This window comes from Nostoc sp. PA-18-2419 (genome assembly GCF_005869855.1).
Taxonomy (GTDB): Bacteria; Cyanobacteriota; Cyanobacteriia; order Cyanobacteriales; family Nostocaceae; genus Nostoc.
The window spans coordinates 346028-403454 of record NZ_SZNH01000001.1 but is presented as its reverse complement, the minus strand read 5'-3'; the positions used below and the strand labels follow the sequence as shown (position 1 = coordinate 403454).

General features: G+C 39.5%; 61 protein-coding genes, 1 tRNA gene and 1 pseudogene (2 of these 63 cut by a window edge). 39 read left to right on the top strand and 24 right to left on the bottom strand.

Annotated features, from left to right (window positions below; genetic code table 11):
• A protein-coding gene (locus FCR06_RS34155; RefSeq protein WP_262984639.1) for a hypothetical protein crosses the window boundary here: on the top strand, nt 1-109 show its 3' portion. The gene continues 14 nt to the left of window position 1, outside the view; the window shows 109 of its 123 coding nt (coding positions 15-123); its start codon lies off the left edge, out of view; its stop codon occupies nt 107-109.
• Nucleotides 110-852: 743 nt separating this feature from the next.
• Here the strand turns inward: FCR06_RS34155 and FCR06_RS01860 are convergent.
• A complete protein-coding gene (locus FCR06_RS01860; protein WP_138497144.1) occupies nt 853-1773 on the bottom strand; it encodes a ferritin-like domain-containing protein in 921 nt (306 codons plus the stop codon).
• Between the two features lie 363 nt (nt 1774-2136).
• Here FCR06_RS01860 and FCR06_RS01855 point away from each other — a divergent pair, with 363 nt between their 5' ends.
• The gene (locus tag FCR06_RS01855) at nt 2137-2337 is read left to right on the top strand and encodes a hypothetical protein (RefSeq protein ID WP_073638537.1); all 201 of its coding nucleotides are present in this window, start codon (nt 2137-2139) and stop codon (nt 2335-2337) included.
• 114 nt (nt 2338-2451) lie between these two features.
• On the opposite strand, the gene glnA is transcribed toward FCR06_RS01855, so the two are convergent.
• Nucleotides 2452-3867 carry a type I glutamate--ammonia ligase gene (gene glnA / locus FCR06_RS01850; RefSeq protein ID WP_138497143.1) on the bottom strand — a complete coding sequence of 472 codons (1416 nt, stop codon included), beginning with the start codon at nt 3865-3867 and terminating at the stop codon, nt 2452-2454.
• Nucleotides 3868-4224: 357 nt separating this feature from the next.
• Between glnA and apcB the strand changes: the two genes are divergently transcribed.
• Nucleotides 4225-4734 carry an allophycocyanin subunit beta gene (apcB, locus tag FCR06_RS01845; RefSeq protein ID WP_138497142.1) on the top strand — a complete coding sequence of 170 codons (510 nt, stop codon included), beginning with the start codon at nt 4225-4227 and terminating at the stop codon, nt 4732-4734.
• Here apcB and FCR06_RS01840 read toward each other — a convergent pair.
• Together FCR06_RS01840 and FCR06_RS01835 are read right to left on the bottom strand one after the other, a co-directional pair.
• On the bottom strand, nt 4731-5090 hold the full coding sequence (locus FCR06_RS01840; RefSeq protein ID WP_138497141.1) for a hypothetical protein: 360 nt from the start codon (nt 5088-5090) through the stop codon (nt 4731-4733). The genes apcB and FCR06_RS01840 overlap by 4 nt on opposite strands.
• A 73-nt stretch (nt 5091-5163) precedes the next feature.
• Nucleotides 5164-5397, bottom strand: a complete 234-nt coding sequence (locus FCR06_RS01835) for a Nif11-like leader peptide family natural product precursor (RefSeq protein ID WP_138497140.1) — start codon at nt 5395-5397, stop codon at nt 5164-5166.
• A 312-nt stretch (nt 5398-5709) separates the two neighbouring features.
• Here FCR06_RS01835 and FCR06_RS01830 point away from each other — a divergent pair, with 312 nt between their 5' ends.
• Together FCR06_RS01830 and FCR06_RS01825 are read left to right on the top strand one after the other, a co-directional pair.
• Nucleotides 5710-6144, top strand: a complete 435-nt coding sequence (locus FCR06_RS01830; RefSeq protein WP_138497176.1) for a DUF29 family protein — start codon at nt 5710-5712, stop codon at nt 6142-6144.
• The gene (locus FCR06_RS01825) at nt 6145-6963 is read left to right on the top strand and encodes a TlyA family RNA methyltransferase (RefSeq protein WP_138497139.1); all 819 of its coding nucleotides are present in this window, start codon (nt 6145-6147) and stop codon (nt 6961-6963) included.
• 264 nt (nt 6964-7227) lie between these two features.
• Here FCR06_RS01825 and FCR06_RS01820 read toward each other — a convergent pair whose 3' ends face one another.
• The 3 genes from FCR06_RS01820 to FCR06_RS32345 all read right to left on the bottom strand — a co-directional run bounded on the left by FCR06_RS01820 (nt 7228) and on the right by FCR06_RS32345 (nt 9441).
• The gene (locus FCR06_RS01820) at nt 7228-7485 is read right to left on the bottom strand and encodes a Calvin cycle protein CP12 (RefSeq protein WP_138497138.1); all 258 of its coding nucleotides are present in this window, start codon (nt 7483-7485) and stop codon (nt 7228-7230) included.
• A gap of 332 nt (nt 7486-7817) precedes the next feature.
• Nucleotides 7818-9164 (bottom strand): GTP-binding protein, encoded by a 1347-nt coding sequence (locus FCR06_RS01815; protein ID WP_138497137.1) that lies wholly within the window; start codon nt 9162-9164, stop codon nt 7818-7820.
• Between the two features lie 64 nt (nt 9165-9228).
• A complete protein-coding gene (locus FCR06_RS32345; protein WP_189523295.1) occupies nt 9229-9441 on the bottom strand; it encodes a hypothetical protein in 213 nt (70 codons plus the stop codon).
• A 405-nt stretch (nt 9442-9846) separates the two neighbouring features.
• Here FCR06_RS32345 and FCR06_RS33305 point away from each other — a divergent pair, with 405 nt between their 5' ends.
• Together FCR06_RS33305 and FCR06_RS01810 are read left to right on the top strand one after the other, a co-directional pair.
• Complete coding sequence (locus FCR06_RS33305; RefSeq protein WP_223280007.1) at nt 9847-9984, top strand: hypothetical protein; 138 nt, start codon at nt 9847-9849, stop codon at nt 9982-9984.
• Nucleotides 9985-9986: 2 nt separating this feature from the next.
• Nucleotides 9987-10199, top strand: a complete 213-nt coding sequence (locus FCR06_RS01810) for a DUF1016 N-terminal domain-containing protein (protein ID WP_262984638.1) — start codon at nt 9987-9989, stop codon at nt 10197-10199.
• 35 nt (nt 10200-10234) lie between these two features.
• On the opposite strand, the gene FCR06_RS01805 is transcribed toward FCR06_RS01810, so the two are convergent.
• From FCR06_RS01805 to FCR06_RS01790, 4 genes are all read right to left on the bottom strand, one after another.
• On the bottom strand, nt 10235-10870 hold the full coding sequence (locus FCR06_RS01805; RefSeq protein WP_138497136.1) for a prolyl oligopeptidase family serine peptidase: 636 nt from the start codon (nt 10868-10870) through the stop codon (nt 10235-10237).
• Between the two features lie 22 nt (nt 10871-10892).
• Nucleotides 10893-11630, bottom strand: a complete 738-nt coding sequence (locus FCR06_RS01800) for a hypothetical protein (RefSeq protein WP_138497135.1) — start codon at nt 11628-11630, stop codon at nt 10893-10895.
• A 153-nt stretch (nt 11631-11783) separates the two neighbouring features.
• Nucleotides 11784-12119, bottom strand: a complete 336-nt coding sequence (locus FCR06_RS01795; RefSeq protein WP_138497134.1) for a hypothetical protein — start codon at nt 12117-12119, stop codon at nt 11784-11786.
• Between the two features lie 664 nt (nt 12120-12783).
• The gene (locus FCR06_RS01790; RefSeq protein ID WP_138497133.1) at nt 12784-13308 is read right to left on the bottom strand and encodes a hypothetical protein; all 525 of its coding nucleotides are present in this window, start codon (nt 13306-13308) and stop codon (nt 12784-12786) included.
• A 38-nt stretch (nt 13309-13346) separates the two neighbouring features.
• Here FCR06_RS01790 and FCR06_RS34150 point away from each other — a divergent pair, with 38 nt between their 5' ends.
• From FCR06_RS34150 to FCR06_RS01780, 3 genes are all read left to right on the top strand, one after another.
• Nucleotides 13347-13472, top strand: coding sequence for a hypothetical protein (locus FCR06_RS34150; RefSeq protein ID WP_262984637.1), 126 nt, complete (start codon nt 13347-13349; stop codon nt 13470-13472).
• 138 nt (nt 13473-13610) lie between these two features.
• Nucleotides 13611-14393 carry an HAD family hydrolase gene (locus tag FCR06_RS01785; protein WP_138497132.1) on the top strand — a complete coding sequence of 261 codons (783 nt, stop codon included), beginning with the start codon at nt 13611-13613 and terminating at the stop codon, nt 14391-14393.
• Nucleotides 14394-14696: 303 nt separating this feature from the next.
• Nucleotides 14697-15872 (top strand): DNA double-strand break repair nuclease NurA, encoded by a 1176-nt coding sequence (locus tag FCR06_RS01780; RefSeq protein ID WP_138497131.1) that lies wholly within the window; start codon nt 14697-14699, stop codon nt 15870-15872.
• A gap of 74 nt (nt 15873-15946) precedes the next feature.
• Here the strand turns inward: FCR06_RS01780 and FCR06_RS01775 are convergent, their stop codons facing one another.
• Nucleotides 15947-16678 (bottom strand): NlpC/P60 family protein, encoded by a 732-nt coding sequence (locus tag FCR06_RS01775; protein WP_138497130.1) that lies wholly within the window; start codon nt 16676-16678, stop codon nt 15947-15949.
• Between the two features lie 521 nt (nt 16679-17199).
• Here FCR06_RS01775 and FCR06_RS01770 point away from each other — a divergent pair.
• Together FCR06_RS01770 and FCR06_RS01765 are read left to right on the top strand one after the other, a co-directional pair.
• Nucleotides 17200-19911: a PAS domain S-box protein gene (locus tag FCR06_RS01770; RefSeq protein WP_138497129.1), complete on the top strand. Its 2712-nt coding sequence runs from the start codon at nt 17200-17202 to the stop codon at nt 19909-19911.
• 66 nt (nt 19912-19977) lie between these two features.
• Nucleotides 19978-20706: a hypothetical protein gene (locus FCR06_RS01765; protein ID WP_138497128.1), complete on the top strand. Its 729-nt coding sequence runs from the start codon at nt 19978-19980 to the stop codon at nt 20704-20706.
• A 375-nt stretch (nt 20707-21081) separates the two neighbouring features.
• On the opposite strand, the gene FCR06_RS01760 is transcribed toward FCR06_RS01765, so the two are convergent.
• Nucleotides 21082-22353, bottom strand: coding sequence for a HEAT repeat domain-containing protein (locus FCR06_RS01760; protein ID WP_138497127.1), 1272 nt, complete (start codon nt 22351-22353; stop codon nt 21082-21084).
• Between the two features lie 50 nt (nt 22354-22403).
• Between FCR06_RS01760 and FCR06_RS01755 the strand changes: the two genes are divergently transcribed.
• Nucleotides 22404-22640 carry a hypothetical protein gene (locus FCR06_RS01755; protein WP_138497126.1) on the top strand — a complete coding sequence of 79 codons (237 nt, stop codon included), beginning with the start codon at nt 22404-22406 and terminating at the stop codon, nt 22638-22640.
• A gap of 179 nt (nt 22641-22819) precedes the next feature.
• On the opposite strand, the gene FCR06_RS01750 is transcribed toward FCR06_RS01755, so the two are convergent.
• Nucleotides 22820-22906, bottom strand: a tRNA-Ser gene (locus tag FCR06_RS01750).
• Nucleotides 22907-23007: 101 nt separating this feature from the next.
• On the opposite strand from FCR06_RS01750, the gene FCR06_RS01745 reads away from it, so the two are divergent.
• The 6 genes from FCR06_RS01745 to FCR06_RS34145 all read left to right on the top strand — a co-directional run bounded on the left by FCR06_RS01745 (nt 23008) and on the right by FCR06_RS34145 (nt 27679).
• Nucleotides 23008-23376 (top strand): 2Fe-2S iron-sulfur cluster-binding protein, encoded by a 369-nt coding sequence (locus FCR06_RS01745; protein ID WP_138497125.1) that lies wholly within the window; start codon nt 23008-23010, stop codon nt 23374-23376.
• A gap of 38 nt (nt 23377-23414) precedes the next feature.
• Nucleotides 23415-23957: a thermonuclease family protein gene (locus FCR06_RS01740; RefSeq protein WP_411267974.1), complete on the top strand. Its 543-nt coding sequence runs from the start codon at nt 23415-23417 to the stop codon at nt 23955-23957.
• A 255-nt stretch (nt 23958-24212) separates the two neighbouring features.
• Nucleotides 24213-25025: an inositol monophosphatase family protein gene (locus FCR06_RS01735; RefSeq protein ID WP_138497124.1), complete on the top strand. Its 813-nt coding sequence runs from the start codon at nt 24213-24215 to the stop codon at nt 25023-25025.
• 166 nt (nt 25026-25191) lie between these two features.
• Nucleotides 25192-26136 (top strand): J domain-containing protein, encoded by a 945-nt coding sequence (locus FCR06_RS01730; protein WP_138497123.1) that lies wholly within the window; start codon nt 25192-25194, stop codon nt 26134-26136.
• Complete coding sequence (locus tag FCR06_RS01725; RefSeq protein WP_138497122.1) at nt 26136-27347, top strand: ATP phosphoribosyltransferase regulatory subunit; 1212 nt, start codon at nt 26136-26138, stop codon at nt 27345-27347. The genes FCR06_RS01730 and FCR06_RS01725 overlap by 1 nt, the downstream gene beginning before the upstream one ends.
• A gap of 203 nt (nt 27348-27550) precedes the next feature.
• The gene (locus FCR06_RS34145) at nt 27551-27679 is read left to right on the top strand and encodes a hypothetical protein (RefSeq protein WP_262984636.1); all 129 of its coding nucleotides are present in this window, start codon (nt 27551-27553) and stop codon (nt 27677-27679) included.
• A 17-nt stretch (nt 27680-27696) separates the two neighbouring features.
• On the opposite strand, the gene FCR06_RS01715 is transcribed toward FCR06_RS34145, so the two are convergent.
• Complete coding sequence (locus FCR06_RS01715) at nt 27697-27933, bottom strand: hypothetical protein (RefSeq protein ID WP_138497121.1); 237 nt, start codon at nt 27931-27933, stop codon at nt 27697-27699.
• A 53-nt stretch (nt 27934-27986) separates the two neighbouring features.
• Here FCR06_RS01715 and FCR06_RS01710 point away from each other — a divergent pair, with 53 nt between their 5' ends.
• Nucleotides 27987-28802: a transposase gene (locus FCR06_RS01710; RefSeq protein ID WP_138497120.1), complete on the top strand. Its 816-nt coding sequence runs from the start codon at nt 27987-27989 to the stop codon at nt 28800-28802.
• A 67-nt stretch (nt 28803-28869) separates the two neighbouring features.
• On the opposite strand, the gene FCR06_RS33300 is transcribed toward FCR06_RS01710, so the two are convergent.
• The gene (locus FCR06_RS33300; protein WP_223280006.1) at nt 28870-30405 is read right to left on the bottom strand and encodes a GUN4 domain-containing protein; all 1536 of its coding nucleotides are present in this window, start codon (nt 30403-30405) and stop codon (nt 28870-28872) included.
• Nucleotides 30406-30668: 263 nt separating this feature from the next.
• Between FCR06_RS33300 and FCR06_RS01700 the strand changes: the two genes are divergently transcribed.
• From FCR06_RS01700 to FCR06_RS33290, 14 genes are all read left to right on the top strand, one after another.
• A complete protein-coding gene (locus FCR06_RS01700; RefSeq protein WP_138497119.1) occupies nt 30669-30896 on the top strand; it encodes an indolepyruvate ferredoxin oxidoreductase subunit alpha in 228 nt (75 codons plus the stop codon).
• Nucleotides 30897-30976: 80 nt separating this feature from the next.
• Nucleotides 30977-31705: an ABC transporter ATP-binding protein gene (locus tag FCR06_RS01695; RefSeq protein WP_138497173.1), complete on the top strand. Its 729-nt coding sequence runs from the start codon at nt 30977-30979 to the stop codon at nt 31703-31705.
• Between the two features lie 191 nt (nt 31706-31896).
• Complete coding sequence (locus tag FCR06_RS01690; RefSeq protein WP_138497118.1) at nt 31897-32400, top strand: putative molybdenum carrier protein; 504 nt, start codon at nt 31897-31899, stop codon at nt 32398-32400.
• 98 nt (nt 32401-32498) lie between these two features.
• Nucleotides 32499-33215 (top strand): carbonic anhydrase, encoded by a 717-nt coding sequence (locus FCR06_RS01685; RefSeq protein ID WP_138497117.1) that lies wholly within the window; start codon nt 32499-32501, stop codon nt 33213-33215.
• A 474-nt stretch (nt 33216-33689) separates the two neighbouring features.
• The gene (locus FCR06_RS01680; protein WP_138497116.1) at nt 33690-35198 is read left to right on the top strand and encodes a UbiD family decarboxylase; all 1509 of its coding nucleotides are present in this window, start codon (nt 33690-33692) and stop codon (nt 35196-35198) included.
• Nucleotides 35199-35489: 291 nt separating this feature from the next.
• Nucleotides 35490-35582, top strand: a complete 93-nt coding sequence (locus FCR06_RS33295) for a DUF4058 family protein (protein WP_223280011.1) — start codon at nt 35490-35492, stop codon at nt 35580-35582.
• Nucleotides 35563-35691, top strand: coding sequence for a DUF4058 family protein (locus FCR06_RS34725; RefSeq protein WP_189523294.1), 129 nt, complete (start codon nt 35563-35565; stop codon nt 35689-35691). Before FCR06_RS33295 ends, FCR06_RS34725 begins: the two co-directional genes overlap by 20 nt.
• Before the next feature lie 177 nt (nt 35692-35868).
• The gene (locus FCR06_RS01670; protein WP_138497114.1) at nt 35869-37506 is read left to right on the top strand and encodes a tetratricopeptide repeat protein; all 1638 of its coding nucleotides are present in this window, start codon (nt 35869-35871) and stop codon (nt 37504-37506) included.
• A 246-nt stretch (nt 37507-37752) separates the two neighbouring features.
• A complete protein-coding gene (locus FCR06_RS01665; RefSeq protein ID WP_138497113.1) occupies nt 37753-39735 on the top strand; it encodes a heavy metal translocating P-type ATPase in 1983 nt (660 codons plus the stop codon).
• A gap of 105 nt (nt 39736-39840) precedes the next feature.
• On the top strand, nt 39841-40521 hold the full coding sequence (locus FCR06_RS01660; protein ID WP_138497112.1) for a hypothetical protein: 681 nt from the start codon (nt 39841-39843) through the stop codon (nt 40519-40521).
• Nucleotides 40522-40747: 226 nt separating this feature from the next.
• Nucleotides 40748-41734, top strand: a complete 987-nt coding sequence (locus FCR06_RS01655) for a hypothetical protein (RefSeq protein WP_138497111.1) — start codon at nt 40748-40750, stop codon at nt 41732-41734.
• The gene (locus FCR06_RS01650; protein WP_138497110.1) at nt 41719-42654 is read left to right on the top strand and encodes an AAA family ATPase; all 936 of its coding nucleotides are present in this window, start codon (nt 41719-41721) and stop codon (nt 42652-42654) included. The genes FCR06_RS01655 and FCR06_RS01650 overlap by 16 nt, the downstream gene beginning before the upstream one ends.
• Nucleotides 42641-44062, top strand: coding sequence for a hypothetical protein (locus FCR06_RS01645; RefSeq protein ID WP_138497109.1), 1422 nt, complete (start codon nt 42641-42643; stop codon nt 44060-44062). Before FCR06_RS01650 ends, FCR06_RS01645 begins: the two co-directional genes overlap by 14 nt.
• Nucleotides 44059-45564, top strand: a complete 1506-nt coding sequence (locus tag FCR06_RS33290) for a glycoside hydrolase family 25 protein (RefSeq protein WP_223280005.1) — start codon at nt 44059-44061, stop codon at nt 45562-45564. Before FCR06_RS01645 ends, FCR06_RS33290 begins: the two co-directional genes overlap by 4 nt.
• A gap of 508 nt (nt 45565-46072) precedes the next feature.
• Here the strand turns inward: FCR06_RS33290 and FCR06_RS01635 are convergent.
• From FCR06_RS01635 to FCR06_RS01620, 4 genes are all read right to left on the bottom strand, one after another.
• Entirely contained in the window at nt 46073-47161 is a 1089-nt protein-coding gene (locus tag FCR06_RS01635; RefSeq protein ID WP_138497108.1) for an aromatic ring-hydroxylating oxygenase subunit alpha, read from the bottom strand.
• A gap of 981 nt (nt 47162-48142) precedes the next feature.
• Nucleotides 48143-48919 carry a PspA/IM30 family protein gene (locus tag FCR06_RS01630; RefSeq protein WP_138497107.1) on the bottom strand — a complete coding sequence of 259 codons (777 nt, stop codon included), beginning with the start codon at nt 48917-48919 and terminating at the stop codon, nt 48143-48145.
• 163 nt (nt 48920-49082) lie between these two features.
• A complete protein-coding gene (locus tag FCR06_RS01625; RefSeq protein WP_138497171.1) occupies nt 49083-49838 on the bottom strand; it encodes a PspA/IM30 family protein in 756 nt (251 codons plus the stop codon).
• A 334-nt stretch (nt 49839-50172) separates the two neighbouring features.
• Nucleotides 50173-51525 (bottom strand): hypothetical protein, encoded by a 1353-nt coding sequence (locus tag FCR06_RS01620; protein ID WP_138497106.1) that lies wholly within the window; start codon nt 51523-51525, stop codon nt 50173-50175.
• Between the two features lie 218 nt (nt 51526-51743).
• On the opposite strand from FCR06_RS01620, the gene FCR06_RS01615 reads away from it, so the two are divergent.
• Both FCR06_RS01615 and FCR06_RS01610 read left to right on the top strand, forming a co-directional pair.
• Nucleotides 51744-52286, top strand: a complete 543-nt coding sequence (locus FCR06_RS01615; RefSeq protein ID WP_138497105.1) for a DUF721 domain-containing protein — start codon at nt 51744-51746, stop codon at nt 52284-52286.
• A 716-nt stretch (nt 52287-53002) separates the two neighbouring features.
• Entirely contained in the window at nt 53003-53287 is a 285-nt protein-coding gene (locus FCR06_RS01610; protein WP_138497104.1) for a hypothetical protein, read from the top strand.
• Nucleotides 53288-53443: 156 nt separating this feature from the next.
• On the opposite strand, the gene menB is transcribed toward FCR06_RS01610, so the two are convergent.
• The gene (gene menB, locus FCR06_RS01605) at nt 53444-54277 is read right to left on the bottom strand and encodes a 1,4-dihydroxy-2-naphthoyl-CoA synthase (protein WP_138497103.1); all 834 of its coding nucleotides are present in this window, start codon (nt 54275-54277) and stop codon (nt 53444-53446) included.
• A 136-nt stretch (nt 54278-54413) separates the two neighbouring features.
• On the opposite strand from menB, the pseudogene FCR06_RS01600 reads away from it, so the two are divergent.
• Nucleotides 54414-54949 (top strand): annotated as a pseudogene (locus FCR06_RS01600) (Rpn family recombination-promoting nuclease/putative transposase); the annotation flags it as partial.
• Between the two features lie 54 nt (nt 54950-55003).
• Nucleotides 55004-55237, top strand: a complete 234-nt coding sequence (locus tag FCR06_RS34720; protein WP_411267975.1) for a DUF4351 domain-containing protein — start codon at nt 55004-55006, stop codon at nt 55235-55237.
• Between the two features lie 269 nt (nt 55238-55506).
• On the opposite strand, the gene FCR06_RS01595 is transcribed toward FCR06_RS34720, so the two are convergent.
• Nucleotides 55507-56646 (bottom strand): PIN domain-containing protein, encoded by a 1140-nt coding sequence (locus FCR06_RS01595; RefSeq protein WP_138497102.1) that lies wholly within the window; start codon nt 56644-56646, stop codon nt 55507-55509.
• Nucleotides 56646-56975 carry a helix-turn-helix transcriptional regulator gene (locus FCR06_RS01590; RefSeq protein WP_223280004.1) on the bottom strand — a complete coding sequence of 110 codons (330 nt, stop codon included), beginning with the start codon at nt 56973-56975 and terminating at the stop codon, nt 56646-56648. The genes FCR06_RS01595 and FCR06_RS01590 overlap by 1 nt, the downstream gene beginning before the upstream one ends.
• A 176-nt stretch (nt 56976-57151) precedes the next feature.
• Between FCR06_RS01590 and FCR06_RS01585 the strand changes: the two genes are divergently transcribed.
• Entirely contained in the window at nt 57152-57427 is a 276-nt protein-coding gene (locus FCR06_RS01585; protein ID WP_138497100.1) for a TRADD-N-associated membrane domain-containing protein, read from the top strand.
• A protein-coding gene (menD, locus tag FCR06_RS01580) for a 2-succinyl-5-enolpyruvyl-6-hydroxy-3-cyclohexene-1-carboxylic-acid synthase (RefSeq protein ID WP_138497099.1) crosses the window boundary here: on the bottom strand, nt 57399-57427 show its final stretch. The gene runs 1765 nt beyond the window's last position; 29 of the gene's 1794 nt are visible here — the last part of the coding sequence; its start codon lies beyond the right edge, outside the window; it ends in the stop codon at nt 57399-57401. The two genes, FCR06_RS01585 and menD, sit on opposite strands and share 29 nt — an antisense overlap.

Genomic DNA, 57427 nt, shown 5'->3' with positions numbered 1-57427 from the left:
AAAACAAATAATTTACCGCAAAATAGAATGTTGTGGTGATATTTTTTTCACAGCTTTTCTGGCCAAGATAAATACAGTTATCACACAAAAATCTTCAGCGATCGCTTAGTATTTCAACTGCAATTTTTGTATATATTGTAGTTAATGTAAATTCTGAGAATTAAAAAGCAAATCAAACCAACTGCTTCGATCAACAGCATCACCAACTCTTCAAAAGCGACACAACTGTTACTCATATTCTTCAAAAGCTCTGCATCTCAATCCTTAATCCAAATGCTTTAGAAACAGATGTTACTTAGATTATTAATTAATTTAAAACACATCTAATTCGGACATTTTGTTAATTGGGGAAACAGCTTTAAAGCAACTTCTCTTTATTCCCAAATAAGTTTTCTTACAGATTGAGTAGCTAGTACAACAAGGCAAAAGTAAAAGTGAGCCAGTGCGGTGAACGGGTTAAGAAACATAAAGCAATGGCCGTAAACGTCGGGGGACGCTGTGAGCGCAGTGGTAGCGACTGTGCGTAGCGTCATTCCCAAGAGTCACTGATTAAAAATAAACAATACTTATACCCCAAGCTTTTTACTGATTCCAAATGATAGGTTTATTTCCGCCATCATGTACTAGTTATCTACATCAACAAATAATTGCTCTTTGCTTCGGCATCTGTTCAGTGTCCTTTAACAAAGTATGAAATTTCCTTCACCTCATCTTGTCTAAGGCATTGGGCAAACACGAAGTGTGGGAGTGGTGGAAAGCTTTTTTATAATCTCCCCACACTCCCCACATTCCCTCATCTATTTGAAGTTCTCAGTGCTAAAAGTCAGCACCGGTGACTTCTTTATTCATCTTCTACTCCCCTACTCCTTCTCTTGAGACAGTGGTTTTCTGGCGATTATCTTCTGTTCGTTGGATGCCGTTGAGAAACATGGGCACAAAATTCTGGAAAAACGCCTGTGGATCGCCCTGCCAAGCTTTTTGTGCAATCTGAATCCTCGTAAATTGCAACTCAGGTGCTAGCAAAGTCTGGGGTAAGCGTTCCATCAGGTATTGAGGACGTTCCCAAACTGGCATGGTATTTGCTACTTCCATCAGGTTGGCAACTCGTCGCAGTTCGGCTCCCAAGGTGATATCCATTCCCGATTCAAAGGCTGCGTGTTCAATTGCAGTATATTTTCGCTTGGCTTGCTCTATTTTTTGCCGATGTTCTGGACTTTTACGCGCGAGTTCTGCTAACCAACGGTTACCCCAGCGCACATGTCCTGCTTCTTCTGGCAAAATTTTTGCAATCGTTTCCCGGATTTTGATGTTTTCTTCTGTTTGCGGCGCTTGCTTGAGGGCGTGAATGTGGGCGGAAAAATACTCACAGGCCCGTTTTTCGGTAATGTTAATTGCTGTCAGGGCAGCAATTATACCATCCTCTAAGTTGCGTTTTGGATCGTAGGCGTCTTTATCGAGTAGGCGATCAAATTCATCAATATAGGAAGTTCCGGGGGGAGTTCCGACATCACTCCCCAAATCGATCAATAGATCAGTTAACCACATGGCATGACGAGCTTCATCACTGATGTGATGAGATAAATCTCGTACGAGTTCCCGTGGCTGTCCATCCAGTTGTTCAATTAAGTCAGTCAAATCTTTACAACTGCGCTGTTCGCTGTAGCGGTAGCGATTGAGAGTAATCAAATGGATCTGGCGATCGCATACCACCCGTTTCAAGATTTCCCTTGCACCTAAAGCATTCTGAAATTTACGTGGGTAGGTAACTGTCATAAAGTTATATAAATTTTTATTAACTTATATTTAATCGTAACTTAATTTTTTGCAACTCCTGTATTCCTTCTGAATTAGTCAAAAAGGATAAAATTTCCCAAATTAATCACTTTATCTCCACTTAAGTCTGATTATGAAAATATAAATTTTTGTAAAATGTGTTATCAATTCTGAATATTACTTTGAGCAGTAAAAAGCTCAAAATCTTTAGTAATCAATGATTTTATTTAAAAAATACTTGCAATCAAAATTAAAAAGCTAAAAAACTCTCTAAAAAAGTAGCGTATGTTACAGATTTTTGTTATATTATTAGATGTAGCCGAAAATTATATATTCACTACAAAAACAGGGAGGACTATGATTATGTCTATTGCAGAAAAATCTCGTGCGTTAATGGTGCGCGAACATCAGCAAGTTAAGAATCGCCAACAATCAATGCTGATGCGTGCTGCACAAGAACTAGGTCTTCCTGAAGAAGCATCTCACTACTGGAACCCGATTCAAGGAAAGATAGATGCGACGACTAGGATGATTTATGGACGCAGCAACGCTACCATGAGCTAAGCATCAAAATTGATATTTTCAGCATCATGTGAGAAAAATAACTCTTTAGCTCAAAAAAAAAGCCACCCCACAGGGTGGCAAAATTTAAACTTTTAGTTTAGATACGATACTTAATTAAGCATCGTAATAGAGGTAAAACTCGTAGGGATGAGGACGTAGCTGCAACTGCTTGACTTCATTCGCTAACTTGTAGTCAATCCAATTTTGGATAAAGTCTTCTGTGAAGACGCCTGATTCTGTCAAGAAGGCGTGATCGTTTTCCAGTGCTTCCAATGCCAATTCTAAAGAACCTGGAGTTGAAGGAACCTTCGCCAGTTCTTCTGGAGAGAGTTCATAGATATTTTTATCTAAAGGGGCACCAGGATCTATTTTGTTTTTGATGCCATCAATACCAGCACAAAGCATCGCAGCAAATGCTAAGTAGGGGTTAGAAGTAGCATCTGGGCAACGGAATTCTAAACGCTTGGCTTTGGGGTTAGTGCCAGACAGAGGAATACGGATAGAAGCAGAACGGTTACCTTGGGAGTAAGCCAAGTTGACTGGTGCTTCATAACCAGGTACTAGGCGCTTGTAAGAGTTGGTACTGGGGTTGGTAATTGCCAACAGCGCTGGTGCGTGCTTGAGAAGACCACCAATGTAATGCAACGCCATCTCACTTAAGCCAGCATACTTATCACCTGCAAACAGAGGTTTGCCATCCTTCCAAATTGATTGGTGAGTGTGCATCCCGGAACCGTTATCGCCAAACAGGGGCTTGGGCATAAAGGTGACAGTTTTGCCGTATTTCTTGGCAACGTTCTTGATGACATATTTATAAATCATCAACCAGTCAGCAGCTTCGATCAACTTACCAAAGCGGAAACCTAGTTCGCACTGACCACCAGTGGCTACTTCGTGGTGATGCTTTTCAATGGGCACACCTAATTTTGCCATTGTTAACAGCATTTCTGTGCGAATATCTTGTAAAGAATCCGTTGGTGAAACTGGGAAGTAACCTTCTTTGAAACGTGGTTTATAAGCCAAATTGGGTTCTTCATCTTTACCAGAATTCCAAGCACCTTCTTTAGAGTCTAAGAAGTAGTAGCCTTCGTTAGCGGTTTGTGCAAAGCGCGCACTCTCAAAAATAAAGAATTCAGCTTCAGGCCCAAAGAAAGCTGTGTCCCCAAGTCCACTAGAAACCAGGTAATCTATTGCTTTTTGGGCAATAACCCGTGGACAACGGTTATACCATTCCCCTGTACGTGGTTCTTTAATACTACAAATTATACTTAGCGTTGGCACTTCCATGAATGGGTCGATCCAAGCAGTATTGGGATCGAGTACCATCGTCATGTCCGATTCGTTGATCGCTTTCCAACCCCGGATGCTGGAACCGTCAAAAGGTACGCCATCAGTGAATGCAGTCTCATCGATTTGGTTCTGGTAGAGTGTGAGGTGCTGCCAAGTCCCTACTGTATCGATGAATTTGAGATCAATCAGCTGAATTTCTTGGTCTTGGATTAATTTCAAGACTTCTTGTGGGGTTGTCATTGTTACTCCTTCTGTACCAATTTCCTAAAGTAAAACCAGAATCTTCCAAAGCATCCTAACCCTGCTGATCTCAATCAAGCCGTGACACACCTGAAATATCTTAAATACTAGATATTAAGGTATTTTGTACTTTATGTTACAGATATCTGGATTACAGGTTATATTAACCTTTCGCCGCTCGTCTGTATAAAACTGGAAAGTTCATCACATAGGGGTCAACTTTGGCATAGAATCCTTATGTAGTGGATAGATTGTTTTTGTGCCGAATCTATTTTTAATAGCACAAAAATTTACTGCTGCATAAGTGCAGCCAAATAAATATCAAACCATAGATAGCAACGATTGGGAGAAAATGGAATGCGCGATGCGGTAACAAATTTAATTAAGAATTATGACGTAGCTGGTCGGTATTTTGACCGGAATGCACTTGATAGTCTCAAGTCTTACTTTGACAGTGGTACAGCACGAGTACAAGCGGCAGCAGCGATAAATTCTAATGCAGCTGCACTTGTCAAACAGGCTGGTTTAAAGTTATATGAAGAACTGCCGGAATTGATTCGTCCTGGTGGAAATTCTTATACAACCCGCCGCTATGCGGCTTGTTTAAGGGATCTAGACTATTACTTGCGCTATGCGACTTATGCACTGGTTGCTGGTAACACAAATGTGTTAGATGAGCGAGTGCTACAAGGGCTGCGAGAAACTTACAATTCTTTAGGAGTTCCGATTGGCCCGACGGTTCGCGGTGTCCAAATACTCAAGGATCTAGCTAAGGAACAAGCAGCCACAGCAGGTGTGGCTAATGCTGCTTTTATAGATGAACCATTCGATCACATCACACGCGAATTGAGCGAGATTGATATTTAGACTTTAATGGTCACCCCACAAGAATTATCAACAGCGATCGCACTTTGATTTGATGGGGCGATCGCTTTTTTCTGAACTCTAGTAGGAGTTGAGAGATAAAATTGCCAACTTTTAACCTGTTGTTTAAAGGGAACTTCAAGAAATAATTTATCCTGTTTGAAGTTGCTGAGTGATGATTGATGACTGTTGACTATAAGCAGTAGGATATTTTTACTTAGAAGTCCCTTAGTTGTATATTCTTGAACAAGAAAAAAGTTAAGACAATGCTGACGGCGGGCTGCCCTACGCAACTCGCAAATCTTCAGGACTCCAAGCAAATAAAAACAATAGCATAGCTGTTGACACTCAACAACCATGCTATAATTTTATATTTAGAAGTACCTTTGGAAATCCAGTTGTTCCTATACTTTAATTTTCATGAAATAGGAATTATCTAGGATTAAGGTGGCGTCTATTTCCCCATCCGGGATTGACAATGGCGGCTAAATCTTCTTCTGATAATTTGTCAATCTCAGTATTTAGTTCTTCAACGGTGAATTCATAACCACGCTCACGAGCAATCTTAATGAAAGCTTCTGGATTAGCTGTTGCTTTGAGCCTTTCTTGTAATGCTTGATCTCGTTTTACGGCTTCAAAAAGTCGGGCAGCATTTTGCTGTGTCATAATCGCCTGTCTCCTGTTTGAAATATCAGGTTTGAGTGCAGTATTTTGACTTCTGCGACTTCACTAAATTTAGTAAAGAATTTTTCAATTGGGCATATGCTTTTATCTTATAAACATAAAGAGAAAATGTGTTGATTTTGACAAAAAAATATAACTATTAAGATAAATTGTTACGTCTTGTTTGGAAAATTCAGTCCGGAGATGGTAGCGATATTTAGCAGAACTTAAGCAAGTGAAACAGCGTCAGAAAAATTTATAGTATGAATGTATTATCAGGCACAATAGAAGTTGCCGATGTTTGAAGCACTAATTATGGAAGAATTATTGAGTTTGAAAGACTTGCTTGTTAAGGGCGATGTTCAAGGAGCATTGCTAATAGTAGAAGAATTAACACAAATGAGCCGAAATGACATAATCAACACGATTCGTAGCTATGCAGTGATTCTATTGTTGCATTTGATTAAACAACAAGCTGAAAATCGCACAACTCGCTCTTGGGAAGTCTCTATTCGGAATTCGGTTCGGGAAATTCAACGAGAAAATAAGCACTGCAAAGCAGGGGGCTATTATCTGACGCTAGAAGAATTGTTAGAAATCTTAGCAGAAGCCTATTTAAATGCCATTGATGAGGCTTCCTTTGAAGTAGAAGAAGGTCGTTATGAAGCCCAAGAATTAGAAAAGCTGGTTAACCGAGAAGAAATTATCAATCGTGCTTTAGGTTTAATCTTCTCAGGAGAGTCTAATTAATTGGCTAAACAACGACTCGATACATTATTAGTAGATTTAAATTTATGTTCTTCTCGCGCCTTAGCACAGAGGTTAATTCAAGCAGGGGAAGTTACTGTTAATCAGCAGGTAGTTGATAAACCTGGTACAGAAGTTGATATTGCAGCTCAAATAAATATTAAAGAGCGATCGCCTTTTGTTTCTAGAGGAGGTGAAAAACTCTCCAAAGCTTTAACAGTGTTTGCCATTCCTGTCGCTGGACGCATTTGTTTAGATGGTGGAATTTCGACAGGTGGCTTTACTGATTGTTTGTTGCAAGCTGGGGCAAAACTAGTTTACGGTATTGATGTTGGTTACGGACAAGTTGACTGGCTCTTAAGAAATGATTCGCGAGTAATTTTGCGCGAACGCACCAATTTAAGACAGCTACGACCAAATGATTTGTACGGTGAAAATGACCCAATTCCCGATTTGGCAGTAGTGGATGTTTCGTTTATTTCCTTAAGCAAAATTCTGCCTGCTTTGTGGGAGCTAACTCAAGCTAGCCGGGAAGCTATATTATTAGTCAAGCCACAGTTTGAAGTTGGCAAATCCCGTGTGGGAAAAAAAGGAGTTGTGCGCGATCCAAACGACCAAGCGGACGCTATTTTCCAGGTGTTGCAAGTGGCTCAAGAATTAGGATGGAAATACAAAGGCTTAACTTGGTCGCCGATTACTGGACCGGCTGGAAATATCGAATATCTTTTATGGTTGGGAATGGAAAGTGAAACATCACCACCTAATTTAGAAGCAGTTAAGCAGACCGCGCAATCAGCAACAGTTGATTTACGGAAAAATTGAACAAGAATGCAGAATTGAGAATTCATAATAAATTGAAAACCACTAAATCTTGATTGCAAAATGGTGTGCAGAAGATTTAGTGGGGATTTAAACCCAATAAACTTGGGTTAAGGTTTATTGACAAAGAAAACTGAATCTTTTAGACGCGATGAATCGCGTCTCTACATGAATATTTTCAGGCTTAACTCAAGGTTATTGGATTTAAACCTACATATTTATCAGGTATTCGTACAGAATTTATACTGAGTCCTGAATTCTATCTTGTTAAAGGTCGTATATCAGACACTCTACGGAATCTGGATGGCGATCGCAATAGTTCTCTAAAGAGGTTTTCTTTTGTTTTGCTCGATGCCGATCAGATTTTTCAGCTTGTAATTCTTCGACGATATCCCAAGCTACGGCACAATTAGCAGAATTACTGCCATTCAACTCACAAGTTGCACGAGCATCACTAATGGCTTCTAAAATCGTTTGCTCAAGAGTTGTAGCCACAGCAGCTTGATTTACGTTTAAGGTTGTCATGTCACTTTCACCTTATATTTTCAGAGATATAAATCAATGGCAGAGATTCTAATGACCTTAGAAAGCTCACATTTACAGTTTAGATATGTTTGTCAAAAAAAGTGGTGTAAATACCGTCATCTTTTTAACAAACTTGGGTGAGGATTTCCCTCTGGCAATCTTTGCTTGAATAAGCTAATGCATTTTCTGTTAATTGCAGCCACGAGCAAAGATGATCATCTTCTCAATCTTGCATTGGAAATCGGCAATTGAGATGGATTGTCAGAAGACTTTGATAGAAGTTGATAAATGCTTATAAAGGGTAACAAATGAGAAACAATTATTAGTTATTCTCAATACTTTATGCCTAGTTCTTGTCGCAAACGATACAGAATTGTGTTTTGGTCAACTTGAGAAAGAATTTCTTGAATGACGCTGCTAGCGCCCAACTGTCCCCAAGTGCAGCCTTTTTCCAGATAGACTTGAGCGGCTTTGCCAACGGAGTATGCGCCATAACCAGCAATCCCAGCTTGGGCGATCGCACTGCCAGCGAAGGCAGTAATATTTGTCGGATTATCGCCAGTGGCGATCGCAGCTGTACTCTTGCCCAAACCCAACACGAAACTACTACCTAATTCTCCCAGCAGTAAGCCACCAGAACTCAATAAAATAGTTTTAAAAATTTTTCCTGCTTCATAACTAGTCATTGGTAAACCATACAAGCGTGCCAAAGCGCGAATCAAAGCCAAATCAGCAATAGCCCCGCCCAGGATATCTAAGAAGGCGATGGGATTTAAAGCTACTGCCAAAGCTTTATATTTAGTAAATTGCCAGATGATGTCTTCGGCTTCTTGTTGGCGTAAGTCGATGGTTTTTTGAGCGATCTTTGCTTCTGCGTCTCGTGCTTGGATGAGTGCATTTAAAGCCAGAAGCGATCGCCCTTCTCGATTGAGAATGTTCAAAATTGTCTGCTTGAGTTCGTCCACTTGTGGTGGTGGTGTCTCCCATTCATAGGTGATGCGACCATCAGGCCATTCAACCCGCACCTCCATTGGTGCTGGTTCCGCCGCCACCATGACAATTTCATCGGGTAGTAAAGGCTTTGCGGGGAAATTTCCTGCACCCAGTTGTTGCAAATTTTCGTAAATCGCGCTTTTGTCTGTATCTGGGTACAAGTCTATCTTGTTAAACACCAAAATCAAAGGTTTTTGTGATCGCCTTAATTCCAGCAATCCTTGATACTCAGTGCGAGTGATATCACCAGATACGACAAACAAAATTAAATCCGCTTGACGCACTACTTCTCGTGCCATGTCTGCCCGTGACTCGCCCTCAATTTCGTCTAATCCTGGTGTATCAATTAACTCTACTAATACCTTGTTTCCTGGCTGCCAGCGTACCGACCGAGGCCATTGGGTAACACCATTGAGGGGGCCAGTTTGCAGAATCTTGTCTCCCAGCAGGGCATTTAAAACTGCTGACTTTCCACGACTCACTAAACCAAAGACGGCAATTCTAATAACGTTAGAATCCAGTTTATTGAGTGTAGAGTTGAGAGTTTCTAATTCTGGTTTTACAAAAGATGCTAATTCGGGGTTAGATGACAACTGTCCTGATTTGCGAAGATATCCATACCAAGACAGCGCTTGTCTAAGACTGGCGCGGGCACGGTTTAAGTGAGACTCTTGCAGATTACGCACAAAGTTAGGTTGATTCAAGGTTGGACAAACAACAGGCTACATATCCATTTTGCTCTAATTCCAATTAGAACATGGGATTATGTTTATTATCCCAACACTTGCGATCGCGCCAATCTCTACCAGTATGCTCGCATTCAGCTGCATCATCTATCCAAGGAATTGATGTAGAGTGATGTGAGATTCCGATGGAAGTAAATAAGTTAGTAGTAAATAATGGCAATAATAAAGATAAAGTTATCAAAGTAAAAATTGGTAAAATGATAAAATATCCAGCCAAGAGTATTATCTTAATTCGAGTTTTGAAAAGCTGATAATTTTTATTTTTTTGAGTAATTTTTAAACTCAATTTTGACTTTGATAATAGCATAATGCAACCCTGTTAAAAGCAGCTTATATAAGATAGATTTGATTTTTTCAAGCCAAGCTGACTCAGAGCTAGCCGAAAGAAATCTTAGCTCTCAGTATACTTAGCTAGATTAAATTCAGATATCTATACAATTACGAATTTGTACGTAATCAGATTATTAAAGCTATACACTTTAATGTCAAATATATAAGTCAGGACTTCTTAGAAATTTTAATTTTTGAGCGCTAAAAAAGATTTTTAATGAAAACCTGTTGAAGTTGTGGTTATTGTACCTACGTAAATACTGATAAATTTAGAGAAATAGTTAATTTTTTTATGCCTAAAGACGATAAATCTGAAGTTTCATGCAGCAGTGCGTCTGAAATTCTTGGTTATGATGATTTTTTATTTGAGCTAAAAACTCAATTTCTAGCGCTCAATTACGAGCGGCAGTTGCAGTCAATAGAGAATTAGTATTGCTCTACTGGCAAATTGGGCGAGATATTCTTAATCACCAACAGCAGCAGGGTTGGGGTGCAAAAGTCATCAATCGTTTGGCAACTGACTTGCGAAAAGCTTTTCCGGAGATGAAGGGGTTTTCACGTACTAATCTTATGTACATGAGAGCATTCGCTGAGGCTTACCCAGACGAGCAAATTGTCCAACAAGTTGTTGAACAAATTCCTTGAGGTCAATGTAGAGAAAATTATCTTTCATCTACAGCCTACTGCCGTCGATGCTGCAAAAACCACTGATAAAGTTCTGGATTATGATATGTTTGCGTCCACGAGTCGTGTTCGGCTTCTGGGTAAACTGTAAATTTCACATTTCCGCCGCAGGCTTGTAATGCAGAAACCATGATTTCGGACTCGCTTAAGGGAACGATATCATCCTTTGCTCCATGAAATACCCACACAGGAAGATTTTTCAAGTTTGGTGCTTGGGTTAGCTTACCACCACCGCAGATAGGTGCGATCGCCGCGAATATTTGGGGTTGTACTGCTGCTAAATGCCATGTTCCGTAACCACCCATGCTTAAGCCAGTCAGGTAAATGCGATCTAAATCCACAGGATAGGATGCGATGACTTCATCCAAAAGAAGGCTCAATCGCTTTACTGACCAATTTTGACCGCGTGGACATTGGGGAGAAATAACAATGAATGGAAAATCAGGCTGTTCCTCTACAATTTTAGCAACGCCGTGGTTTTTCACCTCATCTAGGTTAGAGCCTCGCTCACCCGAACCGTGTAGAAACAAAATCGTTGGCAAAAGCGGTTGTAGTAAGCCGTTGCGATCAGGTAAAAATAAGAGGTAGTTGTAGCTTTGGGTGGAAGTAACTTCTAATTGGGTTGAGGACATAGCATTGAAAAATTTTGTGAGTTCAACTTTTGCGAACAGCAATTGTATAACTTGCTCGCTGTGTAGCTTCCCGTTGACTCTTAATTAAGCGAAAGTCATTGTCTATATATAAATGTTCTAAAAAAGAAGTAGCTAAATAGACTTTCTCAAATTTTTTGACAGTATTTCTGTCCATCTCTTCTAATTGCAGTTCTGGCTGTAAATCTATCTTTGATGATGATTGCTTCAATTTAGATTCGACATTTTTCGTAAACCACTTGTCTGCATCCTCAATCGTTAATGGAATTTCTCTATTTCCCCATGCCTGGAATATACCAACATTTTTTATATTCCACTGCTCATTTTTAATTGAATAGTGTTGCAATAACATTAAGTCATAAGCTGGTAGTTTTGAGGCAAATTTTTGCCAAAAACCAGACTGATGTCCGAGTGCATAACGGGCAACATTTGCATAGTAACCATCATTATGAAAAATTTGATAAGACTGCTCGTGTATCCTACCAGGTAAAATGTCTTGAAAAGGGATAGTAGACCAGATAGGCATCCAACCACCGATCACGATCGCTACTTGATCTGCAACTTGAGGAAAGGGGTTGCGCTGGCTCAATTCTGCAAAATATGGTGCTAATTCGTTTTTATAAAATTCTACTTTGGCTCTTAACGACTCTTGATTGCGGTCTTTAACAAGTTCTGTAATCTGATTTTTAATTTCTACCGGACTCCAAGATGTCAATTCTTCGGAAGTTGTAATATTTTCCATTACCGCTCATCCTTGGAGAGTTTCAAATCTGATAATTCTTTGATTACAAATGTAGCATAAACTCCGAAGATACGGTAACAGGGAAATGGGGAGTGGCAAAAGGTAAGAGAATTAATCACCAATCCCCGATACCCTTGTTTCTTCAATCAGCGACTACCGCCAAATTCGATTTCCATCTTCGTCTACTCGTGCTTGGCGAATTACATCAGAAATCTCTTCAGCATCTTTAACGTGGTGGAGTGCTTTCTTTTCACCATCGGGTTCATCGACAACAAAGTAAGTGGGGACTGTAATTTCGTCACCTGTAATATCTGCTACATGATCGACAGCTACCTGTTTAGCCTTTTCTTCAACAGATTGAGGCTGATCGGCGATTCTATCTCCAGGATTTGCTGTTAATTTTTCTTCATTCACATCTGGCTTCTCACGAGTATCGCGATCTTCGCTCACTGGTTGATTAATTTGATTTTCTTGTTTATTCTCACTCATGGCTTTTTCAGGTACTAACAAATGTTCTACTTAATAAAATTTTAAAAAATCAAACGTATAAAGAATTCTTTCTCTAGAAAGATTTTGATCATATATTCCGAAAAACATATCTGAAGTAAGATATTAATTAAGAGTTTGATAAATAATCTCAGACTCCAGAAATATAACCTGAGTTAAGGCGTTGTTGATTAAGAATATAAATTTGCCTTTAAGCATCTCTATTGGCGTTGGTGATTGCGATCGCCCCATTAGGCAATTATCAGCATGACAAGGGGGTATTTTTAGTGCGTGCCTTCAGATTAGGTTATTTCTGCGGGAGTTGTTATACCGTTTCTTTTTGAAGCTGCGCCAAATTTTAACTTTTTTCAACCCATAAGTGCTTCTCTACGAGACGCTACGCGAACGCCTTCCCGCAGCGTAGGTAGGCGAAGGTTAGCGCAAAGGTGAGGCAGCCCGGTCTTCTCCCAAAGGGAGAGGCTAGCGCCAAGGGGATTTCCCCCATAAGCAACTGCCAACGCAGAGGTTTTCTCAAGATAATTTGCTGTGCCCTAAAATGATTAGGCGCATCTTCATAGAGAATTGGTATAAATTAGTATAAAAAGATAATAAGTTAGTCCAAAACATCAATATTTTGCTACCAACTGTAAATCATAAATAAATTTTTCTATTGATTGTACAGTCCATAAGATGACTTGACTTCCCATTGTTCGTTAGTTCTTTCTAAATATAGCAAACTCCCATACTGGGGTGGCCCTGCTGGACAATGAGCGGTTATCTGAATTAATGCCTGGGAAAAATCCACAGATAATCCTGGTCGAGTCAAAGTATATATAACAGACCACCTATAATCATAGTCATTTATAATTTTCTCAGACTGTTTATTGGATATTAGAGTGATTTGAGGATTTGTAATCAATGGAATTAAAAAGGAAGGTTGATCATTGATTGAAATCCAATTATCGTATGTCTCTTTTTGCAGATTAGGAAAACCTATAATTTTCATTCCATGAATTAACATCTCTGGAATCCGCAGATTTTCCCAGGAGATATTAGGAACCAGAGAAGTGGTAGTTAAAAGATAATTATTAGACATTTCATGCAGAAAGTCTTTTTCCATCTTTGAATGTTTAATTACAGCAGAAAAAACTTGTGATTCGTGTTGCGATCGCATAATCTCCTCTGTTGACATCAAGCTGCATGTACAATTTATAATCTATTGTCCTTGTTATGGATCTCAATTTGACTCTCAAGGTTGAATCGTTCCTCGTCCAGCTTTTACCACCACCAAGTGCTGTAGTAGTCAATCACAAAGTTCGTTTGGTTGCTGAAAAACCTAGTATAGATCCTCGTTAACCTTGCAGTACCAGATCGGAGTGAGCAATGCCACTATATTTTTTCAGCAAGTGATAAATTACAAAAGATTCACAAAAATTACTGCTTAATTTGAATTTGTCAGCTAATCTGACAACAGCACTTTTAATCCTCAAGACAATGATAGCAACTAGTCCCACGATTTTAGCCCTAGATTTTGACGGAGTGATTTGCGACGGACTAATTGAATATTTTGAGGTAGCATGGCGTACCTACTGTCAGATTTGGTCGCCTACTGATGACACACCACCAGATGATTTGGCTTTGAGATTCTACCGCCTACGTCCTGTAATTGAAACGGGTTGGGAAATGCCTGTTTTAATCAAAGCCTTAATGGATGGAATTCCTGATGAAAAAATTCTTCATGAATGGGTAACTATTGCTCCTCAAATATTGTCAGACAATAAAGTACAGGCAAAAGAAATAAGTGCAAAACTAGATAATCTGCGGGATGAATGGATTGCTACAGATTTGGACGGCTGGCTAAGTCTGCATAGATTTTATCCGGGAGTAGTAGAAAAAATTAAAGCAACTATTGCTAATGAAGTTAAATTATACATTATCACAACTAAAGAGGGGCGTTTTGTGCAGCAATTATTGCAACAAGAAGGAGTGAATTTACCACCATCAGCCATATTTGGAAAAGAAGTGAAGCGTGCCAAATACGAAATTCTGCGAGAATTAATTCAAACAGCAGAAAATTCAGTCAGCTTGTGGTTTGTAGAAGACAGACTCAAGACATTGCAGTTAGTCCAACAGCAAACAGATCTAAAGGATGTGAAATTATTTCTTGCGGACTGGGGGTATAATACGCAAGCAGAAAGGAAAGCTATTCAAAACAATGGGCAAATTCAGTTAATATCACTGTCTCAATTTGCTAAAGATTTTTGTGCTTGGTATTAACCCAAGATAATCTCACGCCTAGATGCAGAGTTTATCTTTGTAGATTTGCGTGAGATTGAAACATCAGGTAATATCATGTCCGGTTGAATACTTATGATATCTGTGAGGGTCGGTAATGGAAATGGGTAATGGGTAGTGGGTAATCGTCAGTTATTTATTCCTTTTTTCCCAATTAGCAATTACCAATTAGCAATCACCTATTACCAATTACCAACAACACCAACCATATCGGAAGAAATTAGCCGAACTTGATATAAGATAAACACCCCCAATGGTGTAAAAAACAGTATTACTGAAAAATCTATGCTTGACCTAACAAAACTAGCGCGACAAATGCAGGGCTTAAGTCAGCATCTTTCTTTAGAAGCTGTTGCTAGCCGCCAGCGTTTAGAATTGGCACAACAACATCTAAAAAATGCTTACGAATCTCAACAAGATTTAATTGATCGCCAAGAAAAATGGCGCGATCGCATTCTCTTTGCTAATGCTACCCCAGTTGAGCCGCTAGAAACCTGCATTGATATCCCAGTTCCGCCAAAAATTCATACTGTCATTGCTACCGATGGTTCCCAAATTGCCCCCAACCACCATGAAATTGCTTACTGTTATCTATTAAATATCGGCAGAGTTGTCTTGCATTACGGACAAAACCGCCATCCCCTACTCGATAGTTTGCCAGAGGTATTTTATCACCGAGAAGATTTATACATGTCTCAGCAATGGGGAATTAAAATCGAGGAATGGATGAGTTTTCGCCGTACTGCTTCAGAAACAACGGTTTTAGCCGAATTAGCTTGTGCAGCCAAAGCAGAAGCACCAGCACTGGCAATGGTAGATGGTTCTTTAATTTACTGGTTTTTAGAAAAATTGCCGATGGATGCACGCGATCGCATTTTACCCCCGATCCTAGAAGCTTGGCAGCAAATGCGTGATGCTCAAATTCCTTTGATGGGGTATCTTAGCGCCTCCCGCAGCATCGAAGGTATGAATTTTTTACGTTTGTTGGCTTGTCCCCATTCAGTACCAGACTGTAAAAGTTATTGTCCAAATCAGCTAGAAAAAGTACCTTGTAAAGTTTTTGAACAGCTACGAGATACTTCCCTTTGGACAACCCGACTCAAACCAGGACAACGCAGTACCTTATGGCGCAGTAATAATCCGATTCTTGAACTCTACGGCGACCAAACTATTTACTTTTGTTATGTCCACGTTGGCACCGAAATTGCCCGGATTGAAGTTCCCTCATGGGTAGCCCAAAATACAACTATGTTAGACCAAGCATTGGGATTGATGTTAGCACAAGTACAAAAAGGATACGGATATCCAGTGGCGATCGCTGAAGCCCATAATCAAGCAGTAGTAAAAGGTGGAGATAAAGCGCGTTTCTTTGCCCTCTTGGAACAACAAATGATTAAAGCTGGTTTGAAAAATGTCGGAACTTCCTACAAAGAAGCTAGAAAGCGAGGAAGTATTGCTTAAAAGATGTTTTAAAAGTGCTGGCTAGCTGAGAGGTACCCAAAGTTTTAATGATTAAAACTAAAGTGCAAAATTAACTAATTCAAGCGACCAATCGCAAGATGTCGCTCATCACAAGAGTAGTATTGAGAGTTAGCAAAAGTACTCCAAGTGTATCCGACAATTTCTTGAGCTTGATTAGAGTACAATCTCAGTACTCCTTGTCCTAAACCGCCATGAAACGAACCATCTACTTGACGGCGCGTGTCAGTTTTACCATGTCCTGACCGACTTTGATCGATGACTTTTATTGACCACTGTCTAGTTTTTGGCACAAGGGGCTTTGAAAACAGTTTTTCTGTTACAAGTTCTGCAACTAATAAAACGTGTCCAGTATTGTCTTCACCTTCTGGATACTTAATCGCAATAATATCTCCAGCCTTAATTTGTTCTAACTTAATAATTTGTTGAAAGCGATTTTGATTAATAATACTATTGTAATAGTTTTCGGCTAAAGGACGTTGTGTATTCATCCATTGTTGAAAAAATTCTGGTGTCCAGCCATAACTATGGGACAATAGCTTATTGATAAATCCACTGCAATCTGCTTTCGAGATATAATCTTTAGCTCCTGAAAATCCTTTCCAATTAACGAGTGTAGGTTCGTGTTGATATTTGTTATTTTTCGGATGTAACCCGCTCAATAATATCAATGCATCTTTCAGATGTTGTGGCTGTTTAACAGCTTGTACTTTTTGGCTCAAAGATAAAGTTATTCCAGCTGTGCCACCCAAAATCCAGGCTAAAAAGATTCGTCTTGGTAATAGCATATAGATTGCGCCTTATTTTTAGCATACAGATTTAATTTTATTTGCAACCGTTATCATCGCACAAAACTGATACTTAGTGGTTTTTGCAAATATAAAGTCAGAAAATTCTAGAAAGTATTGAGCTGAAAATCTTACAAAAACTGAAATAGAGGCTCAAAACTCTCAAATACTTTTTCAAGCAACTTAATTTATGCTGAAGTTTTTTGTAAAGTTTTATTAGTTTCGTTTACGTAAAATAATACTTCTTATCTTAAAGATAAAATAACAATGTTTACTTTATCTTTTTTTTAGGGAAATCTATATTTAACAGAGGATTGAGTGAACAGCAAGCTAGTTTACTCATTATAAAAAAGCTATATTTTTACCTCTAATATAAAGTTAATTACGTGTTTATTTACATGTTAAACAGTCCTCATGGGAATAAAAGTTAGATAGCCTCTAACTCGACAATATTCCACGAGGATGGTTATTTGATTTGTGAAAAACGTATTAACTTATTTAACAAATATTAAATAAGCTTTATGCCCGAAAAACTGATGAAATTAGCTCAATCCAAGTTCCAACAATTGGAAGGAAAATATTCTCGATTTTTCTCACTTTCTATAGATTTACTCTGTATTGCTAATTTTGATGGTTATTTTAAGTATTTAAATCCAGTATGGACAAAAATGCTAGGTTGGTCAAATGAGGAATTAGTCGCTAAACCCTTTATCGAATTTGTTCACCCTGAAGACCGTGAATCAACTATTCAAGTAGCTCAAAAAATTACCCAATCTGTAGATTTTATTGCCTTTGAAAACCGTTATCTTTGTCAGGATGGTGGCTATAAATGGCTGTCATGGAATGCAACAGGCTTCATAGAAGAAAAGTTAATTTATGCAGTAGCTCGTGATATTACTCCTAATAAAGAGAATGAAATCGCTCTACAAAGAAGTATCCGAGAATTAGAAGCTTTTAAATTTGCCTTGAATGCTCACTCCCTAGTAGCTATTACTGATAAAACAGGCAGAATCACCTATGCTAATGACCAATTTTGTGAAGTTTCTAAATATTCTAGAGAAGAACTTTTAGGACAAGACCATCGAATTATTAATTCTGGTCATCATACAAAAGAATTTTTTGATAATTTGTGGAAAACTATTAGCAAAGGCAAAATTTGGAAAGGAGAAATCAAAAATAAAGCCAAAGATGAGACTTTTTATTGGGTCGATACTTTAATTACCCCAATGTTAGACTCTGATGGAAAGCCTTATCAGTATGTAGCAATTCGTACTGATATTACACAGCGCAAGCTTTCAGAGTTAGCTTTATTGGAGCGATCGCGCTTATCTCTTTTGAGTGCAGAAGTCAGTTTAGCATTATCTCAAAGTGGGACGCTGGCAGAAATTTTACAAAACTGTACAAATACTATTTCACAATATTTAAAAATCGCTTTTGTTTGTATCTGGACTTTTGAGCGACAAACAAACCAGCTAGAATTACAAGCTGGCGTTCAATGCACAGATGTTACTTGTAGTGCTTTGAGCAATAGCCAAGATTTTCCAAATCACATGGTTTTAGCCAATAATATTGTTGGCTTAATGACTCAAAATCATCAAGCCATTTTCAACCAAGAATTTGCAACTGAACGTTCAGAATTACTACTCAATTCTCCATCTTCTATTTTTCGTTTTTCTGCCTATCCTTTAATAGTAGAGCAGCAATTAATCGGGATAATCGCTTTATTTAGTGAAGAATTATTTAGCGAACCAACTCATAACTTGTTAAATTGGATTGCGAATAATATTGCTGTAGCTATTGACCGGATTTGGGCTAGAGAAGAACTTCTCAGCCGTCGGGAAGCATTATTACTGCGTTTGGCTAGTCAAATCCGTAGTTCTCTTGACTTAGATATCATTCTTGAAACTGCTGTTAATGAAATTCGCAGCTTCTTACAAATTGACCGTTGTTACTTTATTTCTTATTCACCGCACCCATCTGAGCCAAGCCTGAATATCACCTCTGAAGCACGAAACCCCAACTACCCTAACTTACCAACGATGTTAGGTACTATTCCACCGCAAAAAAGTACTTGTTTGACTAAAATACTTCTTTCTCAAGAGCTAATTTGCATCGACGATGTTAATAGTAAATCGCATCTTGATAATGTGCAAGAGCTTTTGAATGATGGTATTACAGCTCAACTAGTGCTACCGGTTAAGAGTAATTCTGGGGAAATTGGAGCAATTGTTTGCAGTCATTATAGTGGCGATCGCTTTTGGAGTAACAGTGAAATTAGCCTGCTACAAGCTGTTTGCGACCAATTAGCAATCGCTATCGATCACGCACAACTTTATACGCAAAGTCGTTCTGCTACTTTAGCCGCCCAAACTCAAGCCGAAAAACTCACCGCAACTTTGTATCAGTTGCAGCAAACTCAATCTCAACTGATCCAACATGAAAAAATGTCTAGTTTGGGACAATTGGTAGCTGGAGTTGCTCATGAAATCAACAATCCAGTGAATTTTATTCATGGTAATTTAGCTTATGCTCATGAATATTTTCAAGAGTTACTAACTCTCTTGCACCTCTATAAACAATACTATCCTCAGCCCAATACAGAAATTCAAGATTTTGCTGAGAAAATAGATTTAGAATTTATTACCAGCGACCTTTCTAAACTTTTGTCTTCCATGAAAATGGGTACTAATCGTATCCGTGAGATAGTTTTGGGGTTACGAAATTTTTCCCGCCATGATGAAGCTGAGAAAAAACAAGTTGATATCCATGAAGGAATTGACAATACTTTATTAATTTTGCATCACCGCTGGAAAAATAATGGAATAGGGCTGGATATATCTATCGTTAAAGAATATGGTAATTTGCCCTTAATCGACTGCTATGTAGGACAGCTTAATCAAGTATTTATGAACATTTTGACTAATGCGATCGATGCATTAGAAGAGTCAAAATCAAATGCAAATACAATAGAAAAACCGCAGATTAGAATTCGCACGGAAATTTTAGACAATAACTTTGTTGTGATTCGGATTATTGATAATGGAGCCGGAATTGCAGAAGAAGTCAGAACGCGGTTATTCGATCCATTTTTCACCACAAAACCTGTTGGTAAAGGAACAGGGCTAGGATTGTCAATTAGTTATCAAATTGTAGTCGAAAAACATGGTGGGATTCTCAAGTGTATATCAGAACCAGGACAAGGTACAGAATTTTGGATTCAAATTCCAATTTAAAACAGACTAGGAAATGCTAAGCGTAATATTTCTATCTGATAAAGCGGTTCTGGAGCTATAAAGAAAATGAGTTTTTTATTAAAAGCTATCCTACTACTAATTAACTTAGGAACAGGATGTTACTTGACTTTAGCTAATCCTTTAAAAGTCTCAGAGCAAACATCAGCTAAATTTAGTTTTGTTATTCGGCCAAAAGTATTTTTAGCTATGGGACTATTGCTTAGTCAATTTTTTGTTCTGTTTCTCTTTGCAAGTATTGTATTTACACCTATTACACAACTTGTTTGTAATTGTTCTTCAAACAATATATCTATTTCAAATATTGATTTAAGTACGGGAGAAAATACTCTAACAGTAATGTGTAAGTTAACAGAAAACTATTGGTTTGGTAACCAAAAAAGTGAAGTGCTAGTTTCTGAGTTACTAGAGGCTAAAGTGGAAACAGAGATGCAAACGGATAGTCAAGTTAAACCTCTATACTCATATAAAATTTTACTACTAACTGATAAAGATAGTTTTTCTTTTTCACGCGGAGGATACCCAAAGTTTAAGCTTGAAGAATTACAATCAATAGTATTAAAAATTAATAAATTTTTAAAAAACCCTACAGAGAACAATTTAGCGGTTATACTTGATGACACTTTTCTGGGTTACATTGCTGTCATAATTACTGTATTCTGTGGAATATTAGCGTTGCTAATAGCGTCACCAGGTTTATTTATCACTTGTAATTTTGATAAAGAAGCAAATATAGTAAAAATTAGTCGTTATAGGTGGTTTGGAACGTTAGGATAAACAGTTTTTCAATATTCTTTGAACGAAATTACTGATGTGAAGCTTGAACGCAATGATACTAGTATAGGCAAATGCTTTTTTAGGGTTATTTTAGTACTAAAATCGGATGAAAATTTACCATTAACGCCTGATTATACTTCAAATTATATCGATGGAGATTTTATAGTTAGACTAACTAAAGATTTTCTGAACTAAAACATTAAGATGAATTTACCTGAATTGACTTTTGCAAGAGGTCTACTCTCTAAATTTCAAAGCTAGGCATAGAGCCTATTATAATTTTGAATTTTGATGCCTTGGCGGAGCTTTTTAAGGCTCCGCTGTTCAATTCACCAATTTCGTTGGATATAGGAATTAAAAACTCCTAACTTCTAATTATTTACTACTCTGTACTTTAGCTCTAATTAACCAGTCAGCGTCCTGAGCGCAAATTTCCTGACCAGAGGAATCTCCTAAGCGGTCTAGTGCCAATAAACAAGTATATTTCAAATCCCAAATTCGCGAATTTAGACAATTTTTGAGTTCGGGAATTGCTTGGGAATTACCCAATTCACCAAGAGCGATCGCACAAGCACCGCGAGATTTCTGAAATTGGGGTTCGCGATTGTGCAAATTTTCTATTAACAAATCATAAGCAGGAGCATATTTTAGCCAGCCCAAAAGTTTCATCACATGATAGTGACCGCCATAATCGTTATATGCTTTATCTGCATAAGTTGCTAAAAGTGCTGCTGGCGCTTCCTGGGGATAAATATCTAGTAAGGTTTTTGTTGCTAAATAGCATCGTCCAAAATCAGTTTGATAGAGTTCCTCAATCACAAAATTCAATACAGGCGTCACATCGTATTCATGTACTAAATCAATGTCATTGGGGCGATCATACAAAACTTGTTCTAAGTGAGGTTGAACTTCTGCAAACGTAATTTCACCAGATGGGACGCCTGCATCTAAAAGCATCCGCAATGCTCGCAATCGGAATACCAAAGATACAGGACAACGGGCGATTTCTGGAATGGCTTTATAATAGCGCGAATCAATTAAATCTTGAATACACCCGCGTCGTGCATTTACATTCGGACTCTGCAACAACGCCATTACCTCAGTTATTTGGGAATAGTCACCCGTAAACCGACAAACTGTAGCGAGGGCTGCACTACGGGTAGGTTCGTCCTCAACTTGCGTGAATTTACGCACACGTTCTAAGGATGGTTGATAATTAGCATGTGCCAACGTATGAATAATTACCCGATAAATTTGACCTGGTTTATCAAGTAATTGTGCCACTTCTTCTAAAATTTTCGGGTCTTTAGTGCCGATTTCACCAATTGCCCAAACAGTATTTTCTACAGTATAAATATCATCATCTTGAAGGCACTGGCGAATTACAGGTAAAGCTGATTCGGCCTGCAATCGTCCGAGACTTTCCACAGCCTTGCGTCGGACAATGCGGTGGTCTAAATCAGCCGGGTTACTGGTTTCAATCGCCCGTACCAAAGCTGCGATCGATTGTTCTGTGGGAAAATTAATTAAATGCGAAACCGCAATGTATTTATCAGAAGCATCTTCGAGTTCTTCTAAAGGTGTATCGATAATGGCGATCGCTTGTTCTTCGGTTAGCCCAAAAATGTTAAAAAACCGTTTATCCATTGATTTATTAATTGCTGAGGAAAATTATCACGTTTACTATCGTAATATGATTGAAACTCAACAAATATGTCGGGTTCTCACACGCTAAGCCCTACCTACAAAAAAATGCCAAAGGTATTACTAGGGATACCACTTTTTTAGAAAATGGTAATTCTATATTTACTCATTCAGAAATCGAAATAAAGATATCTGTTGTCAAAGCGACTAGGGGCTGGGGATTAGGTATTAGGGATTGGGTTAAAAATAGAAAAATATATTGGCTTGGAGCTTTTACCCACCAAATTTAAAAAACTTTTTTCGGTACCCAATCTCAAAGCGACGTTCCTCACTAACGCCGCAGCCAGTTCAAATAATAATTTTATGCTATTGGTTGAAAATAATTTTATAAATTCAGCTAATTCAACCAAAAATTTTAATCATACAATTGCTTAAAAATGGCTAGAATTTTTTTAAAATAAGAATTCAACGGAGAGATAGGGATTTGAACCCTAGAATACGTTTCCGCATTACAGCATTTCCAGTGCTGCGCCTTAAACCACTCGGCCATCTCTCCAGATATCACAATTTACAACTATAGTATAAAGTTCCCAAAAATGCAAAGATAAAAAGATTTGAAGTTAATCTCAAAGTTCAAATCTCACAAACAAAATCCAGATGTCCCGTAGATATACAATTCGAGTTCGCGATCGCGCCACTGGCCAAACATACACCCTACAAGTGCCAGAAGACCGCTACATCCTGCACACTGCCGAAAAACAAGGGGTAGAACTGCCGTTTTCCTGCCGTAATGGGGCTTGTACTACTTGTGCTGTAAGAGTGTTATCGGGAGAAATTTACCAACCAGAGGCGATCGGCTTGTCGCCAGAATTACGTCGCCAAGGTTATGCCTTGTTGTGTGTGAGTTACCCCCGTTCTGACTTGGAGGTAGAAACACAAGACGAAGATGAAGTTTATGAACTCCAATTTGGACGGTACTTTGGTAGGGGTAAAGTTAAAGCAGGTTTACCGTTAGATGAGGAATAAGATTTTGTTCGCCCACAGGTGCAGAGGAGCAAATTAGTGTGTCGATACGTTTTGGTGTTTGGGCAAAAAAAATAGGCATTTTAGTTTGTCTGTTACTGCTGGTGAGTTGTCAAGGTAAAAATCCCCTGCCAAACAATCAGGCGCAGGTGAAGATTGCACGGGTAGTTAGTGGGCAAAGTTTGGAAGTGTTAGGTATGGCGGAACAACCAAATTTGATTTCTCAAGTGCGGTTAGTGGGAATTGATGCACCAGATTTGCGACAGCGACCTTGGGGCGAACAAGCAAAAGAACAGTTAGAGAATTTAATTGATGGTGCAGATTCAGTAACGCTGGAGTTTGATTTAGAAACAACAGACAAAATTGGGCGAACCCTAGCTTACGTATGGAAAAATAAAGTTTTGTTGAATGAAGAATTAGTTAAACAAGGGAATGCATTATTTGTTGAGCGATCGCCGAACCATAAATATGACCAACGTTTAGAACGTGCCCAACAATGGGCTAGACTCATGGGGCTAGGAATTTGGAACCCAGAAAAACCCATGCGTCTCACTCCTGCTGAGTTTCGCCGTCTGAATCTCTAAGAAGATGGGGAGATGGAAAGACAATGACAAATGACTCAATAGCACGCTTGTTAAGCTTCAATGATTGATATTACTGGTTTTGGGGTGTGGGGTGTGGGGTGTAGGGAATTAAGAAGAAGTAACCTCTGTTTGATCTCTAAGAAATGAATGGTGATTAACACTATACCCTACCCCCTACCCTCTGCCCCTACGCCTGGTTTCACATCAGTCTTAGTGCCATTCGACCAATGACCAATGACAAATGACTAATAACTAATGACTAATCTACAAATTTTTCTAGATATTGCTACAGAAGCAGCCTTAGCTGGTGGTGCTATACTGCAAAGCTACTTGGGTAAGTTAGAAGATGCAATTATTGAAAAAGGACGTCCTGGTGATTTAGTTACCGCTGCTGATAAAGCCTCAGAAAAGTTGATTTTAGAAATTTTACGTCGCCATTTTCCCCAGCATTCTATCCTCGCTGAAGAATCAGGAAAATTAGGCGATGGAGAAAATGAATACCTCTGGGCAATAGATCCTTTAGATGGCACAACCAATTACGCCCATCAATACCCATTCTTTGCCGTTTCCATTGGGCTATTAATTAATGGCGTGCCACAAGTTGGTGTTATTTATGACCCCTTTCACAATGAGCTTTTTCGTGCTGCTGTTGGTTTGGGAGCAACACGCAACCGTCAGGCGATCGCAGTTTCCGCAACCTCCCAACTAAATAAGAGCTTACTGGTAAGTGGATTTGCCTACGATCGCCGTGAAACTTCTGATAATAATTATGCTGAATTTTGTCACTTCACGCATTTGACTCAGGGAGTTAGACGTAGCGGTTCCGCATCGCTGGATTTGGCGTATGTTGCCTGTGGACGCGTCGATGGTTACTGGGAACGCGGACTCTCACCTTGGGATATTGTCGCTGGAATAATTTTGGTACAAGAAGCTGGTGGCAAAGTTACCGCCTACGATGGCACTCCCTTAAACATCGAGTCAGGTAGAATTCTCGCCACCAACAGTTATATTCATGACAGCGTAAGTCGTGAACTTCTACAAGTTCCGCCCCTGTCAGCCTGGAAGTGAGGGGGATGAGGGGGCAGGGGGAGCAGGGGAGGCAGGGGGGCAGGGAAGAATAATTAATGACCAATGACCGATGACCAATGACAAATATAATTTGCTACTAACGGATCGCCAAGCGAGGGAAGTAAACTAGAAAAAATCTAATTGCTCCTTTGGTGCAAACTGCTATATGTCTTTCAAAATAGATCGTGGACTATTTAGATATGATTTCATAGATCATCACGCAGTGTTGTGCGTTCCAGTTGATGCGGATGTTAAAGATATTCGCAAACGCTATCTTCAAATTGCCCGCCGTTTACACCCAGATAGTAGTATTACTGAAAATATTGAACAAAAACAGCTAGGTAATGAATTGCTATCAAAGCTGGTTAATCCAGCTTATGAAAAACTTACTAACGAACGCACTCGCACAGAATATATTATAATTTTGTCGCAAATGGGCAAGCGCCTGGTACAAGAGGCTACTTCGGTGACTCTAAATACAGAATTAGGGAGACAGTTAGCTGGTGCTGCCAATATCGATCATTTTTATAAAAGTGCGATCGCTAAACTTGCCCAAACTCAATATGATTCTTTAGAACAAGCCCTGCAAGTTGTTGCCCAAATTAGTGAGTTGAATTTAGTCTACTTGATGCGGAGTGCAGTTAAACCGTCCGCAGCACCACCACCAACTGCTCAACCCAAAGTTAACTCAGCTACACCTAAGCCAGATACCGCAAAACAGACACCACCAGCAAAAGAAGACTTGATTGTAGAGCAGTATGTTCGTCGCGCTCAATCTTTAATGGACAAAAATCAATTTGCTCAAGCCAAAGTAGAGTTGCAGGAAGCCCTGAAGCTAGAACCAAAAAATAGTCACTGCCATAGCTTGATTGGAATGGCCTATTTGAAGCAAAATCAGCTAAAAATGGCAAAAATTCACTTCGATAACGCACTCAAATTAGACCCCAATGACCAAATAGCGTTGCAATGGAAACCTAAAATAGATAAAGCTTTAGGACAACAACCTACCGATCGCAAGGTGACTTCATCTCCTAATAATGGAGATAAGCAACTAGATAAATCTGGTAGTGGTGGTTTGTTCGGTGGTTTGTTTGGTGGGAAGAAAAAATAATGGTGTATCAACCAGCAGCGGGAGCCAGGGATTTATTACCCTTAGATGTGGCAAAAAAACGCTGGATTGAAGATAGGTTACAACAAGTGTTTCACCGTTGGGGATATCACAGGATTATCACCTCAACTTTGGAGCGGATGGATACCTTAATGGCAGGGGAAGCAATCCAGCGCCAGATGGTGATTCAACTCCAAAATAGCGAAGACGATGAATTGGGCTTGCGTCCAGAATTAACAGCATCCATTGCTCGCACCGTAGTTACTCGTATGGCAGGTGTAACTTATCCCCAACGCCTGTACTACAATGCCAACGTCTTTCGCCGCAATTGGGAAACTAGGCATAATCGCCAGCAGGAGTTTTATCAAGCTGGGGTGGAGCTATTAGGTGCTGGTGGATTGCTAGCAAATGCAGAGGTACTGCTGTTGGTAGCAGATTGTCTAGCGGCACTGAGTTTGCCGCAATGGCATTTAATTTTAGGAGAAGCGGGAATTACCCGATCGCTCCTGAGTGCCTTCGATGCTAATCTACAGGATAAAGTTCGCACGGCGATCGCTCATCTTGACCGCATTACTATAGATACCTTACCTCTGAGTGACGAACTACGCGATCGCGCTCGAATCATGATGGATCTGCGTGGGCCTAGTGCTGAAGTCTTACAAAAAGTCAGTAGCTTGGAGCTAGACGAACAACAGCAACAAGCAGTGAATAACCTTAAATCCCTAGTGGAATTACTCGAATCAGAGAAAAAATTCTCCTTAATCCTCGATTTGAGCCTGATCCAAACTATAGATTACTACACTGGCATTGTCTTTGAAGTTGTCAATGATACCGAATCTCAAATCCGAATTTTGGGGCAGGGTGGTCGTTACGACCAGCTTTTGGGGCTATATCATCCCCAAGGAGAAAACATCCCCGGAATTGGTTTTGTACTCAACATTGAAGATTTATACCAAGTTCTATTATCTACACAGCAATTACCGCAAACAACCCCAGCAAGCAACTGGTTGGTAGTACCAGAGACAGCGAGTGCTGATGCTGCTGCCTTTGCTTACGCTCAAAAACTGCGAGATTCCACTGATTTGGTGCGTGTAGAAATGGATTTGCTTAGAAGGGATGCAGACGCGATTCGCGAATATGCACGCGATCGCAGTATAGCCCAAATTGCTTGGATCAAAGCTGATGGTTCGCCAAAAATTGAATCATTGCGTTAAGTGAGTTGAGCATGGGGCATGGGGCATGGGGCATGGGGTGTTCTTCATCTCTCCACTCCCCACTCCCCAGCTACGCGACCCAGATGATACTGTAATTTTAGAAACTGCTATAGCAGCTAATACTGAAGTTATTATAATATCATGTCCGGCAAATTACTTATTATATGTCATTGCGAACGAAGTGAAGCAATCGCAGAGGCCTTATGATTGCTTCACTTCGTCGCAATGACAAGTGTTTAACCGGATATGATATAACTGGCGATTTAGATTTATTGGTGCTAATAGCATTTAACGCAATTCCCATTTTGACACCGCAAGAATTTCTCAATTAGTATTTTCCTGAGATATTCTAAAGTCCTGGTGAAGAATCTCGTACATCTGCAAAAACTTCTGGTTCAATACCTGCGGTTTCTAATTCTTGTTCTTGGCGAAATTTTTCTAGGGATTTCCCGAATTGCGATTCACCACTGACGCTTGTTGTAGAGTCTTCGGATAAAATCTCAATGCCTATTTCTTGTCCATCAGGAATATTTATTTCCTGAAATATTTCTATAGTACTTTTGCGCTTGATACCTTTTATTTTCATAACTTTTAGTCACAAGTAACAATTCAAATTTATTTGATATTAATTGTTTGTTGATGACCCGCAAACCACGAAATCACCAATCCGGTTTTTGCTATCACATTACTATCCGTTGCAATAATCGGGAGTTTCGCCTCACACGCTTAGAGTGTCGAGAAGTGTTTCTCTACACTATCAAAAAAGCTCAAGATAAATATCGATTTAAGCTCTATGCCCTTTGCATTATGAGCAACCACGTCCATTATCTGTTAGAACCTATACAACCAGAAGATTTACCCAAAATTATGCACTGGCTAAACTGGTACACAGCCATGTGCTTTAATCGGATGCTCAACCGTACGGGACACTTTTGGGAGAAGCGCTATCACAGTAGTGGCTTTGCCAACACAGATAGTAAAAGAGCATTAAATACCCTAAGATATATCCACGCTAACCCAAAAGCCGCTGGAATACAGCAAGGCTTTTTCTATGATTTTAGTAATTATGGCATTCACGATAGATTAGGTAATGATGGTATTACTCAATGGCATCCAGCATTTTTGAAGTTGGGTAAAACTCTGGATGAGTGTGCGGCAAAGTATCGAGGATTCTGTAAAAAATACCGCCCTCAACTTAAACCAGAAAAGCGGAACCACTGGGGAAGCAAGTTATTGCTAGGGTTGAAGGCTAAGGTTAAAGCAAAGGTGAAAAAATCATCTCCAGGACAAATGAAACTACCTTGGGATGAATGGGAAGCAGTTAACGAAGAAATAGAAGAAGTAGCGTGTAAGTTTATCTTTGCTAATTGTTATGACAGCCAAAAAGCTTGCATTGTACTACAAGCCCAACAAGAATATGTATTAAATGCCCAGTGCCAGGTAACGAAAACGTAGAAACCGCAATCCTTCGTGCAAAAAGGCTTGTTTGTCAATCTTTACAATTTTCTGTAAGCCTTATATGTTACACTTTACAAGTCTCGACGCGAGAGAAGAGAAACAGCACGACAAACATCACAGACGTCCCCGAAAAGAAAACCCTGGTCGCCCACCGCGCGGAGTAGCTGGTCGGAAGGTGTCCTTCCGGGGCACTTGTGTTGAATAACAAGTCTGAGTAATTTAGCCATTCACTTTGTTTTTCGGTTTGTTGTTTCAATCCAAACCATTTGTCAACTACAACTGTTCTCCACTTCCGCCAGCCGACGCGATCGCCAAACTTTTGATAGTCTTCTCCGACGCTTTCCCAAATGCGCTTTTGCACGCTAAACCCAAAGCGCCCATTACTGTATTTTACCCACAGTTGGTCAATAGTGCGTAAGTCAGTGCAGGGAAAGTTTTCGATGGAATTGATATCTAACCAACCTTCTTCTTCTCTACCAGTGGCTTTGAGCATAACTGCCAGAGTTTCTTGATCGGCTTCTTTCCACTCACTATCTGTGAGTAAATCGCGTAATCGCGTATAGTCTACACCCTTTTCAGAGAGTAGGTCATTACCTGTAGATTGCTGTTCTTGTCGCAGTCTCTCAGCTTCTTCTTGTTCTCTTTGTAGTTTGAGTCTCTGTGCTTGTTGTTGTCGCAGTTTCTCGGCTTCTGCTTGTTCTCTTTGTAGTTTTAGTCTCTGTGCTTCCTGTTGTTGCCGCCTCTCAGCTTCTTCTTGTTGCTGGAGTATTTCTGCTTGTTGCTTTTGTACTTCAGCTTCATTATCTATTGCGGCTACATCCTCGTCTTTAAGCTTTAGGTATTGCTGCAATTTCTTCAAATCCGCTTTAGCTTTTTCCCCTAACGGATATCCTTGTTCATCTACTAACTTCGTAAAAATTTGCTTGTATTTGTCGAGATTTTCCTTGTATTTCCCATAAGGTTCTAATGCTTTGTCTCGAACTGTACGAGCTTCTTCATCAGTTAATCCTAGCTGTTTTTGTAAATCCTTCAATATTTCGGATTCTACAAAAGAAATCTCACCATCAGCCGCAAATTCCTCAACCAATTGGCGATACTCAGCTATAGCAGCTTCTTTTCTTGCCAATGCTAGTTTTTGTTGACGTTCTGCCTTGAGTTGTTGAGCAGCAGCCCTAATTCCCTGAGCTACATTTGTAAATGCCTCGTCTCGATTAGTCCAAGAGGTAACAGGTTGGGCATTATTGGGCAAAAGTTGCAGTTTAGCAAATAGCGTGTCACTCCAATCAGCGCTTCGTAAAATAACTGGGATGACACGAGCCTTTCCTGTATTGTGACGTTCTATTGCTGTGGTGACTTCAACATCCCAGCAATAACTAGAAGCAATAAAGTCTGAACTGACGAGTAAAAGAATGATATCCGCTGTGTTTAAATTATCATTAATCTGGCGATCCCACTCCTCTCCTGGTAGTATCTTGCGATCGTGCCAGCTTGAAATCACACCCTGCCGTGTCAAAGTACTTAGGTGATTAGCTAGTTCATCTCTTAGAGCTTCGTCTTTGTGGGAGTAGGAGAAGAAAAGCTGTAGCGATACCTCTGACATTTTACATTTCAAGAGTAGGAGAAATTACACTTGTAATAAATTATAGTATTTTTGCCTGAATTTCCATAGAACCTGACAGCAATAGCCAAGAAGGCTTACTTACGCTAAAAATCTTGATTTTGAGGGTAAATTTCAAAATTCCACGTTCTGAGCTAGTAATGAATAGAAATTGCAGTCTCATCCAGACTCACCTTGACATCGGTCAATCTCCGCTCCCCTGCTAGTCTAGAAATAGCCGATACAGAAGAGAGGGAATCGAGAACATGCCGCACACAATTGTTACAGATGTCTGTGAAGGCGTTGCTGACTGCGTAGGTGCTTGTCCGGTAGCTTGCATTCATGAAGGCCCAGGCAAAAATGCCAAGGGAACCGATTGGTACTGGATTGACTTTACTACCTGCATCGACTGTGGGATATGTCTGCAAGTTTGCCCAGTTGAAGAAGCGATTCTTCCAGAAGAACGACCGGAGTTGCAAAAAACTCCGGAATAGTTCATAGTCAGTGGTCAGTTGTCAGTTGTTTTTTACCAATGACGACTGACAAATAATAAATGACTAATAACAAATCACACATGACAAATGATTATTTACTAGAAGTTCAAAACGTCCACGCTGGATATATCAAAGACGTAGATATTCTCCAAGGTGTGAATTTTTACGTTGCACCAGGGGAATTAGTAGCAGTAATTGGCCCTAACGGTGCTGGTAAATCTACTTTGGCAAAAACAATTTTTGGGCTTTTACTGCCTCATACCGGCACAATTAATTTCAAAGGTGAAAATATTGTAGGGCTAAAGTCGAATCAAATCGTGCAACAGGGAATGTGCTACGTACCGCAAATAGTTAATGTCTTTTCCTCCCTGAGTGTCGATGAAAACTTAGAAATGGGTGCTTTTGTCCTCAATGTTCCTTTGAAACCACTCAAAGATAAAATATTTACCATGTTTCCCAGGCTGAGCGATCGCCGTAATCAACGCGCTGGTACATTATCTGGAGGAGAACGCCAAATGCTCGCAATGGGCAAAGCTTTGATGTTGTCACCGAGTTTGCTAATTTTGGATGAACCTTCTGCTGCTTTATCTCCCATCTTGGTAACACAAGTATTTGAGCAGATAAAACAAATTAATCACACGGGTACTGCGATCGTCTTAGTAGAACAAAATGCCCGTAAGGCTTTAGAAATGGCTAATCGCGGATATGTACTGGAGTCTGGACGCGATGCTATCTCCGGCCCAGGTCAAGAATTATTGAACGATCCGAAAGTCGGTGAACTGTATCTGGGAGCAGGTAAAGGGCATTAAGGAACTCCAAAAAATAAATTATCTCGTTTGAAGTTGTTGACTGATGACTGATGACTGTTGACTGTAGATAGTAAGACATTTTTTATTTAGAAGTTCATTAAATACAGCAAAATTTAGGAATAAAACTTTTATATCCAGATTTTAAAATTAGATTCTGTACCTTACTTACCTGTAAATTGTTGTGATTGAAAATGGCTAGTAACTTAAAAATAATTTCTGGTGGTCAAACAGGAGCAGACCGTGCAGCTCTCGATTGGGCTATAGCTCGTCAAATTCTTCACGGAGGCTGGTGTCCCAAGGGACGTAAAGCAGAAGATGGTGTTATTAATTCACGCTATAACTTAACTGAAACCCCATCAGGTGAATATTCCCAGCGGACTGAATGGAATGTCCGTGACTCTGATGGAACAGTAATATTTTCTATTGCTAAAAAACTTTTTACAGGTAGTTTATTAACTGCTGAATTAGCTAAAAAATATCAAAAACCTTACATACATATATCTCAGCAATTAACTGATATAAATCCTGTCAACGAATTACTATTATTTATCTCAAACTATAAAATAGTAACCTTGAATGTTGCAGGGCCAAGAGCTTCAAATGAACCAGAGATATATCAGTTTGTAAACACTATCTTTGAAGAAGCTTTTTTAGATAAAATCAATAATTATAATCGCCTTTTTTCAAGTAAATAAAGATTAAATAACTCTTAAACCGTGTAGCAGGGTACTATTGTCTTTGATTTATATCTGATATGTTCCTGATACTAATAAAAATGTTATCAGGTAGATTGATGAGTCAAATTCATCGATTCGTAGGGCGACGCGATTTCTTGAAATTTGCAGGTGTAATGAGTATTGCGGTTACTACTTTTGGCGATCGCTGGAATACACAACAAGCTGTTGCGGCTGATATTCACCCAGTTAACCCTCATCCAGTTAGCCCTAATGAAGCTATTAGACGTTTGCTAAATGGTAATCAAAGATTTGTTCGTCAACAACGCGAATATCCTGACCAATCATTAGAACATTTACGATTAGTTGCGAAAGCTCAATATCCATTTGCAGCAATATTAGGCTGTGCAGATTCTAGAGTACCTGCGGAAATTGTCTTTGACCAAGGACTTGGAGACTTATTTGTTGTACGAGTGGCTGGTAATGTTGTTAGTGACATGGCTATAGGTAGTCTAGAATATTCTACAGCTGTATTAGGTTCGCAATTAATTGTAGTTTTAGGTCATAAAAGATGCGGTGCAGTCACAGAAGCAATCAACAATGAACCACTTCCTGGTAGAATTGGTCTTGTTATTGAAAGCATCAAACCTGCTTTAGCAAATATCAAATTAACAACTACTGATACTCTTGATGATGCGGTTATCGCTAATGTTAAATATCAGGCTGAAAAATTGCAAGAAAGCTCAATAATTTTAAGTAGATTACTACGTGCTGGTAAACTAAAAATTGTTGGTGCTTATTATGATATTGACACTGGTAAAGTTAACGTACTTTAATAAAATAGGTGCCACTTATAAATTACTTGTACGTTGATAACAATCTATATATATCTATTACAAATATTTTTGAAATAGGATTATCTGGCACTGTCTGAGTTGGGCTATACCAAAACAAACTCATCAAGATTCGCAAAAACCCAAAAGCCAAGCATCACTGAACCTTATAAGAAATAAACCTAGCAAGGGTCACACAATAAAACCGCCTGCTAGGAAGGTATAGTTTATTCTGGCCATGTTTGATTCGGTTAGCGCTTATTTCTCAAAAATAATGCGTATCCCCAGTTAGGATAACTAAAATGTTTGTAAAATTAAGTTAAGAAAGATTAAGCAATAGGTTAATTTCCAGTTAAGCCTAAATAAATCAAGAATAGGAAGCGGATGAGGGGGTGTGGGTAAATGCGAGAAGTAGCCAATGACTAATAATATAAGAAAGCGCTTCACACTTCTTAAATAATCAGCTTTACAAGAACTATGGCTAGAGACTTACGGGGATTTATCAAAATTCTAGAAGAGAGAGGGCAATTACAGCGGATTTCTGCTTTAGTTGACCCAGATTTAGAAATTGCTGAAATTTCTAACCGGATGCTACAGCAAGGTGGGCCAGGGTTGTTGTTTGAAAACGTCAAAGGTGCTTCTTTCCCGGTAGCGGTGAATTTGATGGGAACTGTGGAAAGAATTTGCTGGGCGATGAATATGCAGCATCCAAAGGAGTTGGAAACTCTGGGTAAAAAGTTGAGTATGCTGCAACAACCAAAACCACCGAAGAAGATTTCTCAGGCGGTAGATTTTGCTAAGGTACTGTTTGACGTAGTGAAGGCGAAACCGGGACGAGACTTTTTCCCCGCTTGTCAGCAAGTTGTGATTCAAGGTGATGATTTAGATTTAAAAAAGTTGCCTTTGATACGTCCTTATATTGGTGATGCTGGCAAGATTATCACGCTGGGACTGGTAATTACCAAGGATTGTGAGACTGGTACGCCGAATGTTGGGGTGTATCGTTTGCAACTACAATCTCAAAATACGATGACGGTTCACTGGTTATCGGTGCGGGGTGGTGCAAGGCATTTGCGAAAAGCTGCTGAACGTGGGAAGAAATTAGAAGTAGCGATCGCACTTGGTGTAGATCCTTTAATTATCATGGCAGCAGCTACACCCATTCCTGTAGATTTATCAGAATGGCTGTTTGCTGGACTTTATGGCGGTTCGGGTGTGCAGTTGGCGAAGTGTAAAACTGTAGATTTGGAAGTTCCCGCAGATTCAGAATTTGTTTTGGAAGGAACGATTACACCAGGAGAAGTTTTACCAGATGGGCCTTTTGGCGACCACATGGGTTATTACGGCGGTGTAGAGGATTCGCCATTGATTCGCTTCCAGTGTATGACACACCGCAAAGATCCAATTTACTTAACAACATTTAGCGGTCGTCCACCCAAAGAAGAAGCGATGATGGCGATCGCACTTAATCGCATCTATACACCTATTCTGCGGCAACAAGTTTCCGAAATCGTCGATTTTTTCCTACCAATGGAAGCTTTGAGTTACAAAGCGGCGATTATTTCCATTGATAAAGCATATCCAGGACAAGCAAGACGGGCGGCTTTAGCATTTTGGAGTGCTTTACCACAATTTACTTACACCAAATTTGTGATTGTGGTAGACAAAGACATAAATATTCGCGATCCGCGTCAAGTTGTATGGGCGATTAGTTCTAAAGTTGACCCTGTGCGAGATGTGTTTATTTTGCCAAATACACCCTTTGATACGTTGGATTTTGCTAGCGAAAAAATAGGCTTAGGTGGGCGCATGGGAATTGATGCGACTACAAAAATTCCACCGGAAACAAACCATGAATGGGGTGCGACTTTAGAATCAGATCCAGATGTGGCAGCGATGGTAGATAGACGATGGGCGGAGTATGGTTTAGCAGAGTTGCAGTTAGGAGAAGTTGACCCAAATTTGTTTGGCTACGATATGAAATAGTATAATATTCATCACAGCAGTTAGCTGAATAACTGCTGTTGAGTATTCGGGACTGTTTTTCAAATCAATGTGGTGCAGCCCTTACTAGTTGTTCGTCAGAATTCAAAAGTCAGAATTCAGAAGTAGAGTTGGCTATACAGCTAGTGTCAAATTTTTAGGTTTTTAAAGTATATACTCATTTACCACGAAAAGATAAGGTGTAAGTAATAAGGTGTAAGTAATAATTTTAATCAGGCGTTCTAGAATAATTGTTATCTCTAGAATGCGATAATTTTGAATTTAAAATTGTTTATGCTCTCACCATTTCCAGGAATGAACCCGCATTTAGAATATCCTGCATCTGGCAAGGAGTACATGGTTTCTCTTGCCATTGCTAACTGGTGATAATCAACCTTCGGTAGATTTGCAGACTTTCTTAACTAGGATTGATGACCCCGCCAGTTATGATTTAGTAATAGATTACAGTCAAAAACCAGCATTACAATTGTTATAAGAAAATGCAGTTTGAGTAGATGCAGTATTACGGGAGAAAGGATTGGGTTAAGTTAAATTAAGATTTACTATATAAAATTAAGCAATTTTTGCGAATATCACCCAAGTAAATTAAAAGGTTTACGCGGAATGAATATTTTAATAGAATAATCTTATCAAAAGATTCGCAGCAATCAAAATGGACTGGATTACCCTACTGCGATCGCTACAGTCTGATTTTATCAAAAGGTTAACATCTGGTTGTCTGCTTCATTGTGAAACAGAAGGTCAATATAGTGAATTAACTATAATTTCTGGAGAGAGGTTAAAGGCACTACGAGAATTTTGCTGGCAAATGGCTGAGAAATATAAACGGGTTTTGCCAGTTCGTGATGTTTTCATCAACTATCTTAAGGGAAAACTTGGCGAGGAAGTTGTCAAGGAACGTTTAGCTGATTTTATTACCGAAGTCGATTATGAACAGCGATTCGGCGGTGATGGAAAAATAGATTTTACTTTGACTTCTAACCCATCTATTGGTATCGAAGTTAAATCTCGTCATGGTAGTCTTAATAGAGTTAGATGGTCAATTAGTTCTGAAGAAGTTGAAAAAAATGCAGTTGTAGTTTGTATTTTAATTCAAGAGGATGTCAGCGAGGCACAATCCGAGTATCACCTTTTTTTAGCTGGCTTTCTCCCAACCCGAATGATTAAATTAAAAACTGGTAAAATTTCATTTGGGATAGACCAATTACTTTATGGTGGTGGCTTATTTTGCTACTTAGAACAATTACAATCTTCAGTAAATCATAATTCTTCTTTGCAACAGCCACCAATTTCTAAATTTATCTCAAAAGAAACTTTACCGCAGTCGATTAATAATCATTTTCTAAAATCTTATTTTAAACCTAATGTAGAATTTTTTTTAGATTCTCGTGAAGAAGATTTAAATTTAGTTTCTATAAAATTAGGTGATGAATATTTTGAAAAAGGAGAATATGCAAATGCTATAGCTAGCTATAATCAAGCTTTGATAGTTAGCCATAGTGATGCTGACTTGTATTATAAACGAGGTTTAGCTTACTATCAAATAGGTGATTACGAAGCAGCGATCGCAGATTATTCTCAAGCAATCCAGATAAATATTCATGATGCTAAATCTTATAATAAACGAGGTTTAGCTTTATATCAGCTAGGACGATTAGAAGAAGCGATTAATGATTATAGCCAAGCTATTAGAATTAATCCTGACCTTGCTGTAGCTTATAAAAATCGGGCTGAAGCTCGTTTACATATAGGAGATAACCAAGGAGCAATTGAAGATTATACCCAAGCAATTAAAATTAATCCTGATTATGCTGATGCCTATAAAAATCGTGGTATTACTCGTTATTTATTAGGAACTCCACCGGGAGTTTCCCAAGCAATTAAAATTAATCCTCAAGACGCAGTAGCTTATAAAAATCGCGGTAATGCTCGTTCTGATCTAGGAGATTTTCAAGGAGCAATTGAAGATTATACCCAGGCAATCCAGATTAATCATAATTATGCAGATGCTTATTATAACCGTAGTAATGCTCGTTCTGACTTAGGGGATTTAGAGGGAGCAATTGAAGATTATACTCAGGCAATCCAGATTAATCCTAATTATGGAGATGCTTATTATAATCGTGGCAATATTTATTTAGAAATGTTAAACAAACAGAGAGCAATTGAAGATTTTCAAAAAGCAGCAGATATTTATCGCAAAGAAGGTAAACTAGAAGCTCTGAAAGATACAAGACAAAGAATATTAGATCTAGAAATAGAAGAATCATTAGATATTTTAAACTTCTAAGTTTTTGAAATTTTCAAATAACTAAGATAGGCAAGTAAAATTTAAATGAGGTGTATTAGATGCCAAAATTTATATTTTTAATGAAAAATTATCTTAAATTATACACCTGATACTTTCTAAACTTTTAGATAATTCTTACTCATTGATATAGATTATCGTTCTTAAAAACTAAGTTGTAAAAACTTATTTTTTTAATTATATTAAAATATAGGCTCTATATCAAATAACTTACTAGTCTCAATAAAAATGAAGCCAAAACTATATTCAGAATCTTCAGGTTGTGGCCACTGTGAACACGATCATCACGAGAATCATAACCATGATCATGATGAGAATCATAACCATGACCACAATCATAACCATAGTGAAGAATTCAATCTCAAAAAAGAGTTATTTCCTTTAGTAGTAATTTTAAGTTTGTATGCACTTGGTATAATTTTTGAAGAAAAGTTACATAATACACTCTACTCAATAGGTGAATATTTAGTTTTCATTCCTGCTTATTTATTAAGTGGATGGAGTGTTTTAAAAACTGCTGGACGGAATATACTTAGAGGCAGAATATTTGATGAAACCTTTTTAATGACAGTAGCGACACTCGGAGCGATCGCAATTCATAAATTACCCGAAGCTATTGGAGTGATGCTATTTTACAAAATTGGGGAATTGTTCCAAGATATTGCCGTCAATCGTTCCCGTAATTCTATCAAAGCTTTATTAGAAGTACGCCCAGACTATGCAAATATCCAGACAGAAAAAGGACTAGAAAAAGTATCGCCAGAAACAGTAAATATTGGAGATATTATTGTTGTTAAACCTGGAGAAAAGATTCCCTTAGATGGTGAAATTATCGAAGGAGATTCCCAAGTTGATACATCAGCATTGACTGGAGAATCTGTACCGCGAACGGTGAAGCTAGGAGAAATAGTTTTAGCTGGGACAATTAATAAAATAGGTGTTCTCAGGATTAAAGTCACGAAACTTTTTAATGAATCTTCCATTGCTAAGATTTTAGATTTGGTGCAAAATGCCAAAAGCAAAAAAGCAGAAACAGAAAAATTTATTACTAAGTTTGCTCGATATTACACGCCAATAGTAGTTTTTACATCTTTAGCAGTTGCTTTGTTACCTCCTTTATTCATTTCTGGTGCAACTTCTTCAGAATGGATTTATCGCGCCCTGATTTTATTAGTTATTTCCTGCCCATGTGGGCTGGTTATTAGTATTCCATTAGGTTACTTTGGAGGTGTAGGTGGTGCAGCTAAACGTGGAATTTTGGTGAAAGGCTCTACCTTTTTAGATAGTCTTAATGCAGTCAAAACAGTTGTTTTTGATAAAACAGGAACGTTAACTAAAGGAGTATTTCAAGTAGTAAATATAGTACCAGCAAATGGCTTTACTAAACAAAAGTTACTGGAATTAGCTGCTAAGGTAGAATCACATTCAAATCATCCCATTGCCCAATCTATCCGCAATGCTTACGGCGAGAAAATCGATGCATTTGACGTGAAAGATTATGAAGAGATAGCAGGTTATGKAATTAGAGCTAAAGTTGAAAATAGGGTAGTCATAGCAGGAAGCGATCGCCTGTTACATAAAGAAAACATTGCTCATGAGAATTGCCTTATAGAAGGAACAGTTATTCATTTAGCAGTAGATGATATTTACGGTGGATATATAGTAATTGCTGATGAAGTTAAAGAAGATGCGAAACAGGCAATTCAAACACTCAAAAAAATGGGTATAGAGAAAACAGTAATGTTGACAGGAGATAATCAAGCGATCGCTTCTCAAATTGCTCAAGAAATTGGCATAGATATTTACGAAGCAGAGTTATTACCTGAAGAAAAAGTTAATGCTATTGAGAAATTCCTCAGCACCGCCGACAAACATAGTAAAGTAGCTTTTATTGGCGATGGCATTAATGATGCGCCAGTAATTGCTAGAGCAGATGTTGGCATGGCAATGGGCGGCTTGGGTTCAGATGCAGCTATAGAAACTGCTGATATTGTCATCATGACAGATGCACCGTCAAAAGTAGCAGAAGCAATTGAAATTGCCAGAAAAACCCGGACAATTGTTTGGCAAAATATTGGGTTTGCTTTAGCAATTAAAGCTGTATTTATTGGATTGGGTATTTTTGGGATAGCGACAATGTGGGAAGCTGTATTTGCAGATGTCGGGGTAGCAATGCTGGCAATTTTAAACGCAACTAGAGCAATCAAATAAAGTTTTGATAAAATCGGGAATCCTTGGTTGGGAAATTGTAGTTGTTAAAACTGAAAAATAATAATTGAAGCAACCATTCCCAATCTTATTTCTTCGAGGTACACTGTGAAATCATATATTAAAAGTATTGCCACGACTGCGTTAGTTTTGCTGCTAACTTACTCTGCAAAACAAGCAGTTGCACTCCCCCAGAAAATTGAGCGTTCGGTTACTATCGCTAAATCGCAACCATTAACAGACACCTTGATTGTTCCTGGCCAAAGAGTCGGGCCCATAACACGCACAACCACCAAACAAGATTTAGTTAAGCTGTTTGGCGCGTCTCGTCTTGTGGATCAAACCATTTCCGGCGCTGAAGGAATCGGTAGTTTTGCCGCTACTCAATTGAAGTTAGACCGAGGGCGATCGCTGTTGGTAGTCTGGAGTGATAATACTCGTACCAAACCTCTAGATGTGCGTAACTTGGGTTCAGCTTGGAAAACCCGTGAAGGTATCAGTGTAGGAACTCCTTTAAGCGAGTTACGCCAGAAATTAGGTAATTTTAAACTCTATGGATTGGCGTGGGATTACGGCGGTACAATTTTGTTGGATAGTAGTAAATTATCCCGCTATCAAGGCAAACTTATTTTACGAGTAGACGCTGCTGCTAATGCTTACGAAAAATATCCCAATCATTACCAAGCAGTATCAGGAGATAGTACTTTTTCTTCTAGCAATCCCCACTGGAAACCTTTGGGAATTAAGCTAGCAGAAATTATTGTTGTATTGAATCCAAGTCAGGAATAATCGGCTGCTCAACATCTAATTTGTTGGCTGAGGCAAAGGCTGACTGTCTAGACTAGTTTTTATACTAGGTCTGGAAGTGGTAAATTACTTTTAGAATAAACTACATAAGTTACATTTAGCGTCAGAATGATGTTTCAGTTGAAAGAGAAGGCGATCGCTCAGATTGCTATATCGACATTCTGGATACTCCTATTGAGTAAAAATTATTCATTAAAAAAGTAATTCAATGTCCGCTGAGCAGTACTTAGAGCCGAAATGCCAAGCATTACAACAGCAGTATGACTTACTGATAGAGAAGCAAAGTAGACTACGGCGTGATTTTGCGATCGCAGCAGATACTCTCATTCGCTTCCAATTAGAAAAGCAAATTGAACAAACTGAAGCTGAATTGAACGAATTAGTTCAGCAGCTTGACGATCTAGAACGAGCTTTCTCTAGTGAAAAAGTCTATCGTGCTTTGTTGAAATTGGGCTATCGAGAGCAAACACGAGCATTTCGGAAATTTATTGAGACTCAATCCGTAGCAGCCTTTCTAATCTATGGTTCGCTTTACTATGGTCAACGCTGGTTGTTGAATCGGTTAGTGGTACAAAATGTTCGCAATATCATCACCGGAAAGATTGTGCGAATTGAACTCAGTCGCATTGCTCGCAGGAGCGACAGTGCTGCTTTGTGGCGCGAACTTGCTGCCAGAGTCGGTCTGGAGAGGCAAAGCTCAATTCCTGAAATTGCTGAACGAGTTTATCAATGGTGGCGAACTCAAAATGTGGTATTAATTTTGTACGATGTAGATTGCCTTTCGGAAACTTTTTTACGCGAGCTGATCCAAGATTTTTGGTTAGTATTAGCGACTAAAGTTAAGACGGCTAGCCTGCAAGCGAGTCAATTCAAATTATTAATGTTCCTGGTAGATTATGATGGCTGCGTAGGTAGTTGGAATATTCCTTTTGTAGAAAAGCTCGACCCTACCTGGAAGCCAGATAACCCTGTAAAACTGCCTGAGATTAACCAATTTTCTGACGATGAACTGACTAACTGGCTAGAGTATGCAGCGGACGAATTGCCAACTAAACTAATAGATCGGTTAGATGAAACAGTACAAACAATACTGAAAAACAGTGATAATGGCATTCCAGAGCCCGCACTAGGCGAAATTTGTCACATGTCTGGCTGTAATTGGTATGACGAAGAGGAAAAATGGTTAAGGCTGTAGGTGGAAAACTCTTGGAATATACAGGTAAAGTGCAGCCCCAGCTAGGAGAAAGGGGGACGAACGGACAGCTGTTATCTCCCTATTTGCCTAATCCTGAACTGATAGAAGCAGTCAACTTAGCAATTTACTTAGAACGTCCCTTACTGCTTAAAGGTGAACCGGGATGCGGTAAGACTCAACTTGCAAGTGTAGTTGCCTACGAGCTAGGTTTGAACTTGGAAGCTTGGTATATTAAATCCACTAGTCGGGCAAAGGATGGGTTGTATAACTACGATGCCGTTGGACGTCTGCGCGATGCCCAGCTAGCTGCTTCCACTCGCTTAACAGCAGAACAAATCCAGCGAATTGATGACCCAACTACCTATGTACGCTGGGGGCCACTAGGACGGGCATTTCAACAAGAAAACCGCACTGTCGTACTGATTGATGAAATTGATAAAGCTGACATTGACTTTCCTAACGACCTGCTGCTGGAATTAGATGAGCGACGGTTTATTGTCGAGGAAACAGGTCAGAAAATACAAGCAAAGGTAGCACCAATTGTTTTAATCACCAGCAATGATGAGAAAGATTTGCCTGACGCTTTTTTGCGAAGGTGCTTGTTTCACTATGTTGAATTTCCTAGTCATGAGCGGTTGATACAGATTATTAACGTTCTATTTCCTGCTTCACCCCAAGCTTTGGTGGATAAAGCCATAGTTCGGTTCCTACTACTGCGGGAGGAAATGCGAAAAGATAAAGGAGATGGTGGCAAAAAAGTCAGTACCAGTGAATTAATTGACTGGTTTCGCGTTCTGCGTCGTTTTCCTCAAGATCAGGCTCTGGCAAAACTGGATGGTAAGATCCCTTATGGTGGTGTGTTGCTCAAAAGTTGGGATGACCATATCCGTTATTTGAGACAGAGCCGTGGAAGTCAATGATTTGCCTCTACTGGAACTTTTTACTAAACTTCGTGAAGCTGGCCTGCCACTTGGCATAGAGGAGTATCAGTTAGTATTGCAAGCTATGCAAGCTGGTTTTGGGATTAATGACCAAGCTGCTTTGAAGCGTCTGTGTCGGACTTTGTGGGTTAAATCGGCTGAGGAGTTGCGATTATTTGAACATCACTTTGAACAATTGATAAGTATTAATAGTATCTTGCCGACATCAGAAAAAGTTGTTAGATATTCTGGGCAGCATCAATTCTCTCTAATTACTCGCTACTTGATTCTGGGGTTTGTCGGAATAGGAATTATCTTGGGTGTTGGATTAACTTTAAAACAGCGAACTCAGGCACCACAACCAACTGCACAGTCAACACTACAGCCAACCGCAACACCACAGCCAGCCGCAGCGCCAACATCACACCCAACCTCAATACCAAGAACACAGCCAACCGCAATACCAAAAGACACAAACCAGCCAGATTTAATTTTTTGGAGCTTGCTATTAGCTATAAACTTGAGTGGTGGATCTGGATACATATTTTTTAGGTGGATATCTCAGCGGAGGTTTGAACAACGTATTAATCGGAGTGCCTCCCTTGCCAAACTAACTCCCAGTTCGGTTGCTTCTGCTATTCCTACAAAATTGACACAAACAATAAAAGATGAGGTACAAGTAGCTCAAGTAGTGCTACAAGCTACCAGCACAAGTGAGGAAATTCTTTACAATCGTTTCATCCTGAGCACTGAGTATCTTCCTGTAACCGAACGGCAAATGAAGCAAATTTGGAGATACTTGCGCCGTCCAGTACGTGAGGGACAACGCACAGAGTTGGATGTAGAAACAACGGTCAAACAGATTGGACATCAAGGTATATTGCTCGAACCTGTTTTGCTACCGCGTCGAGTGAACCGAGCAGAACTACTGTTACTAATTGACCAGGATGGTTCAATGGTGCCTTTTCACGAAATGTCGTATCGTTTGGCAAGAACTTCTTGGCGCGGGGGTCGTTTGGGCAGATCTGGAATTTACTATTTTCACAATTGCCCCACTGAATATCTCTATCGTGATCGCAATTATCAAGAAGCAGAGTTAGTCAGTGATATCATCACTCACAGTTGCTCTAACCGAACGGCTGTATTAATTTATAGTGATGCTGGCGCTGCCCGTGGTGGCTATAGCGAGGAACGTTACGAATTAACCAAAAAATTTCTTGCCCAGTTGAAGCAAAAGGTGCGTTACATTGCTTGGCTCAATCCCATGCCAAAAAAGCGCTGGCTTGGGACAACATCTGGAGAAATTGCCCACCTTGTCCCAATGTTTGAAGTCAATCGTCGGGGTTTACAGGATGCTGTAAATGTGCTGCGTGGACGTACTACGAACTTTCAGGGGCAGAGAAAATGAGCAAAATTAGTCCTCAAGTTGCTAACCGACGTATAGAGTCTTTTAGTAAACGATTCACAAAAGCGCATCTGTATTTGGCATATCATGCTGCTTTTCCCTTAGCGCTCACACCCAATCTTTTATATCGTATATGGGCTAATTTTCAACGCGATATTCACGCCGAAGTGTTAGATATCCCCTGGATAGCGGTAGCGGATCTGTTGCTTTCTAGCCTTTGTGATGAAGTTGGACATGAACTCTACGAAATGGATTTGTCCATCAGAAATCTGCTGTTAAAGCGATTACAGGAAGATGAAAAGTTTGGTCAACAGCGAATTCATGAACTGTCAAACTTTTTAGTGGATTATGTACAACAGCAACTTCAAAGTGACGATCCCGATGTGCGCGACTTTGCTCAAGCCCAATATTGGACGGCGATCGCATATACTAAACCCAGTGAGGCAGCTCGTGAACTCACAGCTACTCTCAAAAAAGCTTATCAGACCGATAGAGCGGATTTAATTCGCTTAGCATCATTGGTAGAAACCTTAGCAGAGCCACTAGCAGAATTTGAGCCACTATTGGTTGATGCTCGTAAGATGAGGAGCTTTGCTTCTAGCAATCAAGAGATTTTAGAGCCTCTATTGCCAAAAAATAGATTTTCTAAGTCTTTAATTTTTTCTGGAGTGGCTTTAGCACTGGTGAATGTCAGTTTTTGGTATCTTTACGAGCCAGCAAAAGCAATTCCAATGTGTATGCAGTCTTTCATGGACCCACAAGGCAATGACAAAGCGCTTGGTATTGGTGTTTACGATCAAGACGGCAGAGTAGATTGGACAGCCGTGAAAAACTCTGGTAAAACCTTCGCTTTTTTGAAAGCTACAGAAGGTGTTAGCATTAAAGACTCTGCTTTTGATCATCACTGGCGCACTCTGAAAGCTGTTGGTATGATTCGGGGTGCTTCTCATTTCTTTCATCCAAAATCTGACGCTGTTTTGCAAGCAAAAGAATTTTTAAAAACTGTTGGCAAATTTGAACCTGGAGATTTACCACCAGTTTTAGATATTGAAATAACTGATAAGGTAAATAGCCAAGCCGTCATCAATGCAGCGAAGCAATGGCTAGCAGTGGTAGAAAAAGCGTTAAAACAACAGACCGGAAAGACAATCAAACCAATTATTTATACTTACTCCAGCTTCTGGCAAGAGCTTGGTAATCCTTCTGATTTTGCTAGTTATCCGTTATGGATTGCACACTACGGAACTCGGCAACCAACAATTCCTAGTCCTTGGCAAGGGAAATATCTATTCCATGAATATGAAGGTGATATATCTGGTGTAACTGGTGTTAGTGGTAGAGCTGATTTGGAGTCCTTCAACGGCTCAGTGCAAGACCTTAACTGTTTTGTCAAGTCGCCCTCACTCTTCCAAGTGACATCCCAATTACGTAATCTTATATCTGGACAAAAAGTTACAAAAAATCCAGAGCCTTCCGTTAGCCCAACTTCCACACAAATAAAATAGCTAAAACTAGTCAATACTAATATTTCTGGTGATTAAAAGCTTTCAAATTCTCTAAGTTCCAATAAAAACAGCAGCTTCTTGATTAACAGGTAAAATTAGCAAACCTTAGCAATGAACTAAATAAAATTGAGTCTGCATTGCAATTATAAAATTTAGTAAATATGCAGTTATTTACTTGATATAAATCAAGATTTCCTAACCAAGAAGATTAGGAAAACATAGATATTCAGCTAATTGGTGTTTGTTTATACTATTTCAAATTTTTGTAGTCGTTATACTCATGACTTAGGTTCTACCTGGGAATTAGGAAGTGGCTTTGCCACTTCTTTTTATTTATATCGTAGCCCAGTAAAAAATAAATTAAAAGTTAAAAGTAATTTAGTAAAACTTTTAACTTTTATTGAGTTATGACAGCAATTTGCAACTAAATGCAGTAAAACTCATCTTTGCCCAAAGCCAGACATAAAGCTTTTTTCACTCCTGACTCTTAAATTCACCAATTTTAATATCAGTCATTACTCATGCTATCTCGCCATCTTTCACGCTTGAGCTTGCTTTCGGTATCGCGCGATCGCGTTTCTTCCCAAGTCACCCACATTCGAGACTGTTGTTTTTCAACATAATTAATAAACTGCATAATTGACTGATCTGCCTTGATAGGAGTTTTCAAATCAAACTGAATAGTTTGAACAACTTTGATATCACCCATGAGAAAGTATTGACCTGCAATCTTAGTCAGCCACAACACAACGCGATTGAATAACCAACCAAAAATTCCCTGACGTTTTTTAACCATCAACAAAATTTGACCTTCAGCTTTTCCTCCTTCATGAAGGCGCGTAGCAAACATCATGTGGACATGAAGGCAATCGGGGCCAACTGTCACAATGCCAATGCTACCGTACCAATAGCAAACGCTGTAAGTAATGGTCTTTTTATAGAAAAGACGGATTAGCTTGATGAAAAATGAATTTTCTTTGACGGGTGCAGTGTTGGTAAAGATAATTGCATTTTCGTTGAGTTGCTGTCTTTCAAAGAAAACTTCTACAGGCAATTTGTGAACTGTGTTCAAGTGCTGAGCATCAATTGCATTAATCATCACCACATTAGGGTGACAATTCATTAAGAAGTGGGAATGGATAGCAATATCACATTCTTTTTGTTCTAATTCTGGCACAAAAGGTAGAGGCTGTTGGGGAATTTCTCCAGTCCAAACCCAAATCATCCCGTACTTTTCAGCAGTCGGCCAAGATTGTAACTTCAAAGAAAGCGGTGTATCTAAACATGGGATATCAATACACATCCCTTCACTATCAAACTTCCAGTGATGGAAAAAACAGCGTAGTGCATTCCCCTCAACTTTGCCTTCAGCAAGGTGAGCGCCCATGTGCGGACAGTAGGCATCAAAAGTCACTACTCTTGTGTCTTTACCACGATAAATAACTAGTTCTCTGCCCAAAATCGTGACAGGTTTTACTTCACCTACCCGCAGATTTCGAGAGGGTATTACCCAATACCATCCTTCAATAAAACACTCTACATTATTAAAAGTTTTAGGTTTACGGGTTGAGTTAAAAGCCTGGGAGTTGAGATTCATTTTTATAGTTTCACTTCCAGTGAAGCGGTTAATCTAGAAGTAGCATGGAAACTATAAACAAACAGTTACTTTCAGTACTAGCCCAATGATTCACTCAATAAATTAATATAAAAACTTGAACGTTATCTGGAAAAATGTTAAAACTATAGCAATTAAATATAAGCTTATGTAAGCTACTATAGGCTGACAATAAATCTTTGAAAAATTATTACTCAGAAAAATTTCTAATCTGCTAATAATTATAGATACCGATTTGAAAAGTTGGCTATAAAACTTATAATTTTAATGATAATCTAGAGTACAGTAGTATTCGCTACAAACTGCTAAAATATTCCTAAATTTAATGTTTAATTATCTAATAATTAGATTAATTTTGAAAAACGTAAGATAGAATCTTTGTGATTACTTCGTTACCCTTCTCTTCTCTACGAGAGGCTGCGCCAACGAGATGCTACGTGTAACTTGCTTAAGAGTAGGGGTACGGGAAGCCGCTTCTCTACGAGACCAAGGCAAACGCGTCTACACTCTGTTCCGCTCAAAATGATATTTCACATTTAATTAGATTGAGCAATTTAATAGCCACAAAAAATAAAAATATAGCCTATAAACTGACAATAAAAAACTGTTTTTAATTGGTCAGGTTATAAATTACTGTTAAGAGCCAGTTGCTACTCTGGGGAAACGCTAACAGCGAACAACTTATCAGTCCCTAACAGCACTCCCAATGACTAATGATAAAAAACAGGGTTGCAGGTTTAAAAAACAATCGTGCTTTTTAGTACACTCTACCCAGAAGCCAGCTCTTTTCAAGCCCTCACTGAATTTTCAATTTACTGGTCTTTGATTGCTATGGGTTCAAGCCCCCACCAATTATCTCCTACACCCTACACCCCACACTCTCTTTTGACCAATGACCACTAAAAATGTGAAATCCCACAACCAACAGGCGTGGGACTGGCTCAAATAAGTTTTTTGGCAATTTTACATTTGATCCAATTGCTTGCGTAGGGAATCCAACTCGGCATCAACCACTTCGTTAGACTTAGGAGCAGCCGTTTGTTGTTGGGGTGGGAGTTGGGGTTGACTTTGGGGAGTGGCGGGTGGTAACATTTGCGCTTTCAAAGCAGCCAATTCATCATCAACATCGCTACTACCTTCTAAGCGGGCAAATTGGCTTTCTAAATCGGCACCTGCCAACTCTTCTGCTGACTGGGCACGGGCTTCTTGCATCAAGACTTTTTCTTCCATCCGCTCGAAGGCAGCCATTGCACTGCTGGTATTCATCCCACGCACCATACCTTGAAGTTGTTCTTGGGCTTTGGCAGTGGTAATCCGAGCTTTGAGCATTTCTTTCTTAGTCTTAGCCTCAGAAATTTTGCTTTCTAACTGGATTAAGTTGCGCTTGAGCGTTTCAACTTGGGTGCTTTGTTGATCTAAGCTGGTTTTGAGCGCTCCGCTGGTGTCAGTATAAGTTTTCTTACGCTCTAAGGCTTGTCGTGCTAGGTTTTCATCACCTTTTTGTAGCGCCAGTTGAGCATTGCGTTGCCACTTATTGATTTCATTTTGAGCATCAGTATACTGTTTATCAGTGCGTTTTTGAGCGGCGATCGCCTGGGCTACTCCCTGACGTAGTTGAACCAAGTCTTCCTGCATTTCCAGGATCGCTTGCTCTAGCATTTTTTCGGGGTCTTCGGCTTTGTTAACTAAGTCATTGAGGTTAGCGCTAACAACTCGTTTAATGCGATCGAATAATCCCATAACTTTGTTTTTCCTTCTTTTGGTTTACGCTCTTTGTTGGACAGTTAGCTTTTTTACTTTTTAATAGCTACCTATTTCAATGTAATCTTTCCAGTTTGAATCAGTACCTTCCAACAACTATTAATTGTTAAGATATCTCGAAGCTGCGGCAATTTACCCAACTTCAAGAGTCCTGTGTTTTGGGTAGCTGCTGTTGGGGAGGCTGCCCTATATTCTGGTTGTCTTCCATGAGGCGATTGTTGGGCTGTGTATTTTCTGCCTCATTTAAAACCTGCACCTTCATCGCTGCCAATTCGGCATCCACATTATTAGTAGATTCTAAGGAAGCAAATTGTGTTTCCAGCCGATCGCTACTAAGTTGACCAATTGCCTCGGATTTAGCTTCTATCTGCAAAACTTTTTCTTCCATCCGCTCAAAAGCATTCAAACTGCTGGTTGTAGAAACTCCATCGAGCATTTCTTGCAGGCGATAAGAGGCTTCAGCAGAACGAGCGCGAGCAATATACATATCTTTTTTAGTTTTCGCTTCGGCAATTTTTAACTCTAGCGATCGCATATCCTTTTTCAGCCTAGCTACGATCTCATTTTGCTGTTCTATCTGGTTAAATAGGGCTGTACTGGTTTCTTTATAAGCTTGGCGCTTAGTTAAAGCTTCCCGTGCTAAAGGTTCATTGCCTTGTCGCAATGCTAGCTGAGCGCGGCGATACCATTCTTCGGCTTGGGACTCGGCAGCAGCAGCTTGTCGTTCGGTGCGTTTTTGGGTAGCGATCGCTTGTGCTACACCCTGCCTTAACCGCACTAGATTTTCTTGCATCTCCATCACAGTTTGCTCCAGAATCTTTTCTGGATCTTCTGTACTGCTTACTAAACTATTGAGGTTAGCGCGAATCACCCGCAGGATACGCTTGATTAACTCCATCTCTGCTCTCCATTCATGAAACTGAGTCACCGTTCGCATGATTGCGTCTCCCTTTAGGAGAAGTTCAGATGTCTGACGACTTGCCGATGCAGCGTCTACGGCGCAAGCCGCCCAGTCGTGACTTCTCGCGCTCGTGCTGCGTGTTGAGTACCCTAGTAGCCTCTTTAAATATAAAAAGTCACAATAAGGTCGTAAACAAGCAAGATTTTATCTTTACTACTCATCAAATCCTCACTCAACACTCTTAACTCAGCACTGGCTCAACACCCCCAAGAAAGCTAACAGTACTTATAACTCAGCACTGTGATCTCATGGTATCGTAGATTTTTGCGACTCATGGCTGTTGAACTCGTGCTTTAATTCCTCTTGTCTGTAGTAATTGCATCTGTTTTTGTACTTGCTCTTTAGTCTTAAAAGCACCCAGAAAAATCAATTGTTTGTTATCTGATAAATATGCATCGGGAACTACTTGCTTTGCTGAAGCTAAAGCAGCGCCTTGATTGTCTATCACTATGTGATATAGCCCATCTGTAGATGGTTTGATTTGTGCATTTGGCTGAGGTGAGGTTTTTGGCTTTTGAGTCGGGGACAAATTCACATCAGGTAAGGGCTTTGCCGTCGGTACAGGCGCTAGAGCTACGGGATTTGTTGGTGTTAGGGGTGTGATGGGGTCAGGCAATGTAGCTGGAGGATTTGCCGGGTTTTGGGGAATAACTGGATTCGTTACTACTGGAGGTGTTGGTTGGACTTTGGGTTTTAAGCCAACTAAATCGTTGGGGTTTCTCACCTCAGGAAACTCTTCATTAGCCAGATTGGGATATTTGGGTATAGATGTACTTGGTGGCTGGATCTGAGATTGGACATTAGTTGCAACTTCCTGAGTATTTTCTGGTGCAGCAGGCGAGTTACTATTAAACAAGTTGCTTAAATTCCACTGTGCCAAGCTTTTAGGATTAAAAACTACATAACCCAAGGTAAGACTTGCCAGTAATAGCAGCAACATCGAGCCAATACCCAAAGGTGATAGCAAACTGTCACTATAATTACTTGGTTTTTTAGTTTGTGGTTGTTCTTCTGTCAGACTTCGCAGCAGTGCTTCACTAGATTCCAAATAGTCATCTGGCTGCTTAATGGTATCATCCGGCTGCACGAGATTTTCGCCTTTAGTATCTTTGACGACTGCTGGCACGATGCTGCTACTAAAGTTAGGGGGCGGTGGTGGAAGTTGAGTTTGTTTTTTAGCAGCATCCAAATCAGACAAAACGTTACTAGTATTACTTAAATCCTCAATGTTTACCGTTACTGATTCCGAGTTACCCTCAGAATTCACCGCTACAGACACCGGTCGTTCGTCAATTTTGACCACGGTTACTGCTGGAGTTACGTGAGGATTCACTGATACAGACACAGGGGGAGGTGGTGGTACATTAGTTTTAATTTCTGCTCCTGATGGTACAGTTGTACCCGATGCTGTAGAAACGGCAGTGAACTGCTGAGGTTGAGTGTTAATGTAACTGCCAACACGTAGCTGGTTAGGGGACACCGAACCAGTTCGCGTGCGTCGGTATCGAGCTAACTCTTGATCTAATGGCACCTCTAAACTTGCCAGTGCTGCTGCTAGTGCTGGTTTCAACCCAGGTATTTTAGACGATTGAGTACCGGAATCATTCAGGGGGTTTTGAGTCATTACCTCTACACCTCAAACGTAGATTGCTGGAATTAACTTTAAACATATTTGTGCCAATATTAGCGAAAATTACTTAGAAAGTGGGGAGTGCAATTGTTGACTATTGACTGTTGAGTTAGGAATTATTTTCTTGCTCATATCTCCCATCTCCCCTTATCCCCAGAGGGGGCCCCACCTTCCTCATCTCCTCATCTCCCTCATCTCCCCACCTTTTAATAATGTCGTTGAAATCAGTTAATGATATTTTGGACGTTCTAGAAAAGCAGGCTAAATGGCAGGAGCAACCATTTCAACGCTTGCTCAAGTGTTGGACAGAGGTTGTTGGCTCTGTGGTTGCGGCACAGACTCGACCATTGTCGATTCAGCGTGATGTTTTGTGGGTAGCAACTTCGAGTGCAGCTTGGGCGCAAAACCTGACTTTTGGTCGCTCGTCTCTGCTTTTAAAGTTGAATAAAAAGCTGCCAACACCTTTAGTTGATATTCGCTTCTCAACTGCTAGTTGGCAGCATCCATCTGTGGAGCCAAAACAGCAACAAACAATTTCGGCTGATGAGCATCCCAGTTATGTTAGTGATCGCATTAGCCGCCCTGATACTACACCCAGTATCCAAAATGCGAATGCCGCTTTTGGGCATTGGGCTAAGATTGTGCAAGCGCGATCGAATGGTCTACCTCTTTGTCCTCAATGTCAATGCCCCACCCCACCCGGTGAACTCCAGCGTTGGAGTGTCTGCTCTATATGTGCTGCTAAGCAATTTTGAAGTTAGTCCATCTTCACCGATCAAAAAATATCCCAAATTTTCTTGTGGATGGGTGTCCTCACCCGTCCTATATTCAGGGCAGGCTTTCCTGCCCACCCCACAAGAGGGATAATTTCTTCTCTGGAAATCCCTCACACTCCGCATCGAAGTGTCAAAAGAATTGTATTTTTGGCTTTTGCGCCATTTTGTAGACCCGAAGTGGCTGACCGCAGGGTATAGTCTGTTTATTTTTGCGCCCGCTGCACTAGAGAAATTAAATTTATCTCTACCATCACAAACACAGCAACTAAATTTGTTTATGGAAAACGAACAAATATCCTTAAGTAACTTAGTGCAACCGCATACAATAATTTTGATGAATAAAAAGTAGATATTTTAGCAGTAAAATATCCGGGGTGCGATATCAATGCACACTATTTATCTTAAAATCTCTGCTTTCGGCTATCCTTAAGGAGGAAGTTAAAAGCCTAGATAAATTAAAAACTTTATTTTTACTCTTGATCCCTAATAATTTTTAGCTAAAAGCTATGGGTGGGCAATCCAGGAAAGATTTAAAAATATAACAACAATATAAAAATATTCTAAAATTTATTTTTTCATTGGGATCGCTGAAACCTAGAGTAAATAATGATTTTTTGCCTCTTATCTCTCTTTATATATAGAAGCAAAATATAAGAATGAAACTTAGCCTGAAACGGCACTAAAGATGAACCCAAATGAAACCCATTAAATTTTTAGCATCTGCCTGTAGATATTGCCGTCATTACCAGCCAGAGGGTCGTCGTGGCGGAACGTGTCAGCAATTGGGAGCGCCAGTTCAAGCAAGCTGGAAGGCTTGCTCTTTAGCACTTCCACCTTTTGCACCTTCTTGGGAAACTTTGGAAGATGCTTGGGGTTTGGCAGATGTAAAACCAGTTTTAGCTTCTTCTCAGTCTCTAGCTTCAGATTTAGATAATGCTACTCTTGTTCTTGTACAGGAAACAACTGTTTCTACTTCCTAAGAGGCTAAGACTAAAACTGTACTTATTTAGTCACTCATTATCACTCAACTGAGTTCCTAGTCTGCTTAAAATAATATTTGTTTTTAAGATTTTTAGTGCTGTAAATTTTGACATCTACAAAAATCGCACCCTTTGGGAAGGTGCGATTTTTGCAATTTAAGGTAGCCAAGGAAAAGAGCGAAAATCTGGTGGACGTTTTTCGAGAAACGCTTTTTTGCCTTCTGACCCTTCTTCTGTCATGTAATACAGTAAGGTGGCATTGCCAGCGAGTTCTTGYAAACCMGCTTGWCCRTCACARTCAGCGTTRAATGCWGCTTTSAGACAGCGAATWGCGATCGGRCTTTTTTCTAAAATTTCTTGCGCCCACTGCATACCTTCAGCTTCTACTTGTTCGACTGGGACGATGCAATTAATTAAGCCCATTTCTAGGGCTTGTTGTGCATTATATTGACGGCAGAGAAACCAAATTTCCCGGGCTTTTTTTTGTCCCACGATGCGGGCAAGATAGCTGGCACCAAAACCACCATCAAAACTGCCGACTTTCGGCCCAGTCTGTCCGAAAATGGCGTTATCAGCGGCGATGGTAAGGTCGCAAATCAAGTGTAGGACATGTCCACCACCGATCGCATATCCAGCTACCAAAGCAATCACTACTTTCGGCATGGAACGAATCAAGCGTTGTAAATCCAGCACATTTAACCGGGGTATGCCAGTATCATCCACATAACCAGCATGTCCGCGCACACTTTGGTCGCCACCAGCACAGAAGGCATATTTCCCATCAGTGTGTGGGCCATAACCAGTAAATAGGACAACACCAATAGTAGTATCTTCACGAGCATCACAGAAAGCATCGTAAAGTTCAAAGACAGTTTTCGGACGGAAAGCATTGCGTTTGTGGGGGCGGTTGATGGTAATTTTCGCAATACCATCAGTTTTTTGATACAGGATATCTTCGTAAGATTTGGCAGTTTGCCAGTTAATTTGCATTGGTCTAGAGTGCGCTATTGCTTCGAGAATTTTATCGCGGACATGGGGAGTTGCGATACCTGCGGTGGGCTACGCCTACGCTAAGATTAATGTCTCAAGCTTTACAATCAGGGCTGGTAATTGATTAGCAACGACAATGCGGCGTGACTCCATCTTCTACAAATTGTTTAAACAATTTCTAGGCTTGCTGTTTGAGTTGGTAGATCAACCACCGCCAGAAGCAGCAAAGTACCAGTTTGAATCGGTTGAGGTTAAAGAAACAGCCTTCCGAATTGATGGAGTGTTTTTACCCCAGCCAATGCAGTTTCAAAAGTTGTTTTCTTTGCTGAAGTCTAGTTTCAGAAGGACGAAGATTTATATCACCGCTTCTTTAGCGAATTGTTTTTGTTTCTTTATCGCCACTCTATTCGCTACGATGACTGGTTTGGAGTRCTAATTTTTCCTTCTCGCAGTCTGGAACCATCGAATGTAATGATTCACCGCGCTTTGTTGGAGAGTGGACAAGTCAGGCGGGTTTATCTTGATGAGTTGGGAGATTTACGACAACAACCTTTGGGGTTGGGTTTGATGTTGCTGACGAATATTATTTCTGAAACGGAAGCAGTGGAAGAGGCGCGGTTTTTGCTCGAACAAGCACGGCAACAATCAGAGCAAGCAATAATAGATTTAGTGACGACGATTATCGTCTACAAGTTTTCTACCCTGAGTCGAGAGGAGATTCAAGCGATGTTGGGACTGAATAGGGAAGAACCACGGGCTATTCGGGAAGCGAAGGAAGAAGGAGAAAGAAAGGTCATTTTACGACAATTAAATCGGCGCGTGGGTAATATACCTGATGCGGTTCTGTCCCAGATTCAAGGGTTATCGGTGGAACAGTTGGAAGCTTTAGGTGATGCTTTATTGGATTTTTCTACTCTTGCTGATTTGGAAAGGTGGTTACAAGGTCAACCAAGAGGATAAATCTCACACAGAGGCGCACAGAAGAAAGGCGATCTCGCTCCAGTAAAACAATTATGGTTACAAGGTGAAGTAAGGGGATAAGTTTTATGCAGACAAAAAAGGCGATAGCGTCAACTTAAGAGGATCTATAGCAAAGCTGACATAAAAGTGTTGAGACATACTTCTCGCAGACCTCGTGGAAAGCGTAGAGGCACAAATAATAACGCAAGAATGTAGCTTAATTCAACACACGAAAGTATCGAATTTTATTTAATAGTCGAACTTTGAATTTAAATCTGAAATAGACTTAATTGTAAAATAGACATATTTAACTCTACCGTTGGAATTGTACTTTCTTCTAATAACTTTCCTTTATGTTTACCTTCATTTGCCTTTATTGGTATTGTGAATGTCTCTTTATTGTTTTTTTCTAGTATCCCCGTAAATAATAACCACCCTAGCATTCTGCTAACATAATCTCCTGCTGACTTCGTAGCAATTGAATCAGGATATATCTCAAATAGTAGTGGTAGATAATTTTTAATGGGCTTACTTTTATACTTGTCTTCAGGATATACTTGCTTAATTAAACTCTTCAAATATTCTCTACTAAAAACATCATTTGGTTTGAGTTGCTTATAAATTTTTTGTACTACAATGTGTTGATTGAGAGATTTAGCCAAATAATTGGCTATAACTATATTCTCTGAATTTTTTAAATTTTGTAGTATACTGACTTTGCCATTTTGAACTATCACCATTTTAAAAACTTGCAAATCTAAGAGTATATTAGTAATTTTACTCTCTGAATAGTTATATTTTTCTACCAATTCTTTATAATGTAAATTTTGATAACCTTCTTTTTTTAAAATTTCAAAAAAATCCATTACTGTAGTTATTGAGTTTCTAATTCTATATTCCATAATACCTACAGCCTCCAAAGGATGAAACGAAGGTGTATCTAAATTCAGTAAGTTTTGACTTTCTAAAAAATTAACTTGTAATGGTAAATGTAGACATCTATCCAACTGTAAGCGTGTTGGGAAATTGTCTAATAGCCAGATAGGAAAGTTTGTGCCATTAAAATTTTGAGGGTTGCGTGTGAGGACTGCACTGACACTCATAGATGTTGCACAAGCAATCTCTAAAGCAGATTCAAAGTCTATCAGATTGAGTGAGTTTGCTTGCTGACTTAATTCATAGCTTATAGGACAGACTATGATATCTTTTTCTATGGCAGATGTATATTTTCTAGCTGTCTCTGGAGAATATATATTCTCTGTTAAGGAAATAATTTTATCAAACCCCGATTGTGTGATAAAAAACTGACATTGTTTATTCTCAATAATATTCCCTAACTTCTCTACTTCTTCTAGTTGTAGTAGTAAGTAATCTATTAGCAAATCGGCATCAAGTATCACCTTGATCATTAGTGCGCCCTCGACTCTGAAGATTGGTCACAATTTTGTTGGTTTAGTGGGACTAATTTAGGAGGATTTAAGCGGGCACGTATTTCTGCCAAAGAATCTGTTTGTATCGGTTTGGTATCTGGGATATATTCAATAAGCTCCTCTGGTGTGCAAGCAAAAATTTTGCACAGTTTAACTACTCTATCAATCCATTCGACACTACTCCTGCCTGTTTCCCAATTGGCGACCGTATTCTCAGTAATCTCTAAGAGTTCAGCTAGCTGGCGCTGGGTTAAGTTCTCCTTTTCACGGAGTATAGCCAGTCGTGAGACTACTTTCATATGTTCCATAGACTTACTTATTGTGCTTACAACTCCTATCTTAGCATTTTTGCCTAAAAAATTTTAGGCAATACTTGTTAGACTTTCAATTTTAGGCTAAATTGTTTTTATACCTAAAATATTACCCCTAAATAATTTTAGGGGTAATGTCTTACTCAAGTATTAGCAAAATTAGGAGTAATACTATGTCTAGCTACGACAAGATGCAATGGTCAACCTATCAAGAACATCACTATCAGGCTCGATTGAGCTACCTTTTGTCTTGTGTGGCAATTGCTGCTTCGATCAGCATGAGTTTATTAGCTGGTTTTCTCATACTATCAGGCAAAGCTACTCAAGCTAATGTTACAGCAGTAAGTGGACTGTTCTCTACTGGACTATATATTCCTCTATCCAGAGATGCAAATAGAAAGATAGAGCGCTTGACAAAACTTACGAAAGATTATAAGTCACTTCGCTAA

Coding starts and splice junctions, on each gene's coding strand:
- FCR06_RS34145 (WP_262984636.1), top strand. CDS start 27,551: ATGATTGCTTCACTTCGTCGCAATGACAAGTGTTTAACCGGATATGAT.
- FCR06_RS01695 (WP_138497173.1), top strand. CDS start 30,977: ATGACAAATGATTATTTACTAGAAGTTCAAAACGTCCACGCTGGATAT.
- FCR06_RS01595 (WP_138497102.1), bottom strand. CDS start 56,646: ATGATCAAGGTGATACTTGATGCCGATTTGCTAATAGATTACTTACTA.
- FCR06_RS01760 (WP_138497127.1), bottom strand. CDS start 22,353: ATGGATAAACGGTTTTTTAACATTTTTGGGCTAACCGAAGAACAAGCG.
- FCR06_RS33300 (WP_223280006.1), bottom strand. CDS start 30,405: ATGTCAGAGGTATCGCTACAGCTTTTCTTCTCCTACTCCCACAAAGAC.
- FCR06_RS01725 (WP_138497122.1), top strand. CDS start 26,136: ATGGTGTATCAACCAGCAGCGGGAGCCAGGGATTTATTACCCTTAGAT.
- FCR06_RS01700 (WP_138497119.1), top strand. CDS start 30,669: ATGCCGCACACAATTGTTACAGATGTCTGTGAAGGCGTTGCTGACTGC.
- FCR06_RS01685 (WP_138497117.1), top strand. CDS start 32,499: ATGAGTCAAATTCATCGATTCGTAGGGCGACGCGATTTCTTGAAATTT.
- FCR06_RS33290 (WP_223280005.1), top strand. CDS start 44,059: ATGAGCAAAATTAGTCCTCAAGTTGCTAACCGACGTATAGAGTCTTTT.
- FCR06_RS33295 (WP_223280011.1), top strand. CDS start 35,490: ATGCTCTCACCATTTCCAGGAATGAACCCGCATTTAGAATATCCTGCA.
- FCR06_RS01690 (WP_138497118.1), top strand. CDS start 31,897: ATGGCTAGTAACTTAAAAATAATTTCTGGTGGTCAAACAGGAGCAGAC.
- FCR06_RS33305 (WP_223280007.1), top strand. CDS start 9,847: ATGCCTAAAGACGATAAATCTGAAGTTTCATGCAGCAGTGCGTCTGAA.
- FCR06_RS01780 (WP_138497131.1), top strand. CDS start 14,697: ATGCTTGACCTAACAAAACTAGCGCGACAAATGCAGGGCTTAAGTCAG.
- FCR06_RS01765 (WP_138497128.1), top strand. CDS start 19,978: ATGAGTTTTTTATTAAAAGCTATCCTACTACTAATTAACTTAGGAACA.
- FCR06_RS01840 (WP_138497141.1), bottom strand. CDS start 5,090: ATGGTTGTTGAGTGTCAACAGCTATGCTATTGTTTTTATTTGCTTGGA.
- FCR06_RS01860 (WP_138497144.1), bottom strand. CDS start 1,773: ATGACAGTTACCTACCCACGTAAATTTCAGAATGCTTTAGGTGCAAGG.
- FCR06_RS01680 (WP_138497116.1), top strand. CDS start 33,690: ATGGCTAGAGACTTACGGGGATTTATCAAAATTCTAGAAGAGAGAGGG.
- FCR06_RS01610 (WP_138497104.1), top strand. CDS start 53,003: ATGAAACCCATTAAATTTTTAGCATCTGCCTGTAGATATTGCCGTCAT.
- FCR06_RS01630 (WP_138497107.1), bottom strand. CDS start 48,919: ATGGGATTATTCGATCGCATTAAACGAGTTGTTAGCGCTAACCTCAAT.
- apcB (WP_138497142.1), top strand. CDS start 4,225: ATGCGCGATGCGGTAACAAATTTAATTAAGAATTATGACGTAGCTGGT.
- FCR06_RS01620 (WP_138497106.1), bottom strand. CDS start 51,525: ATGACTCAAAACCCCCTGAATGATTCCGGTACTCAATCGTCTAAAATA.
- FCR06_RS01635 (WP_138497108.1), bottom strand. CDS start 47,161: ATGAATCTCAACTCCCAGGCTTTTAACTCAACCCGTAAACCTAAAACT.
- FCR06_RS34720 (WP_411267975.1), top strand. CDS start 55,004: ATGTTGGGACTGAATAGGGAAGAACCACGGGCTATTCGGGAAGCGAAG.
- FCR06_RS01830 (WP_138497176.1), top strand. CDS start 5,710: ATGGAAGAATTATTGAGTTTGAAAGACTTGCTTGTTAAGGGCGATGTT.
- FCR06_RS01800 (WP_138497135.1), bottom strand. CDS start 11,630: ATGGAAAATATTACAACTTCCGAAGAATTGACATCTTGGAGTCCGGTA.
- glnA (WP_138497143.1), bottom strand. CDS start 3,867: ATGACAACCCCACAAGAAGTCTTGAAATTAATCCAAGACCAAGAAATT.
- FCR06_RS01735 (WP_138497124.1), top strand. CDS start 24,213: ATGACTAATCTACAAATTTTTCTAGATATTGCTACAGAAGCAGCCTTA.
- FCR06_RS01775 (WP_138497130.1), bottom strand. CDS start 16,678: ATGCTATTACCAAGACGAATCTTTTTAGCCTGGATTTTGGGTGGCACA.
- FCR06_RS01820 (WP_138497138.1), bottom strand. CDS start 7,485: ATGACAACCTTAAACGTAAATCAAGCTGCTGTGGCTACAACTCTTGAG.
- FCR06_RS01745 (WP_138497125.1), top strand. CDS start 23,008: ATGTCCCGTAGATATACAATTCGAGTTCGCGATCGCGCCACTGGCCAA.
- FCR06_RS01805 (WP_138497136.1), bottom strand. CDS start 10,870: ATGTCCTCAACCCAATTAGAAGTTACTTCCACCCAAAGCTACAACTAC.
- FCR06_RS01670 (WP_138497114.1), top strand. CDS start 35,869: ATGGACTGGATTACCCTACTGCGATCGCTACAGTCTGATTTTATCAAA.
- FCR06_RS01770 (WP_138497129.1), top strand. CDS start 17,200: ATGCCCGAAAAACTGATGAAATTAGCTCAATCCAAGTTCCAACAATTG.
- FCR06_RS01625 (WP_138497171.1), bottom strand. CDS start 49,838: ATGGAGTTAATCAAGCGTATCCTGCGGGTGATTCGCGCTAACCTCAAT.
- FCR06_RS01855 (WP_073638537.1), top strand. CDS start 2,137: ATGTCTATTGCAGAAAAATCTCGTGCGTTAATGGTGCGCGAACATCAG.
- FCR06_RS01715 (WP_138497121.1), bottom strand. CDS start 27,933: ATGAAAATAAAAGGTATCAAGCGCAAAAGTACTATAGAAATATTTCAG.
- FCR06_RS01585 (WP_138497100.1), top strand. CDS start 57,152: ATGTCTAGCTACGACAAGATGCAATGGTCAACCTATCAAGAACATCAC.
- FCR06_RS01785 (WP_138497132.1), top strand. CDS start 13,611: ATGATAGCAACTAGTCCCACGATTTTAGCCCTAGATTTTGACGGAGTG.
- FCR06_RS01710 (WP_138497120.1), top strand. CDS start 27,987: ATGACCCGCAAACCACGAAATCACCAATCCGGTTTTTGCTATCACATT.
- FCR06_RS34150 (WP_262984637.1), top strand. CDS start 13,347: ATGGATCTCAATTTGACTCTCAAGGTTGAATCGTTCCTCGTCCAGCTT.
- FCR06_RS01590 (WP_223280004.1), bottom strand. CDS start 56,975: ATGGAACATATGAAAGTAGTCTCACGACTGGCTATACTCCGTGAAAAG.
- FCR06_RS01650 (WP_138497110.1), top strand. CDS start 41,719: ATGGTTAAGGCTGTAGGTGGAAAACTCTTGGAATATACAGGTAAAGTG.
- FCR06_RS01730 (WP_138497123.1), top strand. CDS start 25,192: ATGTCTTTCAAAATAGATCGTGGACTATTTAGATATGATTTCATAGAT.
- FCR06_RS01655 (WP_138497111.1), top strand. CDS start 40,748: ATGTCCGCTGAGCAGTACTTAGAGCCGAAATGCCAAGCATTACAACAG.
- FCR06_RS01615 (WP_138497105.1), top strand. CDS start 51,744: ATGTCGTTGAAATCAGTTAATGATATTTTGGACGTTCTAGAAAAGCAG.
- FCR06_RS01835 (WP_138497140.1), bottom strand. CDS start 5,397: ATGACACAGCAAAATGCTGCCCGACTTTTTGAAGCCGTAAAACGAGAT.
- FCR06_RS01790 (WP_138497133.1), bottom strand. CDS start 13,308: ATGTCAACAGAGGAGATTATGCGATCGCAACACGAATCACAAGTTTTT.
- FCR06_RS01795 (WP_138497134.1), bottom strand. CDS start 12,119: ATGAGTGAGAATAAACAAGAAAATCAAATTAATCAACCAGTGAGCGAA.